Origin of the sequence: Nocardioides donggukensis, assembly GCF_014842875.1 — a bacterium.
In the GTDB taxonomy this organism is placed as follows: Bacteria; Actinomycetota; Actinomycetes; order Propionibacteriales; family Nocardioidaceae; genus Nocardioides; species Nocardioides donggukensis.
In genome coordinates, this window is sequence record NZ_JACYXZ010000004.1 from 57,275 (window position 1) to 112,243 (window position 54,969).

57 protein-coding genes, 4 tRNA genes and 1 pseudogene (2 of these 62 only partly in view) are annotated in these 54,969 nt (G+C 70.8%); 19 read left to right on the forward strand and 43 right to left on the reverse strand.

What is annotated here, in order from left to right; all coding sequences use genetic code 11:
• The 7 genes from IE331_RS13985 to rplJ all read right to left on the reverse strand — a co-directional run.
• A protein-coding gene (locus IE331_RS13985) for an MCE family protein (RefSeq protein ID WP_192144086.1) crosses the window boundary here: on the reverse strand, window positions 1–546 show its 5' portion. 489 nt of this gene lie to the left of the window's left edge; 546 of the gene's 1,035 nt are visible here — the first part of the coding sequence; its start codon is at window positions 544–546; its stop codon lies beyond the left edge, outside the window.
• The gene (locus tag IE331_RS13990) at window positions 543–1,826 is read right to left on the reverse strand and encodes an MCE family protein (RefSeq protein WP_192144087.1); all 1,284 of its coding nucleotides are present in this window, start codon (window positions 1,824–1,826) and stop codon (window positions 543–545) included. Before IE331_RS13990 ends, IE331_RS13985 begins: the two co-directional genes overlap by 4 nt.
• 4 nt (window positions 1,827–1,830) lie before the next feature.
• A complete protein-coding gene (locus IE331_RS13995; RefSeq protein WP_192144088.1) occupies window positions 1,831–2,658 on the reverse strand; it encodes an MlaE family ABC transporter permease in 828 nt (275 codons plus the stop codon).
• A 5-nt stretch (window positions 2,659–2,663) separates the two neighbouring features.
• Window positions 2,664–3,449, reverse strand: coding sequence for an MlaE family ABC transporter permease (locus IE331_RS14000; protein WP_192144089.1), 786 nt, complete (start codon window positions 3,447–3,449; stop codon window positions 2,664–2,666).
• A 7-nt stretch (window positions 3,450–3,456) separates the two neighbouring features.
• Window positions 3,457–4,407, reverse strand: coding sequence for an ABC transporter ATP-binding protein (locus tag IE331_RS14005; protein WP_192144090.1), 951 nt, complete (start codon window positions 4,405–4,407; stop codon window positions 3,457–3,459).
• Between the two features lie 244 nt (window positions 4,408–4,651).
• Window positions 4,652–5,044, reverse strand: a complete 393-nt coding sequence (rplL, locus tag IE331_RS14010) for a 50S ribosomal protein L7/L12 (RefSeq protein ID WP_192144091.1) — start codon at window positions 5,042–5,044, stop codon at window positions 4,652–4,654.
• 65 nt (window positions 5,045–5,109) lie between these two features.
• Complete coding sequence (gene rplJ / locus IE331_RS14015; protein ID WP_192144092.1) at window positions 5,110–5,724, reverse strand: 50S ribosomal protein L10; 615 nt, start codon at window positions 5,722–5,724, stop codon at window positions 5,110–5,112.
• Between the two features lie 303 nt (window positions 5,725–6,027).
• Here rplJ and IE331_RS14020 point away from each other — a divergent pair, with 303 nt between their 5' ends.
• Complete coding sequence (locus IE331_RS14020; RefSeq protein WP_192144093.1) at window positions 6,028–7,026, forward strand: DnaB-like helicase C-terminal domain-containing protein; 999 nt, start codon at window positions 6,028–6,030, stop codon at window positions 7,024–7,026.
• Between the two features lie 124 nt (window positions 7,027–7,150).
• Here the strand turns inward: IE331_RS14020 and rplA are convergent, their stop codons facing one another.
• From rplA to IE331_RS14045, 5 genes are all read right to left on the reverse strand, one after another.
• Window positions 7,151–7,870, reverse strand: coding sequence for a 50S ribosomal protein L1 (gene rplA / locus IE331_RS14025; protein ID WP_192144094.1), 720 nt, complete (start codon window positions 7,868–7,870; stop codon window positions 7,151–7,153).
• A 121-nt stretch (window positions 7,871–7,991) separates the two neighbouring features.
• Window positions 7,992–8,423 (reverse strand): 50S ribosomal protein L11, encoded by a 432-nt coding sequence (gene rplK / locus IE331_RS14030; protein ID WP_192144095.1) that lies wholly within the window; start codon window positions 8,421–8,423, stop codon window positions 7,992–7,994.
• 82 nt (window positions 8,424–8,505) lie between these two features.
• Window positions 8,506–9,363 (reverse strand): transcription termination/antitermination protein NusG, encoded by an 858-nt coding sequence (gene nusG / locus IE331_RS14035; RefSeq protein ID WP_318646827.1) that lies wholly within the window; start codon window positions 9,361–9,363, stop codon window positions 8,506–8,508.
• Window positions 9,364–9,445: 82 nt separating this feature from the next.
• A complete protein-coding gene (secE, locus tag IE331_RS14040; RefSeq protein ID WP_192144096.1) occupies window positions 9,446–9,694 on the reverse strand; it encodes a preprotein translocase subunit SecE in 249 nt (82 codons plus the stop codon).
• A gap of 42 nt (window positions 9,695–9,736) precedes the next feature.
• Window positions 9,737–9,809, reverse strand: a tRNA-Trp gene (locus IE331_RS14045).
• Between the two features lie 195 nt (window positions 9,810–10,004).
• Between IE331_RS14045 and IE331_RS14050 the strand changes: the two genes are divergently transcribed.
• Both IE331_RS14050 and IE331_RS14055 read left to right on the forward strand, forming a co-directional pair.
• A complete protein-coding gene (locus IE331_RS14050; RefSeq protein WP_192144097.1) occupies window positions 10,005–11,225 on the forward strand; it encodes a pyridoxal phosphate-dependent aminotransferase in 1,221 nt (406 codons plus the stop codon).
• A 42-nt stretch (window positions 11,226–11,267) separates the two neighbouring features.
• Entirely contained in the window at window positions 11,268–12,305 is a 1,038-nt protein-coding gene (locus IE331_RS14055) for an adenosine deaminase (RefSeq protein WP_192144098.1), read from the forward strand.
• Window positions 12,306–12,398: 93 nt separating this feature from the next.
• On the opposite strand, the gene IE331_RS14060 is transcribed toward IE331_RS14055, so the two are convergent.
• The 6 genes from IE331_RS14060 to IE331_RS14085 all read right to left on the reverse strand — a co-directional run bounded on the left by IE331_RS14060 (window position 12,399) and on the right by IE331_RS14085 (window position 14,804).
• A complete protein-coding gene (locus tag IE331_RS14060; protein ID WP_192144099.1) occupies window positions 12,399–13,475 on the reverse strand; it encodes a UDP-N-acetylmuramate dehydrogenase in 1,077 nt (358 codons plus the stop codon).
• Complete coding sequence (locus IE331_RS14065; protein ID WP_192144100.1) at window positions 13,468–13,863, reverse strand: MaoC/PaaZ C-terminal domain-containing protein; 396 nt, start codon at window positions 13,861–13,863, stop codon at window positions 13,468–13,470. Before IE331_RS14065 ends, IE331_RS14060 begins: the two co-directional genes overlap by 8 nt.
• Window positions 13,860–14,258, reverse strand: a complete 399-nt coding sequence (locus tag IE331_RS14070; protein ID WP_192144101.1) for an FAS1-like dehydratase domain-containing protein — start codon at window positions 14,256–14,258, stop codon at window positions 13,860–13,862. Before IE331_RS14070 ends, IE331_RS14065 begins: the two co-directional genes overlap by 4 nt.
• Before the next feature lie 137 nt (window positions 14,259–14,395).
• The gene (gene rpmG, locus IE331_RS14075) at window positions 14,396–14,566 is read right to left on the reverse strand and encodes a 50S ribosomal protein L33 (RefSeq protein ID WP_192144102.1); all 171 of its coding nucleotides are present in this window, start codon (window positions 14,564–14,566) and stop codon (window positions 14,396–14,398) included.
• Window positions 14,567–14,606: 40 nt separating this feature from the next.
• Window positions 14,607–14,680: transfer RNA gene (locus tag IE331_RS14080), tRNA-Met, on the reverse strand.
• Between the two features lie 51 nt (window positions 14,681–14,731).
• Window positions 14,732–14,804: transfer RNA gene (locus tag IE331_RS14085), tRNA-Thr, on the reverse strand.
• Between the two features lie 36 nt (window positions 14,805–14,840).
• Here IE331_RS14085 and IE331_RS14090 point away from each other — a divergent pair.
• The gene (locus tag IE331_RS14090; protein ID WP_192144103.1) at window positions 14,841–15,635 is read left to right on the forward strand and encodes a thioesterase family protein; all 795 of its coding nucleotides are present in this window, start codon (window positions 14,841–14,843) and stop codon (window positions 15,633–15,635) included.
• A gap of 177 nt (window positions 15,636–15,812) precedes the next feature.
• Here IE331_RS14090 and IE331_RS14095 read toward each other — a convergent pair whose 3' ends face one another.
• Window positions 15,813–17,216, reverse strand: coding sequence for an amidase (locus IE331_RS14095; protein ID WP_192144104.1), 1,404 nt, complete (start codon window positions 17,214–17,216; stop codon window positions 15,813–15,815).
• A 48-nt stretch (window positions 17,217–17,264) separates the two neighbouring features.
• Complete coding sequence (locus IE331_RS14100) at window positions 17,265–17,864, reverse strand: DNA-3-methyladenine glycosylase I (protein ID WP_192144105.1); 600 nt, start codon at window positions 17,862–17,864, stop codon at window positions 17,265–17,267.
• Between the two features lie 108 nt (window positions 17,865–17,972).
• On the opposite strand from IE331_RS14100, the gene IE331_RS14105 reads away from it, so the two are divergent.
• The 5 genes and pseudogenes from IE331_RS14105 (at window position 17,973) to IE331_RS16805 (ending at window position 20,074) form a co-directional block, all read left to right on the forward strand.
• Window positions 17,973–18,344, forward strand: coding sequence for an ArsR/SmtB family transcription factor (locus tag IE331_RS14105; RefSeq protein ID WP_192144106.1), 372 nt, complete (start codon window positions 17,973–17,975; stop codon window positions 18,342–18,344).
• Window positions 18,341–19,330: a TIGR03086 family metal-binding protein gene (locus IE331_RS14110; protein WP_192144107.1), complete on the forward strand. Its 990-nt coding sequence runs from the start codon at window positions 18,341–18,343 to the stop codon at window positions 19,328–19,330. The genes IE331_RS14105 and IE331_RS14110 overlap by 4 nt, the downstream gene beginning before the upstream one ends.
• 43 nt (window positions 19,331–19,373) lie before the next feature.
• Window positions 19,374–19,709, forward strand: a complete 336-nt coding sequence (locus tag IE331_RS14115; RefSeq protein WP_192144108.1) for a YciI family protein — start codon at window positions 19,374–19,376, stop codon at window positions 19,707–19,709.
• Window positions 19,710–19,722: 13 nt separating this feature from the next.
• A pseudogene (locus IE331_RS17105) lies at window positions 19,723–19,893 on the forward strand (TfoX/Sxy family protein); the annotation flags it as partial.
• 55 nt (window positions 19,894–19,948) lie between these two features.
• The gene (locus IE331_RS16805) at window positions 19,949–20,074 is read left to right on the forward strand and encodes a hypothetical protein (protein ID WP_263863383.1); all 126 of its coding nucleotides are present in this window, start codon (window positions 19,949–19,951) and stop codon (window positions 20,072–20,074) included.
• Between the two features lie 10 nt (window positions 20,075–20,084).
• Here IE331_RS16805 and IE331_RS14125 read toward each other — a convergent pair whose 3' ends face one another.
• The 3 genes from IE331_RS14125 to ald all read right to left on the reverse strand — a co-directional run bounded on the left by IE331_RS14125 (window position 20,085) and on the right by ald (window position 23,113).
• Complete coding sequence (locus IE331_RS14125) at window positions 20,085–20,795, reverse strand: flavodoxin family protein (protein ID WP_192144109.1); 711 nt, start codon at window positions 20,793–20,795, stop codon at window positions 20,085–20,087.
• Between the two features lie 82 nt (window positions 20,796–20,877).
• Window positions 20,878–21,936, reverse strand: a complete 1,059-nt coding sequence (locus IE331_RS14130; RefSeq protein WP_192144110.1) for a pirin family protein — start codon at window positions 21,934–21,936, stop codon at window positions 20,878–20,880.
• Window positions 21,937–21,994: 58 nt separating this feature from the next.
• Window positions 21,995–23,113 (reverse strand): alanine dehydrogenase, encoded by a 1,119-nt coding sequence (gene ald / locus IE331_RS14135; protein ID WP_192144111.1) that lies wholly within the window; start codon window positions 23,111–23,113, stop codon window positions 21,995–21,997.
• Between the two features lie 109 nt (window positions 23,114–23,222).
• On the opposite strand from ald, the gene IE331_RS14140 reads away from it, so the two are divergent.
• Entirely contained in the window at window positions 23,223–23,729 is a 507-nt protein-coding gene (locus IE331_RS14140; protein WP_192144112.1) for an Lrp/AsnC family transcriptional regulator, read from the forward strand.
• Window positions 23,730–23,733: 4 nt separating this feature from the next.
• Here the strand turns inward: IE331_RS14140 and IE331_RS14145 are convergent, their stop codons facing one another.
• From IE331_RS14145 to IE331_RS14155, 3 genes are read right to left on the reverse strand one after another with little or no spacing between them, the layout of a single operon-like run.
• Window positions 23,734–24,594 (reverse strand): DUF305 domain-containing protein, encoded by an 861-nt coding sequence (locus IE331_RS14145; protein WP_192144113.1) that lies wholly within the window; start codon window positions 24,592–24,594, stop codon window positions 23,734–23,736.
• A 39-nt stretch (window positions 24,595–24,633) separates the two neighbouring features.
• Complete coding sequence (locus IE331_RS17030; protein WP_192144114.1) at window positions 24,634–25,770, reverse strand: DUF3152 domain-containing protein; 1,137 nt, start codon at window positions 25,768–25,770, stop codon at window positions 24,634–24,636.
• A 40-nt stretch (window positions 25,771–25,810) separates the two neighbouring features.
• Window positions 25,811–27,082 carry a homogentisate 1,2-dioxygenase gene (locus tag IE331_RS14155; RefSeq protein WP_192144115.1) on the reverse strand — a complete coding sequence of 424 codons (1,272 nt, stop codon included), beginning with the start codon at window positions 27,080–27,082 and terminating at the stop codon, window positions 25,811–25,813.
• 117 nt (window positions 27,083–27,199) lie between these two features.
• On the opposite strand from IE331_RS14155, the gene IE331_RS14160 reads away from it, so the two are divergent.
• From IE331_RS14160 to IE331_RS14170, 3 genes are read left to right on the forward strand one after another with little or no spacing between them, the layout of a single operon-like run.
• A complete protein-coding gene (locus tag IE331_RS14160; RefSeq protein ID WP_192144116.1) occupies window positions 27,200–28,099 on the forward strand; it encodes a hypothetical protein in 900 nt (299 codons plus the stop codon).
• Window positions 28,100–29,329, forward strand: a complete 1,230-nt coding sequence (gene fahA / locus IE331_RS14165; protein WP_192144117.1) for a fumarylacetoacetase — start codon at window positions 28,100–28,102, stop codon at window positions 29,327–29,329. It abuts the gene before it with no gap.
• A gap of 9 nt (window positions 29,330–29,338) precedes the next feature.
• Entirely contained in the window at window positions 29,339–30,154 is an 816-nt protein-coding gene (locus IE331_RS14170; RefSeq protein ID WP_192144118.1) for a hypothetical protein, read from the forward strand.
• Here the strand turns inward: IE331_RS14170 and IE331_RS14175 are convergent.
• The 9 genes from IE331_RS14175 to IE331_RS14215 form a co-directional block, all read right to left on the reverse strand.
• Window positions 30,037–31,800 (reverse strand): AMP-binding protein, encoded by a 1,764-nt coding sequence (locus IE331_RS14175; protein WP_192144119.1) that lies wholly within the window; start codon window positions 31,798–31,800, stop codon window positions 30,037–30,039. The two genes, IE331_RS14170 and IE331_RS14175, sit on opposite strands and share 118 nt — an antisense overlap.
• Window positions 31,801–32,183: 383 nt before the next feature.
• The gene (locus IE331_RS14180; RefSeq protein WP_192144120.1) at window positions 32,184–33,077 is read right to left on the reverse strand and encodes an SDR family NAD(P)-dependent oxidoreductase; all 894 of its coding nucleotides are present in this window, start codon (window positions 33,075–33,077) and stop codon (window positions 32,184–32,186) included.
• 83 nt (window positions 33,078–33,160) lie between these two features.
• On the reverse strand, window positions 33,161–33,955 hold the full coding sequence (locus tag IE331_RS14185) for an SDR family NAD(P)-dependent oxidoreductase (RefSeq protein WP_192144121.1): 795 nt from the start codon (window positions 33,953–33,955) through the stop codon (window positions 33,161–33,163).
• A 157-nt stretch (window positions 33,956–34,112) separates the two neighbouring features.
• On the reverse strand, window positions 34,113–34,718 hold the full coding sequence (locus IE331_RS14190) for a TetR/AcrR family transcriptional regulator (RefSeq protein ID WP_192144122.1): 606 nt from the start codon (window positions 34,716–34,718) through the stop codon (window positions 34,113–34,115).
• Between the two features lie 151 nt (window positions 34,719–34,869).
• On the reverse strand, window positions 34,870–36,045 hold the full coding sequence (locus IE331_RS14195) for an acyl-CoA dehydrogenase family protein (protein WP_192144123.1): 1,176 nt from the start codon (window positions 36,043–36,045) through the stop codon (window positions 34,870–34,872).
• The gene (locus tag IE331_RS17035) at window positions 36,042–37,199 is read right to left on the reverse strand and encodes a thiolase family protein (RefSeq protein ID WP_192144124.1); all 1,158 of its coding nucleotides are present in this window, start codon (window positions 37,197–37,199) and stop codon (window positions 36,042–36,044) included. Before IE331_RS17035 ends, IE331_RS14195 begins: the two co-directional genes overlap by 4 nt.
• Window positions 37,196–37,600, reverse strand: coding sequence for a Zn-ribbon domain-containing OB-fold protein (locus IE331_RS14205; RefSeq protein ID WP_192144125.1), 405 nt, complete (start codon window positions 37,598–37,600; stop codon window positions 37,196–37,198). Before IE331_RS14205 ends, IE331_RS17035 begins: the two co-directional genes overlap by 4 nt.
• Window positions 37,597–39,141, reverse strand: a complete 1,545-nt coding sequence (locus IE331_RS14210; RefSeq protein ID WP_192144126.1) for a class I adenylate-forming enzyme family protein — start codon at window positions 39,139–39,141, stop codon at window positions 37,597–37,599. The genes IE331_RS14205 and IE331_RS14210 overlap by 4 nt, the downstream gene beginning before the upstream one ends.
• A gap of 78 nt (window positions 39,142–39,219) precedes the next feature.
• Entirely contained in the window at window positions 39,220–39,978 is a 759-nt protein-coding gene (locus IE331_RS14215; RefSeq protein WP_201931805.1) for a crotonase/enoyl-CoA hydratase family protein, read from the reverse strand.
• A 380-nt stretch (window positions 39,979–40,358) separates the two neighbouring features.
• Here IE331_RS14215 and IE331_RS14220 point away from each other — a divergent pair, with 380 nt between their 5' ends.
• Entirely contained in the window at window positions 40,359–40,547 is a 189-nt protein-coding gene (locus IE331_RS14220) for a site-specific integrase (RefSeq protein ID WP_201931806.1), read from the forward strand.
• Between the two features lie 186 nt (window positions 40,548–40,733).
• On the opposite strand, the gene IE331_RS14225 is transcribed toward IE331_RS14220, so the two are convergent.
• Window positions 40,734–40,814 (reverse strand) — tRNA-Tyr (locus IE331_RS14225).
• Window positions 40,815–40,927: 113 nt separating this feature from the next.
• On the opposite strand from IE331_RS14225, the gene IE331_RS14230 reads away from it, so the two are divergent.
• From IE331_RS14230 to IE331_RS14245, 4 genes are all read left to right on the forward strand, one after another.
• Window positions 40,928–41,419, forward strand: a complete 492-nt coding sequence (locus IE331_RS14230) for a YajQ family cyclic di-GMP-binding protein (RefSeq protein ID WP_192144128.1) — start codon at window positions 40,928–40,930, stop codon at window positions 41,417–41,419.
• Between the two features lie 138 nt (window positions 41,420–41,557).
• Entirely contained in the window at window positions 41,558–42,604 is a 1,047-nt protein-coding gene (locus IE331_RS14235) for a M14 family zinc carboxypeptidase (RefSeq protein WP_192144129.1), read from the forward strand.
• A 250-nt stretch (window positions 42,605–42,854) separates the two neighbouring features.
• Window positions 42,855–44,762 carry a 2-oxoacid:acceptor oxidoreductase subunit alpha gene (locus IE331_RS14240; protein ID WP_192144130.1) on the forward strand — a complete coding sequence of 636 codons (1,908 nt, stop codon included), beginning with the start codon at window positions 42,855–42,857 and terminating at the stop codon, window positions 44,760–44,762.
• A complete protein-coding gene (locus tag IE331_RS14245) occupies window positions 44,759–45,841 on the forward strand; it encodes a 2-oxoacid:ferredoxin oxidoreductase subunit beta (RefSeq protein ID WP_192144131.1) in 1,083 nt (360 codons plus the stop codon). The genes IE331_RS14240 and IE331_RS14245 overlap by 4 nt, the downstream gene beginning before the upstream one ends.
• 186 nt (window positions 45,842–46,027) lie before the next feature.
• Here the strand turns inward: IE331_RS14245 and IE331_RS14250 are convergent, their stop codons facing one another.
• Window positions 46,028–46,768, reverse strand: coding sequence for a hypothetical protein (locus tag IE331_RS14250; RefSeq protein WP_192144132.1), 741 nt, complete (start codon window positions 46,766–46,768; stop codon window positions 46,028–46,030).
• A 130-nt stretch (window positions 46,769–46,898) separates the two neighbouring features.
• Between IE331_RS14250 and rarD the strand changes: the two genes are divergently transcribed.
• Complete coding sequence (gene rarD, locus IE331_RS14255; protein WP_192144133.1) at window positions 46,899–47,807, forward strand: EamA family transporter RarD; 909 nt, start codon at window positions 46,899–46,901, stop codon at window positions 47,805–47,807.
• Between the two features lie 86 nt (window positions 47,808–47,893).
• Here rarD and IE331_RS14260 read toward each other — a convergent pair whose 3' ends face one another.
• The 6 genes in view from IE331_RS14260 to IE331_RS14285 are tightly spaced (at most 16 nt apart) and all read right to left on the reverse strand, a layout consistent with a single transcriptional unit that may run on beyond the window.
• The gene (locus IE331_RS14260) at window positions 47,894–48,913 is read right to left on the reverse strand and encodes a polyprenyl synthetase family protein (protein WP_318646828.1); all 1,020 of its coding nucleotides are present in this window, start codon (window positions 48,911–48,913) and stop codon (window positions 47,894–47,896) included.
• Window positions 48,910–50,496, reverse strand: a complete 1,587-nt coding sequence (gene nuoN / locus IE331_RS14265) for an NADH-quinone oxidoreductase subunit NuoN (protein WP_192144134.1) — start codon at window positions 50,494–50,496, stop codon at window positions 48,910–48,912. Before nuoN ends, IE331_RS14260 begins: the two co-directional genes overlap by 4 nt.
• Window positions 50,493–52,034 (reverse strand): NADH-quinone oxidoreductase subunit M, encoded by a 1,542-nt coding sequence (locus tag IE331_RS14270; RefSeq protein WP_192144135.1) that lies wholly within the window; start codon window positions 52,032–52,034, stop codon window positions 50,493–50,495. Before IE331_RS14270 ends, nuoN begins: the two co-directional genes overlap by 4 nt.
• Complete coding sequence (gene nuoL, locus IE331_RS14275) at window positions 52,031–53,971, reverse strand: NADH-quinone oxidoreductase subunit L (protein ID WP_192144136.1); 1,941 nt, start codon at window positions 53,969–53,971, stop codon at window positions 52,031–52,033. The genes IE331_RS14270 and nuoL overlap by 4 nt, the downstream gene beginning before the upstream one ends.
• A 16-nt stretch (window positions 53,972–53,987) precedes the next feature.
• Entirely contained in the window at window positions 53,988–54,287 is a 300-nt protein-coding gene (gene nuoK, locus IE331_RS14280; protein ID WP_192144137.1) for an NADH-quinone oxidoreductase subunit NuoK, read from the reverse strand.
• Window positions 54,284–54,969, reverse strand: partial view of an NADH-quinone oxidoreductase subunit J gene (locus tag IE331_RS14285; RefSeq protein ID WP_192144138.1) — the 3' portion only. 130 nt of this gene lie beyond the right edge of the window; only the last 686 of its 816 coding nucleotides appear in the window; the start codon falls outside the window, past its right edge; its stop codon occupies window positions 54,284–54,286. The genes nuoK and IE331_RS14285 overlap by 4 nt, the downstream gene beginning before the upstream one ends.

The window sequence follows — 54,969 nt, forward strand, 5'->3', positions numbered from 1 at the left end:
GAGCAGCCCCTCGAGGGTGCCGCCCTCGCCCTGGAACACCTGGATCAGCTCGAACGAGAGCTGGTTGATGTCCTGCGGCGAGAGCGCCTGGAACAGCGGCTTGAAGCCGTTGAAGAGCACGGTCAGGTCCAGGGCGGGGGACGTCTGGCCGACCGGGATCGTGGTGCCCTCGTCGAGCCGCTCGCTCCCCTCTCCGCGCTGGCTCAGCGAGATGTAGCGCTGCCCGACCAGGTTGCGGTAGCGGATCTGGGCGTGCGTGGCCTGGGTCACCGAGGCCTCGGTGTCGACGTCGAAGGTGACCAGGGCCCGGGTCCGGTCGACGATCTCGACGTCCTTGACGCTGCCGACCTTGACGCCGGCGATCCGGATGTCGTCGCCCTTGACCACTCCCGTGGCCTCGGCGAACTCGGCCTTGTACTCCCGGCTCGGGGAGAACGAGATGTTCCCGATCGTCACCACGAGCAGGCCGGTGGCGACGATGGTGACCAGCATGAACACCAGCAGCTTGGCGGCGTCGCCGGTGGTCTTCTTGTCGAGCAGGCTCATCGCAGGGTCACCTCGCCTCCGCGCATCATCGGGGCCAGCAGCATCACGCTCAGGTCGGACACCTCCGAGGACGGGCGCCCGGACGAGGCGGCCAGCAGGCCGCGCACCATGTCGTACTCCCCGACCGTGCCCGGCGCGGCGGTGACCGAGTCGAAGCCGGTGCCGGCCCGGTTGGTGCCCTTGCCGGTCGGCTCGTCGACGCCGTCGTCGGGGTTGCCCGGGTAGGGCGCGATGTTCTTCTGGTTGTACGGCGGGTTGGGCAGCTTGCCGCAGTAGGGGCCGCGCTTGTCGCCGAACCGGGGCTGGTCCTGCGGGCCGTAGGCGCGCGGCTGGTTGGGCAGGATCTCCAGGTTGATGTGCAGGGTGAAGCCACGGAAGGCCTCGGCCTGCAGCTTGCCCGCGTTGACGATGCCGCCGGTCAGGCAGGGGAACTCGGGGGCGTACTTCGCGAACACCCGCAGCTGGGCCGAGCCGAGCTCGCTGACCCGGATCAGGTTCCGCTCGTTCTCGTCGAGGAACACCCGCGTGGTGTTGGCGAAGCCGCGGACGTCCTGGAACAGCGCGTTCAGCTTCTGCTCCCGGGAGACCAGGGTGTTGCCGGTCTTGACCGAGTTGCGCAGCGTGGTCGCGATCTCCGGGAGCACGTCGGCGTACAGGTCCGAGGTGCGCCCGAGGAGCTTGAGGTTCTGCACCAGCGCCGGCAGCTCGGGGTTCATCCGCTTGAGGTAGGAGTCGAGCGTCTCGAGGTTCTCGCCGATCTTCTCGCCGCGGCCCTCGAGGGCGGTGGCCAGGGCGTTCAGCGTCGTGTTCACCTCGGCCGGCTGCACCGCGCGCAGCAACGGGTACAGGTCGTTGAGGGTCTGCTCCACCTCGGTCGAGAGCGCCGTCTGGGTGATCCGGTCGCCCGCCCGGATGGACTCGTCCGAGGGCTGGTCGGGCACCTGGAGCGCGACGTACTTCTCGCCGAACAGGGTCTTCGGCTCGATCCGCGCGGTGACGTTCTTGGGGATCGTCCCGGTCTTCTCCGGGTAGAGCCCCAGCGTCATCGTCGCGCCCTCGCCGGAGGCGTCGAAGTCGAGCACCTCGCCGACCTGGACGCCCCGGATCTTGACGTCCGCGCGGGCCGGCATCTGCAGCCCGATGCTCGAGGTCTCCAGCGCGACCTCGTCGTAGTCGACGAAGGTCTTGTTGAAGATGGCGCCCGTGAGCCAGATCCCGCTGGCCAGCAGCGCGACGAACACGATGCCGATGAGCTTGTGGCTTCCCAGAATGGTCTTCATGTCCTCACCCCGCCAATCTGACCGTGGTCGTCGTGCCCCAGATGGCCATGGACAGGAACAGGTCGATGACGTTGATCGCCACGATCGAGGTCCGCACCGCACGCCCGACGGCGACTCCCACGCCCGCCGGCCCGCCGCTCGCGGTGTAGCCGTGGTAGCAGTGGATGAGGATCACAGTGACCGCGAAGACCAGCACCTTGCCGAACGACCACAGCACGTCTCCCGGTGGCAGGAACTGGTTGAAGTAGTGGTCGTAGGTGCCCGAGCTCTGGCCGAAGAACTGGGTCACCGTGAGCCGCGTCGCGAAGTACGACGACAGCAGGCCGACGACGTACAGCGGGACCACCGCGATCAGCCCGCCGATGATCCGGGTGGTGACCAGGAACGGGAGCGACGGGATCGCCATGACCTCGAGGGCGTCGATCTCCTCGGAGATCCGCATCGCGCCGAGCTGGGCGGTGAAGCCGCAGCCGACGGTGGCGGCCAGCGCGATGCCGGCCACCAGCGGGGCGATCTCGCGGGTGTTGAAGTAGGCGGAGACGAAGCCGGAGAACGCCGCGGTGCCGATCTGGTTCAGCGCCGCGTAGCCCTGCAGCCCGACCTCGGTGCCGGTGAAGAACGACAGCGCGGTGATGACGCCGACGGTGCCGCCGATGACGGCCAGCGCCCCGGAGCCGAGGGTGACCTCGGCCAGGATGCGGAGCACCTCCTTCTTGTACCGACGGACCGTGCGCGGGGTCCACGCCAGTGCGGTCAGGTAGAAGGAGAGCTGCTCGCCCAGCGTGTCGAGCATCTTCATGGGGCGGTCCACGACCGCTCGCAGGTTCGACATGGGCGTCAACCTGTCTTCGGTGGCACGAGCTGGAAGTAGATCGCGCTCATGACGAAGTTGACGACGAACAGCAGCAGGAAGGTGATGACCACGGACTCGTTCACCGCGTCACCGACCCCCTTGGGCCCGCCGCCGGCGTTCATGCCCATGTAGCAGGCGACGATCGCGGCGATCAGACCGAAGATCAGGGCCTTGGCCATGCCCTGCCAGAGATCGGGTAGCTGTGCGAGCGCGGTGAAGCTCGCCAAATAGGCCCCTGGTGTGCCGTCCTGCAGCACCACGTTGAAGACGTAGCCGCCGGCGACACCCACGACCGAGACCAGGCCGTTGAGGAACACCGCGACCAGCATGCAGGCCAGCACCCGCGGCACCACCAGCCGTTGGATCGGGTCGATCCCGAGCACCATCATGGCGTCGAGCTCCTCGCGGATCTTGCGGGCGCCGAGGTCGGCCGCGATCGCCGAGCCGCCCGCCCCCGCGATCAGCAGGGACGTCGCAATCGGCCCCGCCTCCCGGACCACCGCCAGGACCGAGGCCGAGCCGGTGAACGACTGGGCACCGAACTGCTTGATCAGGCCGCCGACCTGCAGCGCGATGACCGCGCCGAAGGGGATCGCGACCAGGGCGGTGGGCACGATCGTGACCGACGCGATGAACCAGGCCTGCTGGAGGAACTCCCGCAGCTGGAAGGGTCGGCGGAAGAGCGCCCGGCCGACGTCGAGACCGAAGGCGAACAGCTTGCCCGCGGTGCCGATCGGGGCGAGCGCCCGAGAGGCGGTGATGGAGGACATCCGCGGCTCAGACGGCGATGCCGGCGTTGGTGGACTCGAAGGACCCGTCGGGCGGTGTGACGCCGTTCTCGCGGCACCACTCGCCGGGCGGCCGCTGGCCGCGTCGCGGGATGCCGTTGGAGGGCTCCTGCTGGAGCGGGATCGGTGGCAGCGGCGGCAGGTCCTGGCCCTGCTCGGCCGCCAGCTCGTCGGCGTCCTTCTCCTCGGACATGCCGATCGGGCCCACCCGTTGGGCGTTGAGGAACTGCCGCACCACCGGCTCCTCCGAGGAGAGCAGCATCTCTCGCGGACCGAACATCGCGAGGTGCTTGTGGTAGAGCAGCCCGATGTTGTCGGGCACCGTCCGCGCGGTGTTGATGTCGTGGGTGACGATGAGGAAGGTCGCGTCGGTCTGCGCGTTGAGATCGATGATCAGCTGGTTCAGGAACGAGGTGCGGACCGGGTCCAAGCCGGAGTCCGGCTCGTCGAAGAGCACGATCTGCGGGTCGAGCACCAGCGCCCTGGCCAGGCCGGCCCGCTTGCGCATGCCGCCGGAGATCTCGCCGGGCAGCTTGTCCTCGGCGCCGATGAGGCCGACCAGGTCCATCTTCTCCATGACGACGTCGCGCACCTCGGACTCGGTCTTCCTGGTGTGCTCACGCAGGGGGAAGGCGACGTTGTCGTAGAGGTTCATAGAGCCGAACATCGCGCCGTCCTGGAACAGCACGCCGAACAGCTTGCGGATCTCGTAGAGGTCCTTCTCCGGGCAGGAGGCGATGTCGGTGCCCTCGATGACCACCGAGCCCTTGTCCGGCTTGAGCAGCCCGATCAGCGTCTTGAGCAGCACCGACTTGCCGGTGCCGGAGGGGCCGAGCATCACGCAGATCTCGCCGGCGGGGACGGTCAGGGTCACGTCTCCCCAGATCAGCTGCTTGCCGAACGACTTCGTCAGCTGGTCGATCTGGATCTCCACGCCCATGGCGTCGCACTCCCTCTCTTACGTGGACTCGTACCTGACAGGAGCTTCGAGTCTCACTGCGGCAACCGTAGGGTCAACGCCCGACTGGCGAGTAAGTTACGCGGCAATTGCGGACAAGTCACCCCTCGGTAACCTGCGATCCGCCACCCGGACCGGTGGTGCCCGAAATCGACGACGGGGTGGCCGACCCTCGTGGGTCGGCCACCCCGTCGGGTGCCTCAGGGAGCGGTGCTCCCGGCAGGTGTCACTTCAGGGTGACGGTGGCGCCGGCGCCCTCGAGGGACTCCTTGGCCTTCTCCGCGGCGGCCTTGTCGACCTTCTCCAGGACCGGCTTCGGGGCGGCCTCGACCAGCTCCTTGGCCTCCTTCAGGCCGAGGCTGGTGAGGGCGCGCACCTCCTTGATGACGTTGATCTTCTTGTCACCGGCGGCCTCGAGGACGACGTCGAACTCGTCCTGCTCGGCCGACTCCTCCGCGCCACCGGCGGCGCCGCCGGCGGCGGGGGCGGCCGCGACGGCGACCGGGGCGGCGGCGGTGACGCCGAAGGTCTCCTCGAACTGCTTCACGAACTCGGAGAGCTCGATGAGCGTCATCTCCTTGAACGCCTCGAGCAGCTCGTCAGTGCTGAGCTTCGCCATGATGGCTGAACCTTTCCGTTGTCGGCCCCGTCTGCGGGGGCCTGGTTTTCAGGTGGTGCCTGGGGTCAGGCGTCGACGGCCTCGTCGGCGGGTGCCTCCGGGGCCTCCTCGGCAGAGCTCTCGGCCGGAGCGGGAGCACCGGCACCACCTGCGAGGATCGAGGGGTCCTGCTCGGCCTTCGCCTGCAGGGCGCCGGTGAGCCGGGCGGCCTGCGAGATCGGGGCGTTGAGCAGCTGGACGGTCTGGGTGAGCGAGGCCAGCATCGCGCCGGCCAGCTTGCCCATGAGCACCTCACGCGACTCGAGGTCGGCGAGCTTGCCGACCTCCTTCGCGTCGAGGAACGCACCGTCGAGGATCCCGCCCTTGATGATCAGGGCGGGGTTCGCCTTGGCAAAGTCACGCAGGCCCTTGGCCGCCTCGACCACGTCGCCGTTGATGAAGGCGATGGCGGTCGGCCCCGTGAGCAGGTCATCGAAGTCACCGATGCCCACCTCCCGGGCGGCGATCTGGGCGAGCGTGTTCTTGACCACGGCGTAGTTGGCGTTCTCGCCGAGGGAGCGCCGCAGTTCCTGCAGCTCCTTCACGGTGAGACCGCGGTAGTCGGTCAGCACAGCGCCTGCGGAGGAGTTGAACGAGTCAACGACCTCCGCGACGGCTGCTGCCTTGTCTGGCCGCGCCATGGGTCTCCTTCCGGTCCTTCACGAGTGAGACCCCCGGGCTGGCCGGGAACGAAAAAACGCCCCGGCGCAGGGCCAGGGCGTGGACACCGGGAGCGAGCTCCCGGCACGTCGTGCTCTGTCACCTGCGCAGGCCGTCCGTATCTCTACGGTTCCTTCGGTCACACTGCTGGGCAGCACGACGACCGGCGGTCTCTGGATTCGGAACGGGAGTCTACGCAGCCCCGGCCGGGCGGGACAAATCGGGGTGACCCCAATTGTCGGCAAATCCCGCGGATCGGCGTCGCGAGCGCGACAATGGGCGGCGTGGACGATCAGCTGACCACCCTGAGCCGGGTGCTGGAGCGCACCGACGACCGCCTGCGCGCCGCCGCCGACGGAGCGGCCCGCGTCTGGCCGACCGGGTTCGAGTCGCTCGACCTGGCCCTCGGGGGCGGCTTCCGGGCCGGCAGCCTGGCGCTGGTCGCCGGCCCCCAGGGGCTGGGCAAGACGACGTTCGCCCTGCAGGTCGCGCGCAACGCCGTGTGTGCCGGCCACGTCGCGGTCTACTTCAGCTACGAGCACGACCCCGAGGACCTCATGCAGCGGCTGGTGACGCTGGAGGCGGGTGAGCGCTACGGCGTCGACTCGCCCGGTCTCGACAAGGTCCGGGCGGCCTTCGAGGACCACACCAACTCGGCCTCCCTCGACGACCGGATGACCGGGCTGCGGGGCGGCGACGAGGCCCTGAAGGCGGTGCGGGACTACGCCGACCGGCTGCACATCCACCGGTCCACCGGCACCTCCACCGACCTCGAGGTCATCAGCAGCTGCGTCGAGGAGGTCTGGCGGAGCACCGGCCAGATGCCGTTGGTGATCGTGGACTACCTGCAGAAGGTCAAGGTCCCGACCCCCGGGCTCAGCGACGAGGACCGCACCGGCGTGATCGTGGAGAGCCTCAAGGACTTCGCGATCGACGGGGAGATGCCCGTGCTCGCCGTGGTGGCCTCCGACCGGGCCGGCATCCAGGCCGGCAAGCGGATGCGGGTCCAGCACCTGCGTGGCTCCTCCGCGCTGGCCTACGAGGCCGACGTGGTCCTCATCTTCAACCACAAGTACGACGTCGTGGCCCGGCACCACCTCGTCTACGACATCGGCAACGCCGAGCGGTTCCACCAGTGGGCGGTGCTGACCCTGGAGAAGAACCGGCAGGGCAAGGACGGCGTGAACCTCGAGTTCCGCAAGCGCTTCGAACAGAGCCGCTTCGAGTCCGACGGCCACATGGTCACCGAGCAGCTCGTCGACGAGCGGCTCTTCCAGGACTGACCGCGGCTCCCACGCGACACCGGCGAACGCCGACGGCCCGGGCCGGGCGCGTGAGCGCCCGGGCACCGGGCCCGTCGGGTCGTCGTGCGGCCGTCGGGCGGCCGTCACCGGAGAGGGTGGCCGGTCAGGCCTGGCCCTCCTCCTCCTCGGCGACGTTGCGCGTCCGGTTCGGGTCGACCTGGACACCGGGGCCCATCGTGGTCGAGACGGTGACCCGCTTGATGTAGCGACCCTTGGAGCTGGACGGCTTGAGCCGCAGCACCTCCTCGAGGGCGGCGGCGTAGTTCTCGGCCAGCTGCACCTCGGCGAACGACGCCTTGCCGATGATGAAGTGCAGGTTGGCGTGCCGGTCCACCCGGAACTCGATCTTGCCGCCCTTGATGTCGGAGACGGCCTTGGCGACGTCGGGGGTCACCGTGCCGGTCTTCGGGTTCGGCATCAGGCCGCGGGGGCCGAGCACGCGGCCGAGCCGGCCGACCTTGCCCATCATGTCCGGGGTGGCGACCACGGCGTCGAAGTCGGTCCAGCCGCCGGCCACCTTGTCGATGAGCTCGTCGCCGCCGACGATGTCGGCGCCGGCCTCACGGGCGGCGTCGGCCTTCTCGGCGTTCGCGAAGACCAGGACCTTGGCGGTCTTGCCGGTGCCGTGCGGCAGGTTCACGGTGCCGCGCACCATCTGGTCGGCCTTGCGGGGGTCGACGCCGAGACGCATGACCACGTCGACGGTCTCGTCGAACTTCTTCTTGCTGGCGGACTTGGCGATCTTGATCGCGGTCAGCGGGGCGTGGAGCTCGTCCTGGTCGAACGACGCGGCCGCTGCGCGGTAGGTCTTGCTGCGCTGCATGTCTGGTTCTCTCTTCTGTCCAGGTGTGGTCTCGGTGAGCCAGCGCGGCTCTGCCACTGTTGTCAGGTCCTGTCCGTGACGCGTCGGGTCGACCGCGGTGCGGCCGGCTCGACCGGCAGGGTCAGTCGGTCGTGATGCCCATCGAGCGGGCGGTGCCCTCCACGATCTTCATCGCGGCGTCGACGTTGTTGGCGTTGAGGTCGGGGAGCTTGGTCGTCGCGATCTCGCGCACCTGGTCCTTGGTCAGCTTGCCGACCTTGTCCTTGTGCGGGACCGACGAGCCCTTCTTGAGGCCGGCGGCCTTCTTGATCAGCTCCGCGGCCGGCGGCGTCTTCGTGATGAAGGTGAACGACCGGTCCTCGTAGATCGTGATCTCGACCGGGATCACGTTGCCGCGCATCGACTCGGTCTGCGCGTTGTAAGCCTTGCAGAAGTCCATGATGTTCACGCCGTGGGGACCGAGGGCGGTACCCACCGGCGGAGCCGGAGTTGCTGCGCCGGCCTGCAGCTGCACCTTGACCAGGGCAGCGACCTTCTTCTTCTTCGGGGGCATTTCCTTCTCTCTCTCGTGGTCATGACGGGGTGGTTCCCCTGCCACATGTCGTGCGTCCGGCCCTCGCGGGCTCGGGCCCGGCTCAGACCTTCTGGATCTGGCTGAAGCTCAGCTCGACCGGGGTCTCCCGGCCGAAGATCTCGACGAGGGCCTTGACCCTCTGCGACTCGGCGTTGATCTCGGTGATCGTGGCGTGCAGGGTCGCGAACGGCCCGTCCACCACCATGACCGAGTCGGACACGTCGAAGTCGGCGACCTCGACGGGCTTCTTCGCCGCACCGCCGGCGGCGCCGGTCGGCGTGCCGGCCGCGCTGGCCTCGGCCTCGGCGGCGGCCACGACGGCCGGGGCGAGCATGCCCTCGACCTCGGCCATGCTCAGCGGCACCGGCTGGTGGCTGTGGCCGACGAAGCCGGTGACCGAGGGGGTGTGCCGGACCGCGGCCCACGACTCGTCGGTGAGGTCCATCCGGACCAGCACGTAGCCGGGGAGGACGGTGCGCTTGACGAGCTTGCGCTGGCCGTTCTTGATCTCGGCGACCTCCTCGATGGGGACCACGATCTCGTGGATGTAGTCCTCCATGTTCAAGGAGATGATCCGGTTCTCGAGGTTGGCCTTCACCCGGTTCTCCATGCCGGAGTAGGTGTGGACGACGTACCAGTCGCCCGGCTTGGCCCACAGCGCACGCCGGAACTCCTCGAGGGCGTCGCTCTCCTCCTCGCCCGCTTCGTCGCCAGCCTGGTCGCCGGCCTCGGGCTCCTCGCCGGACTCGTCCGCCGCCTCCGGCTCCGCGGCCGGCTCGGCGTCCTGGGCCGCCTCGGGGGAGTCGTCCGGTGCGGCCTCGGGCGCGGAGGCGTCCGCGGACGACTCCGGCTCCGACTCGCCGATGGGCTCGACCTCAGGCGCCTCGGCGGCTACCTGCTCGTCGTACTGCTCCGACACGTGATGACTCCGTGCTTCTCGTGGATCGATGGTCTGGCCTGCGGGGTCGCCCCCCGGCCCGGGGATGCTGGTGGCCGCGGCGCTACTGGGCGTTGCGGCCGGCGAAGATCTCGAAGACGAGCTGGCCGAAGCCCAGGTCGAGCAACGACACGATCGTCATCATCACCAGCACGAACACCATGACCACGATGAAGTAGGTGATCAGCTGCTGCTGGGTGGGCCAGACGACCTTGCGCAGCTCGGCGACGACCTGGCGGTAGAAGGTGACCGGGTTCGTGCGCTCGCGGCTCTCGCCGCCCGATCGCCGGGCTGCGTCGCTGCTGTCCGACACGTTCCTCACCTTCCGCTGTCCTCGACGGTTGCTGCCTGTTCGCAGGGCACGAGGGACTTGAACCCCCAACCTTCGGTTTTGGAGACCGATGCTCTGCCAGTTGAGCTAGTGCCCTCCGGTGGATCCGCGGTCCGCCCCGAGGTCCCCCGACCGGATCCGGCCTGAGGGCATGACTGAGCATGGTGCGATCCACCAAACGGGGAGTCTACGTGCAAAGCCGAGGACTCGTCCAAACCGCCCGCCCGCCCGGGCCGCCCCGGCCGGTGAACGGGCCTGCGCGCCGCTGCCCGGCCGCCTCTACGATGGTGCCATGTGCGCCCACCACGCCGCCCGTGACCGCCGCGTCTCGAACCGGATCGGCAGCATCGCCGAGTCCGCCACGCTCAAGGTCGACGCCAAGGCCAAGGCCCTCAAGGCCGAGGGCCGCCCGGTCATCGGGTTCGGCGCCGGCGAGCCCGACTTCCCCACCCCCGACTACGTCGTCGAGGCGGCGGTGGAGGCCTGCCGGGACCCGAAGAACCACCGCTACACCCCCGCCGGCGGCCTCCCCGAGCTGAAGAAGGCGATCGTCGAGAAGACCCGGCGCGACAGCGGGCTCGAGATCGAGCCGAGCCAGGTGCTGGTCACCAACGGCGGCAAGCAGGCGATCTACGCCGCCTTCGCGACGATGCTCGATCCCGGCGACGAGGTGATCGTGCCCGCGCCGTACTGGACGACCTACCCCGAGTCGATCCAGCTCGCCGGCGGCACCGCGGTCGAGGTGCTCGCCGACGAGACCCAGGACTACAAGGTCACCCCCGAGCAGCTCGAGGCGGTGCGCACCGAGGCGACGAAGGTGCTCCTGTTCGTCTCGCCGTCCAACCCGACGGGGGCCGTCTACACCGCCGAGGAGATCCGGGCGATCGGCCGCTGGGCCGAGGAGCACGGCCTCTGGGTGCTCACCGACGAGATCTACGAGCACCTCGTCTACGACGGCGTCGAGACCGGGTCGCTGCCGGTGCTCTGCCCCTCGCTCGCCGACCACTGCGTGGTCGTCAACGGGGTGGCCAAGACCTACGCGATGACCGGCTGGCGGGTCGGCTGGATGATCGGCCCGGCCGACCTGGTCAAGGCCGCCACCAACCTCCAGTCGCACGCGACCTCGAACGTCTCCAACGTGGCCCAGCGGGCCGCGCTGGCGGCGGTCTCCGGGGACCTGGCCGCGGTGGAGGAGATGAAGCTCGCCTTCGACCGGCGCCGAAGGACGATCGTGACGATGCTCAACGAGATCGACGGCGTCGTCTGCCCCACCCCGCACGGTGCGTTCTACGCCTACCCGTCGGTGAAGGGCCTGCTCGGGCGGCCGCTGGGCGAGGACGGTGTGGTCGCCGAGGACTCCACGCAGCTGGCCGAGTACATCCTCGAGCGGGCCGAGGTCGCCGTGGTGCCCGGGGAGGCGTTCGGCTCCCCCGGCTACCTGCGGCTCTCCTACGCCCTGGGCGACGACGACCTGGCCGAGGGCATCACCCGCCTGCAGAAGCTCTTCGCCTGACGTGCCGACCCGTCGTTTCCGTCCAGGCTCGGACGGGTCGGCGTGAGCGGGCGGCGGCGCGAGCTCGCCTCACTGCCGAAGGCACACCTGCACCTGCACTTCACGGGGTCGATGCGGCACGGGACGCTGGTGGAGCTGGCCGCGCGCGACGGCGTACACCTGCCGGAGGCGCTGGTGGCGGACTGGCCGCCCCGGCTCTCCGCGGCGGACGAGAAGGGCTGGTTCCGGTTCCAGCGGCTCTACGACGTGGCCCGCTCGGTGCTGCGGACGCCCGAGGACGTCCGGCGACTGGTGCTCGAGGCGGCCGAGGACGACGTCGCGGACGGCGGGCGCTGGCTGGAGATCCAGGTCGACCCGAGCGGGTACGCCGCCCGGTTCGGCGGGATCACCGCGTTCACCGACCTGGTGCTCGACGCGGTCCGGGACGCCTCGGCCCGGACCGGGCTCGGGATCGCCGTGCTGGTCGCCGCCAACCGGACCCGGCACCCGCTGGACGCCCGCACCCTGGCCCGGCTGGCCGCGCAGTACGCCGGCCGCGGCGTGGTCGGCTTCGGGCTCTCCAACGACGAGCGGCGCGGCACCACGTCCGACTTCGCGCCGGCGTTCGCGATCGCCGACCGGGCCGGGCTGCTGCTGGCGCCGCACGGGGGCGAGCTGGCCGGGCCGGCCCACGTGCACGCCTGCGTCGAGGAGCTGCGCGCCGGCCGGCTGGGGCACGGCGTCCGGGCCACGGAGGACCCGGCCCTGCTGGACCGGCTGGTGGCCCGCGGGGTGGCCTTCGAGGTGTGCCCGGTGTCCAACGTGGCGCTCGGGGTCTACTCCGACCTGACCTCGGTGCCGCTGCCGCAGCTGCTCGAGGCGGGGGCCACGGTGGCGCTGGGCGCGGACGACCCGCTGCTGTTCGGCTCCCGGTTGGAGGGGCAGTACGCCACCATGCGCGCCGCGCACGACCTCTCCGACGAGCAGCTGGCCGAGCTGGCGCGGATGTCGTTCCAGGCCTCGCGGGCCCCCTCCGACCTGGTCGCCCGGGCCCTCGCCGACATCGACACCTGGCTCGACCCGTCGCCAGTGTCGGCCTGAGCCCCGCCGACCCGTCGTCAGTGTCGGCCTCAGGACCGCCGACCCGTCGTCAGTGTCGGCCTCGGGACCGCCGACCCGTCGCCAGTGTCGGCCTCACAGGGTGCAGGCGACCAGCACGGGCTCGTTGACGAGGCGGACCGCGAACCGCTCCTCGACACCGGCGCGCACCTCGCGGGCCAGGTCCAGCAGCTCGGCGGTGGAGGCGCCCCCGCGGTTGGTGAGCGCCAGCGTGTGCTTGGTGGACAGGCCCACGCGGGCACCGTCGCGGTCCAGGCCGTAGCCCTTGCCGAAGCCGGCCCGCTCGATGAGCCAGGCCGCGCTGGTCTTCACCGAGCCGTCCGGCTGGGCGAACCGGGGGGCCTCGGCCGGGAGCCGCTCGGCGACGTCGGCCGGCAGGACCGGGTTGGTGAAGAAGGAGCCCGCGCTCCAGGTGTCGTGGTCGTCGGCGTCGAGGACCATGCCCTTGCCGGCGCGCAGGGCCAGCACCGCCCGGCGTACGTCGGCCAGGGGCGCCCGCTCCCCGATCCCGACGTCGAGGGCTCGGGCCAGCTCGGCGTACCCGACCGGCGAGCCGAGGCCGCCGACCGGCAGCTGAAAGGTCACCGTGAGCACGACGAACCTGTCCGGCTCGGCCTTGAACCGGCTGTGCCGGTAGCCGAAGCCGCAGTCGGCCGCGGCGATCGTGCGGACCCGGCGCTCGACCCGGTCGAACGCCCGGACCGACGCCACCGTCTGCGAGACCTCCTGGCCGTAGGCGCCGACGTTCTGGATCGGGGTGGCGCCCACGCTGCCGGGGATGCCGGAGAGGGCCTCGATGCCGGACCACCCCTCGCGCACCGCCCGCGCGACCAGCGTGTCCCAGGACTCGCCGGCGGCGACCGTGACCAGCACCCCGCCGCACGAGGGGTCGGCCCCGGGCTCGACATCGGGTCGCACGCCGCGGGTGGCGACCTCGACGACGGTGCCGGGGAAGCCCGCGTCGGCGACCACCAGGTTGCTGCCGCCGGCGACGAGCAGCACGGGCTGGTCCGCGGCGTCGGCCGACCGCACCGCGTCGACCAGGTCCTGCTCGGTCTCCGCGCGCACCCATCGGGCGCCCGGCCCACCCAGGCGGAGCGTGGTGTGCTGGGACAGGTGCGGGACCTCGGCCGGGTGGTGCCGCTCAGACACGCACGACCGCCCGCGCGGCACCGAGCACCTTCGCGCCACCGGAGGTGACCTCGAGCCCGATCGTCGCCAGCCCGTCCTCGACCGACTTCACCGTGCCGGTGACCTCGATCCCGACTCCCTCATCGTCGTCGGGCACCACGACGGGCTTGGTGAACTTCGCGCCCAGCTCGACCACCCGCCCCGGGCCGCCGGCCCAGGCGTCGACCGCGCGTGCGGCGAGGGCCATCGTGTACATGCCGTGGGCGATCACCCCGGGCAGGCCGACCGAGGTGGCCACCCGGTCCGACCAGTGGATCGGGTTGAAGTCGCCACTGGCGCCGGCGTAGCGGACCAGGTCGCCCCGCGTGACGACGTACGACTGGGGCTCGAGGTCGGTGCCCGCGATCATGCGTCCGCCCCCCGGTGCACGAGGGTCGCCTTGGTCGTGCACACGACGGCTCCCGAGTCGTCGGTGAGCACGCTGCTGGTGCCGATGATGTCGGCACCGCCGATGCTGCGGACCGAGTCGACGGTGAGCGTCGCGACGAGCTGGTCACCCGCCATCAGCGGCCGCTCGTAGGAGAAGCGCTGCTCCCCGTGCACGATCCGGAACAGGTCGATCTGCTCGGCCTCCAGGAAGGCGTTCATCGCCTCGAACGCCAACACGATCGGGAACGTCGCCGGCGCGGTCCCGTCGTACGGCGCCCCGGTGGCTGCCGCGAACTCCCGGAGCTTGACGTCGGTGACCCGGTAGGGCTCGGTCGGCGGGAACGCCCGTCCGACCAGGTCGGTGTCGATGGCCATGCCCCCAACCTAGCCGGGTCGGGCGCCCGGGTGCTCGCCCCGGCAGCCACCCGGGCACTCGACCGGCCCGGGAACAGCACGAGGGCGGACCCGCCGATGTCTCGGCAGGTCCGCCCTCGCGGAAGGAGGATGCGGCGTCAGCGGGTCTCGCGGTGCGCCGTGTGCTTGCGGCAGCGCGGGCAGAACTTCGCCATCTCCAGGCGGTCCGGGTCGTTGCGCCGGTTCTTCTTGGTGATGTAGTTGCGTTCCTTGCAGTCGACACACGCAAGCGTGATCTTCGGACGAACGTCAGAGCTCTTGCTGGCCACGATGAGTTCCTTCTTCGATGTTGGTGCGTCGCGTCTTGAGTAGCGGGAGCGGGACTCGAACCCGCGACACCACGATTATGAGTCGTGTGCTCTAACCACCTGAGCTACCCCGCCACCGGGGCGGGTGCCTCACCGGCCACCATCATGCCGTGAGAACCGACCCAGAGCCCCTTTACGGAATCGAACCGTAGACCTTCTCCTTACCATGGAGACGCTCTGCCGACTGAGCTAAAGGGGCAACGACGAAGAACAATACACAGGCCGAAGGGAGATCATGAAATCGGATCCGGAGGGCTCCTTCTACCTCCCCGCGGACGACCCCGACAGCTGGCTCCCGACACCCGCCACGGCGGGTCCGTGGTCCGACTCGGCACAGCACGGCGGACCTCCGTCGGCCCTGCTCACGCGGGCACTCGCACGAGCACTCGGCGCCGAACAGGTGCTGGCCCGGATCAGCATCGACCTGCTCGGCCCGGTGCCGCTGGGTCCCCTGCGCGTCGCCACCGCGGCGCTCCGACCGGGCCGGCGGGTGAGCCTGGTTGAGGCGACCCTCCACGACGAGACCGCGGGCCGTCCGTGCGCGGTGGCCCGGGCCTGGGCGCTCCCCCGCTCCGACTCCGGCCCCGGTACGACGACGCCCCCGGGGCACGCGCCCACCCAGGGGCGGACCACGTCGTTCCCGGAGGGGTGGTCGCCGGGGTACATCGACCACGTCGACTGGCACTGGGTGGCGGGCTCCGTCGGCCGGCCCGGTCCGGCGACGGTGTGGATGCGGCCACGGGTCCCGCTGCTCCCCGACGAGCCGCTGACCGGGTTCCCGATGCTGATGGCCTGTGTCGACTCGGCCTCCGGGGTGTCGGCGGTGCTGGACCTGCGGGAGTGGACCTTCATGAACACCGAGCTGACCGTGCACCTGCTCCGCGAGCCCGTCGGGGAGTGGGTGTGCCTCGACGCCGAGACCACGCTCGGGCCGTCCGCGGTCGGCGTGGCCACCTCGGTCGTCCACGACGAGCTGGGGATCGTGGCCCGGTCCGCCCAGACGCTGATGGTCGTCCCGCGGGAGGGTTGAGCGGGCGGGCGAGGCGTCGGCGTACGGGGGTGGCGGACGCGCCGAACGGCCGCAATTGCGGCCGATTGACATGTTCTTGGCCCGAAAACATGTCAGACGCCCGCAATTGCGGCCGTTGGGCGGATCCGGGCTCGCGGGGGTCCGTTCCCGCCGCCGGGCTGGTGGGCGGGTCCGTGCTCAGGCGTCCTGGATCCGCGGGAAGGGCCGGGCGGCCTCCAGCTCGAGGGCGAGCTCGAGCAGCTGCGCCTCCTGGCCGGCCGCGGCACCGAACATCATCCCCTGCGGCAGGCCGGCGGCGGTGCGGGCGAGGGGGAGCGAGATCGCCGGCTCACCGGTGGCGTTCTGCAGCGGGGTGAACACCACCCACTCCATGAGCCGGTCCATGATCTCCTCGTAGTCCCGGGTGGGCGAGAGGTGGCCGACCCGCGGCGTCTCGGTGGCGAGCGTGGGCGTCAGCACCACGTCGTAGCGGCGGTGGAACCGGGCCGAGAACACCTTGGAGGCGGCGAGCCGGGCGGTGGCGAGCGGCAGCCGGTGCAGGTTGCGGGTGCAGTGCCGGGCCAGCCCGAGCGTCAGGTTGTCGAGCCGGGCCGGGTCCCAGCTGCGACCGTGCGCGAGCCGGCCGCTGCGCAGCACGACCATCGCCAGCATCGACCAGTAGAGGAGGAAGTCGTCGGCGAAGTGCGCCGGCACGGGCGCGGGAACCTCCTCGACCTCGTGGCCGAGCTCCATCAGCAGGTCGGCGGTGTCCCGGGTCAGCCCCTCCACCTCCGGGCTCGCCGCCCGGCCACCGGCCTCGGTCACCACGGCCACCCGCAGCCGCTTCGGGCCGGGTCGGGTGATGTCGCCGACCGGCGCCAGCTTGAGGTCGCGGTAGACCTTCTCGGCCTCGCGCAGGAACGCCGCCGTGTCGCGCACCGACCGGGTGAGCACGCCGTCCGAGACGATCCGCACCGGCATCTCGCGCATCACCTTGTCCTGCGCCAGTCGGCTCCGGGTCGGCTTGAGGCCGACCAGGCCGTTGACGGCGGCGGGGATCCGGATCGAGCCACCACCGTCGTTGGCGTGGGCGATCGGCACCGCACCCGAGGCGACCAGCGCGGCGGCGCCCGCTGACGAGGCGCCCGCCGAGCGGTCCGGGTCCCAGGGCGAGCGGACCGGGCCCAGCCGGGCGTGCTCGGCGGCGGCGCTGAAGCCGAACTCGGAGAGCTGGCTCTTGCCGAGGGACAGCAGGCCGGTCGCGAGGTACATCCGCGCGAAGTCGCCGTCGGCCTCCCGCGGCGGGCTGTCGAAGGCGTCGGACCCGTGCCGGGTGGGCATCCCGGCGACGTCGACGTTGTCCTTGAGGACGGTCGGCACGCCCGAGAAGTAGCCGCCGCGCGGGTCCCGCGACGCGGAGCGGGCCCGGTCGAAGTCGGTGTGGGCCATCGTGTTCAGCACCGGGTCCACCCGCTCCACCCGGGCGATCGCGGCCTCGACCACCTCGGGCACCGACACCCGGCGGGACCGCAGTGCCTCGACCACGCCGACCGCGTCGTGGGCACCGAGGGCGTCGTCGCCGAAGGCGTGGACGGGATCCATGCCGGTCACGCTACTGGCGCGCGAGTACGCCGTGGGGCAGCGCGCGGGTCAACCCCACAGGCCACTCGCTCCGCGGCGGTGGCACCCGACCAGGTGCGTGTCGACGATGCCGATCGCCTCCATGAGCGCGTGCATGGTGGTCGGGCCGACGAACGTGAAGCCCCGCTCCTTCAAGGCCTTGGACAGCGCCACCGACTCCGGCGACGTGGTCGGCGCCTGGGTGAGGTCGGCCGGCTCGGGGGTGCGCTCGGGCCGGAACGACTCGACCAGCGCCTCGAGCCCCCCGTCCTCGCGGAGCGCGACGGCCGCCCGGGCGTTGGTGCGGGTCGCCTCGACCTTCAGCCGGTTGCGGACGATCCCGGCGTCGGTCAGCAGGTCCGCGACCCTCCGGTCGTCGTACGCCGCGATCGCGTCGACGTCGAACCCGTCGAACGCGGCCCGGAAGGCCGGGCGCTTGCGCAGGATGATCAGCCAGGAGAGCCCGGACTGGAAGGCCTCGAGGGTCAGCCGCTCGAACACCGCGGACTCGCCGCGGACCGGCATCCCCCATTCGGTGTCGTGGTAGTCGCGCATCAGCCCGGGCGGGCCCGCCCAGGGGCAGCGCGGCACCCCGTCGTCTCCGGGCACGGCGCTGGTGGGCTCGGACATGACGACCATTCTCGCCGGTGACCACGTCCACCGCGCGGCGGCGCCCCCTCGACATCTCCCAACGTCCCTCCGTTGACCAAAGCGTTAGTCGTTGCTAACGTATTAGACGTGACCGACGCCCTCTCCGCAGCCGCCGAGCCGACCAGGCGACGCATCCTGCAGCTGCTGGCGCCCCGGCCGCGGACGGTCAGCGAGATCGCGGCGGAGTTCCCGGTCACCAGGTCGGCCATCTCCCAGCACCTGCTGCTGCTCGAGCAGGTCGGGCTGGTGGCGGCGGAGAAGGTCGGCAGACAGCGCATCTACCGGGTGCTGCCCGGGGGGCTGCACGACCTGCAGGCCGAGATCAACCGCTTCTGGACCCACGAGCTCGACCTGCTCGTCTCGGACGCGCACCAGAGGCACGAGCACACCGACCGAAGCAGTGACCACACCAGCGACCGGCCGCACCGGCCGGTCCGAGGAGAGCGAGAGACACCATGAGCCAGACCTACACCAAGAGCGCCGTCCTGCCCGTCGGCCCCGACGAGGCGTTCGCACTGATCACCGAGCCGGAGCGCCTGCGCCGCTGGCAGACCGTCTCGGCCGCCGTCGACCTGCGCGCCGGGGGCGGCTACCGGTGGACGGTGACCCCGGGTCACATCGCCGCCGGCACGTTCCGCGAGGTCGAGCCCGGCCGGCGGGTCGTCTTCGGCTGGGGCTGGGAGGGCAGCACCGAGCTGCCGCCCGACGCCTCGACGGTGACCGTGACCGTGGAGCCCGTCGACGGCGGCACCCGGGTCACCCTCGAGCACGCCGACCTGACCGACCAGCAGGCGGCCAGCCACGCCGAGGGCTGGAACCACTACCTCGGTCGCCTCGAGACCCTGGCCGGCTCCGGCGACGCCGGAGTGGACGAGTGGTCGACGGCGCCGGAGCACCTCGACCAACTCGTCGCGGCCGAGGCCGCCCTCGCCGTGCTCCAGCCCGTGCTGCGCGGTCTGACCGACGAGGACCGGACCAAGCCGACCCCGTGCAGCGAGTTCGACTGCCACGGTGTGGCCGAGCACCTGTTCGGCTCCCTCGTCGGCCTGGGCTCGATGGCCGGCGTGGAGGTCCGCAACCCCGAGACCGGATCCCTGGAGAACCGGGTCTCGGTCATGGCCGACCAGGCGATCACCGGCTGGCGGGCCCGGGGCCTGGACGGCAGCGTGCCCGGGCCGGGCGGGCACGAGATGCCGGCCGGGTTCGCGGCCAGCATCCTGTCCATCGAGCTGCTCCTCCACGGCTGGGACTTCGCCCAGGCCAGCGGCCAGAAGATCGAGGCCTCCGAGGAGCTCGTGGGCTATGTCCGGGGCCTGGCCGAGCAGATCATCCCCGGGTCCCGCTCGCGCGGCGCCTTCGGCGACGAGGTCGAGCCGTGGTCGGGCGCCTCGTCGCTGGACAGCCTGGCGGCGTACTCCGGACGCACCCCCGTCTCGGTCGGCTGACCCCAGCCGGCAGCACCACCCATCACCCATCAAGGAGAGAGTCATGAGCAAGTTCGTCTTCGTCTACCACGCCCCGGCGGCCCCTGCCGACGCCCCTCAGCCGACGCCCGAGCAGATGGAGGCGATCATGGGCGAGTGGACCGCCTGGGCCGGCAAGGTCGGCGACCAGATGGTCGACTTCGGCGCCCCGCTCGGCAACGGCGTCCGGGTCACCACCGACGGCACCGAGCCGAGCCGGCGCGAGGTGACCGGCTACACCATCCTGGAGGCCGACAGCACCGAGGCCGCGCTCGACCTGGCCCGCAACCACCCGCACCTGAACATGCCGGGTGGCTGCGAGATCGAGGTGCACGAGGTCCAGCCGATCCCCGGGATGTGAGCCGGTCGTGAGGATGCCGACGGCGAGCGACGCGGACAAGGACCGGTTCCGCGCGCTCGCCCCGGCCGCACCGGGCGTCGAGGTGAGGCCGATGTTCGGCCAACTCGGCGCCTTCGTGAACGGCAACATGTTCGCCGGCCTGTTCGGCTCCTCCATCGGGGTCAAGCTGGACGGCGACGCGGCGGCCGAGCTGGCCGGCGTACCCGGGGGTCGGTCCGTTCGGGCCGCCCGAGCGGCCGATGGGCGGCTACCAGGCGCTCCCGGCCGGCATGGGCGACGAGGTCGCCGCGGACTGGGTGGCACGGGCCTGCGCCCACATCGCCACCCTGCCCCCCAAGGAGAAGAAGGCCCGCAGCAGGCGGTAGCGGCGTCCGGTCAGGAGCGGTACTCCGGGTTCTCGTAGTCGAACCGGGCGCCCTCGCTCCAGGCCGGGCGCTGGTTGCCGTAGGTCGGGATCCCGCCGGCGTCCTTGAGCATCTTCGCCAGGTGCATGAGGTTCCAGGTCATGAACGTCGTGTTCCGGTTGGTGAAGTCGTTCTCCGGCCCGCCACTGCCCTCGTCGAGGTACGACGGACCGGGGCCGGCCTCCCCGATCCAGCCGGCGTCGGCCTGGGGCGGGATCGTGTAGCCGATGTGGCCGAGCGAGTAGAGCACGTTCTGCGCGCAGTGCTTGATGCCGTCCTCGTTGCCGGTGATCAGGCAGCCGGCGACCCGGCCGTAGAACAGCGACTGCCCGTCGTCGTTGAGCATCCCGGACAGCGCGTAGAGCCGCTCGATCACCAGCTTGGTGATGCTGGCGTTGTCGCCGAGCCAGATCGGGCCGCCGATCACGAGGATGTCCGCGTCGAGCAGCCGCGGGTAGATCTCGGGCCAGGCGTCGTGCTTCCACCCGTGCTCGCGCATGTCCGGGTAGACGCCGGTGGCGATGTCGTGGTCGACCGCGCGCAGCACCTCGACCTCGACGCCGTGCTTGCGCATGACCGCGGCGCTGGCCTCGATCAGGCCACCGGTGTGGCTGAGCTCGGGGCTCCGCTTGAGCGTGCAGTTGACGAACATGGCCCGCAGGCCGGTGAAGTCGTGGTCCATCCCCTGACTCTAGGGCCGCCCCCGAGCCCGGTCGAGTGGCCAGGTGGTCACCCGATCGGCCGCCGGTCACCCGACCCGGGGCTCAGGGCCGGTGCTTGAGCCGAGCGTTCGGCAGCGGCGGGGCCGGGATCGGCGGCAGGTGGTCTCCGATGACCACGCCGAACCGGCCGTCGCGCACCTCCTGGCCGTCGGCGACCACCGGCCCGTCCGGCCCGTCGTGCCCGTCCGGCCCGTCGTGCCCGGCCGGCCCGTCCTGCCCGTCCGGGGCAGGGGCCGCGATCTGGCGCTGCCACTCCGCCCGGAAGGCGACGATCTCCTCGTGGCTGCGGCCGACGAAGTTCCACCACATGACGATCGCCTCGCCCAGCGGCTCGCCCCCCAGCAGCAGCACCCGCGCGTCGTCGTACGCCGTGAGCTCGAGCCGCTGCCGGCCGGGCGCCACGTAGCCCAGCTCGGTGGCCTTGACCTCCTGGCCGGCGACGCCGACGAGCCCGGAGTCGACCAGCACCGCGTGCTCGAAGGACTCCGCCACGTCGAGGGCGAGCGTGGTCCCCGCCCGCAGGAGCAGCTCGGCACCCAGCAGCGGGGTGTGGGTCGGCACCGGCGAGGCGGTCCCGAGGAGGCGTCCGAGGAAGACCCGCGCCTCCCAGCCGTCGCCGGTCACCGGCTCCGGGACGTGGTGGGCGAAGCCGGCCGCGCCGTCCCGGCTCTCGGCCGGCAGCGCCACCCACAGCTGCACCCCGTGCAGGGTCGCGGTCCGCGGCGAGGAGACCTCGGAGTGGCTGATGCCGTGCCCGGCGGTCATGAGGTTCAGCTCGCCGGGCCGGACCATCGCCTGGTTCCCCGCGCTGTCCCGGTGCTCGATCTCCCCGGTGAACAGCCAGCTGACGGTCTGCAGACCGGTGTGCGGGTGCGGCGCCACGCTCATCCCACCGGTGTCGGCGACGTCGTCGGGCCCGTAGTGGTCGACGAAGCACCAGGCGCCGACCAGCGACCGGTGCCGCTGCGGGAGGGTCCGGCGGACCCGCATCGCTCGCGGCCCCCCGAGCGGGACGTCGCGGGCGGTCAGCACCTCCACGCCCGCCGGGGCCGCCTCGGAGGCGCAGACGACCTCGTCCGGGTCGCGCTCGGGGTTGCTCATGGCTCCAGTCTCACCCCGGGGTCAACCGGGCGCCCTCCGGCACGGCACACACCTCGGCTCAGCCGGCCAACGCGTCCTCGAGGCGGACGGCGGCCAGGTCGTGCGCCTCCGCGACCGGCGCGTAGGTCAGGTCCCCGGCGTGCGTGTTCAGCCCCAGCGCCAGCGACTGGTCGTCGCGGCAGGCCTGCTGCCAGCCCTTGTCGGCCACCGCCACGGTGTAGGGCATGGTCGCGTTCGTCAGCGCGTACGTCGAGGTGTTGGGCACCGCGCCCGGCATGTTGGCCACGCAGTAGAAGACCGAGTCGTGCACCGGGTAGGTGGGGTCCGCGTGCGTCGTCGGCCGGGTGTCCTCGAAGCAGCCGCCCTGGTCGACCGCGATGTCGACCAGCACCGAGCCCGGCTTCATCCGGGAGACCAGGTCGTTGGTCACGAGCTTGGGCGCCTTCGCGCCGGGGATCAGCACCGCGCCGATGACCAGGTCGGCCTCGGTGACCTGCTGCTCGATCGCGAGCTTGGACGAGGCCAGGCCGTGCACCCGGTTGTTGTAGCGCCAGAACGACATCCGCAGCTTGTCCAGGTCGGTGTCGAGCAGGGTCACGTCGGCGCCCATCCCGAGGGCGATGTTGGCGGCGTTCTGCCCCGCGACACCGGCGCCGATCACGACCACCTTGGCGTTGGCGACGCCGCCGACGCCGCCCATGAGCACGCCCCGGCCGCCCTCGGCCTTGAGCAGGGAGTAGGCACCGACCTGCGGCGCCAGGCAGCCGGCGACCTCGGACATCGGGTAGAGCAGCGGCAGCCCGCCGGAGGGCAGCTGCACGGTCTCGTAGGCGATCGCGGTCACCTTCCGCTTCATCAGCTCCTCGGTGAGCGGCTTGTCGGCGGCGAGGTGCAGGTAGGTGAACAGGGTCTGCCCCTCCCGCATGCGGTGGTACTCCTCGGCCACCGGCTCCTTGACCTTGAGCACCATCTCGCCGGTGCCCCACACCGCGTCCGCGTCCGGCAGGATCTCGGCCCCCGCGGCGACGTACTCCTCGTCGCTGATCGAGGAGCCGACGCCGGCGCCGGCCTCGATGTACACCTGGTGGCCGTGCGCACTGAGCTCGTGCACGCCGATCGGCGTGATCGCCACCCGGTACTCGTGGTTCTTGACTTCCTTCGGCACGCCGACCTTCATGTCCGGGCCTCTTCTCGGTGTGATGCGGGACACTGCTGACCGGTCAAGGATGAAGGTCCGAAGCGGTCCGACGCCAGTTCGGTGCAGAAGATTCTGCGAGGATGGCCCCATGACCGGCACACGTTCGACGACGGGGCAGGGGGCGGGGCGTCCGTCGAACATCGTTCGACCCGCGCTGGACGCCGTCGACACCGCGATCATCGAGGAGCTCGCCCTCGACGCGCGGCTGCCGAACAACGCCCTGGCCGACCGGGTGGGGGTCGCGGCCTCGACCTGCCTGGGCCGGGTCCGGGCGCTGCGCGAGGCCGGGGTGATCCGCGGCTTCCACGCCGACGTCGACCCCGAGCTGACCGGCCGCCCGATCCAGGCGATGGTCCAGGTGCGCATGCAGTCCCACGCGCGCGGGCAGCTGGTGGAGTTCATGCAGTCGGTGGCCTACCTGCCCGGTGTCCGCAACACCTACCTGCTGGCCGGGTCCCACGACTTCTTCATCCACGTCGCGATGCCCGACACCGAGTCCCTGCGCGAGTTCGTGATCGCCCACCTCTCCGGCAACCGGGACGTCGCGCTCACCGAGACCAACCTGATCTTCAGCCACAGCCAGGCTTGGGCCTGACCGGTCAAGGAGCGGCGCGACGCGCCGGGACCAGGCCCGTGACCAGCCCCGCCACCAGGCCCACGGCGGCGACCGCGAGCGACACCCAGGTCGCCAGCCACAGGTCCTGGCGCAGTCCGGCGACCACCACGTCGTACACCGCGCCGACCAGCTCCGCGTCGCGGGCACCGGTCCTGGCCACCAGCCCGCCCCGGGCGACGCCGACGCCGGCGACCAGCGCACCGCAGGCGAGGGCCGAGCCCACGCCGAGCCAGAGCAGGGCACGGGTACGCCGCCGGGCGAGCAGCAGCGTCAGCGCCAGCCCGGTCAGCCAGGCGACCGGCAGCCACGAGCCGGCCGCGTCCAGGATCCGGTAGCCGGTGCGGGCCCGCTCCAGCTCCTCGGCATCGACCAGCCTGAGCCGGACCTGCGCCGCCGGCAGGTCGCCCGGGTCCACGAGGTCGCCGACCCCCAGCACCTCGACCACGATCGTGAGCAGGTCGCCGACCTCGATCCCGACCCGTCCGTCACGGACCCCCTGCCCCTCGGCGCCCTCGTCCCGCAGGATCGCGACCACCCGCTCGTGGGTGGCGAGGTTCGCACGCTCCCAGACCCGGTCGAACTCCGGGCCGTCCAGCACGGCGAGCACGGTGCGTCGCACGGTCGGCTCCGGGAGCACCGGCGCCTGCTCCGCCACGAGGGCGACCAGCCGGTCCGCGACCGCGTCCTGGACCACCGGGTCGTCGGCCAGCGGCCCGACGGCCTCGACGTAGGCGTCGGGATCGTCCGCGATCTCCGCGGTCCACGTGCCGAGGAGGGTCATCGGCAGCAGCAGGCAGGTGAGCAGGGCGAGCGGCGGCCACAGCAGGGAGCGGAGCGGTCTCATCAGGGGTCGTGGCCTCCGGCCATCAGGTCGGTCGGACGGTCACGGGAAGCGTGGGGTGAACCACTCCCTGACCGTCGGGAAGGGGTTGAAGCGACAGCCAGCCAGCGAGATCGACTGCTGCTGCATCACCGGGGCGGCCGCACCGCGACCCGGGCAGGACCGGTGACCGTGCCCGAGCCAGTGGCCCACCTCGTGGTTGACCACCATGTGCCGGTAGCCGCGCAGCGAGCCACCATAGGCGCGCCAGGCCGGGGAGGCGAACCTCCACCGGTCCTGGTTGATCACGACGTGGCGCCCGACCCGGCAGCTCCAGCGGCTGCTGCACCCGGACGAGAAGTCGGGGACCCGGGCGGCCTCCGCGAGCACCAGGGTCATCGCGCCACCCGAGCGCACCCGCCGGAATCCGATGCCGGTGGTCCGCCAGCCCCGTGGATCGTTGAGCGAGGCATGGGCCAGCCGCTTGAACAGCGGCAGGTCCGCGGAGATCCGGCCGCGCGTCTGCACGGAGTAGAGCACCGTCCGGCGCAGCGGCACCCGGTGCAGCGTCCGTCCGGGCCGGGCCGAGCGCCACCCGTCGGCGACGTACCCGGGCCGGGCGGCCCGGACCTGCACCCGGATCCGGCGACCCACGTCGCGCGCCGTCAGCCGGTAGGTCCGCCCGGTCGCGCCGGGGATCGGCTCCTGGCCGCGCAGCCAGCGGAAGGTCCGGGTGACCCGCTGCTCCCAGGCGCCCCCGGTCGCCTCCAGCGTGCGCAGGTAGCGCCGGGTGCCCGAGACCGTGGGGCGCTGCTCCCGCGCGAGCCGGGCCCGGCGGACCCGGACCGGCTCCGAGGTGGCCGAGCCGTCGGCGTATCCGTCCCGGGTGGCGGTGACCCGGACCCGCAGCCGCCTGCCGATGTCGTCGAGGCCGGGCCGGTAGCGCGCCGCGGTGGCGCCGGCGACGACCCGTCGGCCGCGCAGCCACTGGTAGCCGAGGGTGACGTCCTCGACGTCCCACGTCGCCGGTGCGACCCGCAGGACCGACCGGTACGCCGGGTCGCCGGTGAGGACCGGACCGGTGACCACGCCGATCACGGGCGGGTCCACCGGGTCCGCTCCCTCGACCCCGGCCGCCGGCAGCGCGACGAGCAGGAGCGGCACCGTGATGAGGGCGACGAGCAGACGGCGGGCGATCACGCCTCCCACGGTAGGGCCGAACGGCCGGGTCCGGGCCGGTTCAGGAGTTCGAGTAGACCGCCGGGCCCCCGTCGGCGTCCGGCCCCGTCGAGCGCCCCGCCCAGGTCCAGGCGTAGGCGGGGTCCTCGGCCGCCAGGCCGGCCTCGCCGAGCTCGAGCGGGGCGAAGGTGTCGACCATGACCGCGGACTCCTCGAAGTACTCCGCGCCGAGCGACGCCTCGATCGCGGACGGCTGCGGGCCGTGCGCGTGCCCGCCGGGGTGGAGGGAGACCGAGCCGATGTCGATGCCGGAGCCCTTGCGGGCCTCGTAGTCGCCGCCGACGTAGAACATCACCTCGTCGGAGTCGACGTTGGAGTGGTAGTAGGGCACGGGGATCGACAGCGGGTGGTAGTCGACCTTGCGCGGCAGGAAGTTGCAGACCACGAAGTTGTGGCCCTCGAAGACCTGGTGCACCGGCGGCGGCTGGTGCACCTTGCCGGTGATCGGCATGTAGTCGTCGATGTTGAAGGTGTAGGGGTAGAGGCAGCCGTCCCAGCCGACCACGTCGAACGGGTGGCCGGCGTAGGTCATCCGGGTGCCGCCGACCCCGCCCGGCAGCCCCGGGACCCGGTGCTTGACCAGCACCTCGACGTCTGACCCCTCCGACCCCTCCGACCCCTCCGGCCCCTCCGGACCGTCGGGCCGGTCGGCCAGCAGCGGCCCGGTGGGGCCGTGCAGGTCCCGCTCGCAGTACGGCGCGTGCTCGAGCAGCTGCCCGTAGCGGGAGAGGTACCGCTTCGGCGGCGCGACGTGGCTGTTCGCCTCGATCGCGTAGAGCCGGGAGGGCTCGCTCGGCAGCCACCGGTGGGTGGTGGCCCGCGGGAGGATCACGTAGTCCCCGGCCCGGTAGGTCAGCGTGCCGAGCACGGTCTCGACGGTGCCGCCGCCGGACTCGACGTACACGCACTCGTCGCCGATCGCGTTCCGGTAGAGCGGCGAGGGGTCGGTGCCGGTGACCACGTAGCCGATCCGGACGTCGGCGTTGCCGAGGACCAGGCGGCGGCCCTCGACCGGGCAGCCGGACGTCTCCAGCGAGTGCAGCCGCAGGTGCCGGGGCTTGAGCGGGTGGTTGGGCGTGCGGGCCTGGTCGGGCAGCTCCCAGACCTCCGAGGCGACGATCGCCGACGGGACACCACGGTGGTAGAGCAGGGAGGAGTCCGAGGAGAACCCCTCCTCCCCCATGAGCTCCTCGTAGTAGAGGCGTCCCTCGGGGTCGCGGTGCTGGGTGTGCCGCTTGGGCGGCACCTCGCCGATCTGCCGGTAGTGAGCCATCGCCCCTCGCCTCTGTTCGTCTATCGGACGCGTGTGTCCGCTCACGCGTGCTTGCGCTAGCCTCGCACCGTGTCCCCCGCTTCGGCAACCGTTCCACCGGGCTCTCCGGTTCCCCCCGTGCCCTCGGCCTTCCGCGGCCTCGTCGACGACGCCGCGATCTTCCCGCCCGGCAACGCCGACCTCGAGGACGCGGTCGCCGCCTGGCAGGAGCGCCTCGGCACTCCACTGGAGACCCTGGTCGGCAGCTTCGTGATCGGCGACCACCGACTGGCCGACCTGGCCGCGCTGACCGGCGAGGTCGAGCGGCCGATCCCGGTCAGCGTGGTCGTCGGCACCGGGGCCGGCGGCCTGGCACCGGCCGCCTCGACCGTCTCCCGACTCCCCGGGGTCCGGCTGGCCGGCCTGGAGGTGGCCCTGCGCGACCCCGACGACCTGGCCGGCAACGCCCGCCGGATCGTGGCCGGGCTGGACCAGGCCCGCGACCACGGGGCCGTCGACGACGACCTGCCCGTCTACGTCGAGCTCCCGCAGGCCGACCCCACCGCCGGGTGGCTCTCGGCCGCGGACGAGGTGGCCGGCGCCGAGCTCCGGCTGAAGTTCCGCACCGGCGGCGTGGAGGCCGACCTCTTCCCCGCCAGCCGGACCCTGGCCGCCTGGGTGGACGCCGCGCTCGACCGGGAGACGCCCTTCAAGTGCACGGCCGGGCTGCACCACGCCGTCCGGCACGCGGACCCGGGCACCGGGATCGCCCACCACGGCTTCCTCAACCTGCTGCTGGCCACCCGGCGCTGCTTCGACGGGGCGGCCGCCGACGAGGTGGTCGGGCTGCTGGAGGAGCGGGAGCCGGCGGCGCTGCTCGCGGCCTGGGCCGGGCAGGAGGAGCCGGCGATGGCCGGGATCCGGCGCTGGTTCACCGGGTTCGGCTCCTGCAGCGTCCGCGAGCCGTGGACCGACCTCGTCGGGCTCGGGCTGGTGGACGACCCGGACCGCCCGGGCCACTCGACGAAGGAGAGCTGAATGTCCCAGACCTGGGTCGAGGGCGCCGCGGGGTCGCCGTACGACATCGACCACCTGCCGTACGGCGTCTTCGACCGGCCCGGCGAGCCGGCCCGCGTCGGCGTCCGGATCGGCGACCTGGTGCTGGACGGGGCGCCGGTCGCGACGCTCGGCGGCGACCCCGGGGACGGTCCCGACCTCGCGTCGGCGTGGCGGCGGCCGAGCCTGGATGCGTTCCTCGCGCTGGGCCGGCCGGCGTGGGAGACCGCACGGGACTGGCTGGTCGAGATCCTCACCGGGCCCGAGCACCGGGCCGCGGTCGAGCCGCACCTGCTGCCGGTGTCGTCGGTGACGATGCGGATGCCGTTCACCGTGGCCGACTACGTCGACTTCTACGCCTCACTCGAGCACGCCTCCAACGTGGGCCGGATCTTCCGGCCCGACCAGGAGCCGCTGCTGCCCAACTGGCGGCACCTGCCGGTCGGCTACCACGGCCGGGCCGGGACGGTGCTGCCGTCGGGCACACCGGTCGTCCGGCCGCACGGCCAGCGCAAGGGTCCGGCCGACGCCGAGCCGGTCTTCGGGCCGAGCCAGCGCCTGGACATCGAGGCCGAGCTCGGCTTCGTCGTCGGCGCCGGGACCGAGCTCGGCGAGCGGGTGTCGACCGCCGACCTGGCCGACCACGTGTTCGGCGTGGTCGGGCTCAACGACTGGTCCGCGAGGGACGTGCAGGCCTGGGAGTACGTCCCGCTCGGGCCGTTCCTCGGCAAGTCGTTCGCGACCTCGATCTCCACCTGGGTGACCCCGCTGGCGGCGCTGGCGGCGGCCTGGACCGAGCTGCCCGGCCAGGACCCGGCTCCGCTGCCCTACCTCGCCGTCGACGGTCCGGCCGGGCTGGACATCGCGGTCGAGGTCGAGCTGAACGGCCACGTGGTCTCGCGGCCGCCGTACTCGACGATGTACTGGGCGCCGGCCCAGATGCTGGCCCACCTGACCGTCAACGGCGCGTCGCTGCGCACCGGCGACCTGTTCGGCTCCGGCACCGTCTCCGGGCCGGAGCCCGGCCAGCGGGGCTCGCTGCTCGAGCTGAGCTGGGGCTGGCGGGAGCCGTTCGCGGTCGGGGACGCCGAGCGCACGGCCCTGGAGGACGGGGACGAGGTGGTGCTGCGCTACACCGCGCCCGGCAGCGGCGGCGGCCGGATCGCGCTGGGAGAGGTCGTCGGACGGGTGGAGCCGGCCCGCGCGTGGTAGAACGCCCCGGTGCGCACTCCTCTCCTCGCCTCCGCCCTGACCACCCTCGCCCTGACCCTCACGGGCTGCGGCGGCGACCCGTTCGCCGACGACGATCGTGAGCCGGCCGAGGTGCTGGCCGACGCGGTCGACGCCACCCTCGGGGTCGACTCGTTCGTCGTGGACACCAAGGCGGCGCTGACCATCGGCGAGACCGACATCAGCCTCACCGCCGCCGGGGCCGTGGACTACGAGGCGCTGGTCGCCGACGCCGGCATCACCGTGCAGCAGGGCGAGGCCGGCGGCGAGATCGAGATCCGGGCCGACGGCGAGTCGGTGTGGTTCCGCACCGAGGGCGAGCAGGTGCCGGCGATCCCGCAGGGCAAGAGCTGGGTCCAGGGGGAGGCCTCCATCCTGGACGGCGCCGCCACGTTCGACCCGGCCGGGCTGGCCGGCGTCGTGATCGCGCTGCGCGCCGCCGAGGACGTCGTGGAGGGAGGGACGAAGGAGATCGACGGCGTCCAGGCCCGCGAGTTCAGCACCACCGTGACCTACGCCGACGCCGTCGAGGCGGCCGGGGAGGACGCAGGGAAGCTCGAGAGCTCGCTCAGCCTCACCGGCACCGCCGACCAGGCCGACCTGGTGATCGTGGCCTGGGTGGGCGAGGACGACGTGATCCGCGACTTCGACCTCGACATCGAGGCCGGCGACGTGCCCGTCGACGGCACCTACACCGTGGACGTCTCCGGCGTCGACGAGGACGTCGAGGCGCCGGAAGCCCCCGCCGAGGAGGACGTCCTCACCGGGGCCGAGGCCGACGCCTTCCTCTCCTCGGTCGTCCAGTAGCCCGCTGTCGCCGGGTCGTCAGGCGTCGTCGAGGCCGAGCCGCTCGACGGTCGAGGCGCGCATCTCGACTTGCGCACCTTGCCGGTGACGGTCATCGGGAACTCCTCGACCAGCACGACGTAGCGCGGGATCTTGTAGTGCGCGAGCCTCCCCGCGCAGAAGGCGCGCACGGCGTCCGCGTCCAGCGGCTCTGCGCCCTCCCGCAGCTGCAGCCAGGCGCACAGCTCCTCGCCGTACTTCTCGTCGGGGACGCCGATGACCTGGGCGTCGAGGACGTCCGGGTGGGTGTAGAGGAACTCCTCGATCTCGCGGGGGTAGATGTTCTCCCCGCCGCGGATCACCATGTCCTTGATCCGGCCGGTGATCGAGACGAACCCCTCCTCGTCCATGACCGCGATGTCGCCGGTGTGCATCCACCCGTCGACCAGCACCTCGGCGGTCTTCTCCGGCTCCTCCCAGTAGCCGAGCATCACGGAGTAGCCCCTGGTGCAGAACTCGCCCGCCTCGCCGCGCGGCAGGGTCTCGCCGGTGGCGGGGTCCACGACCTTGACCTCCAGGTGCGGGCCGACCCGGCCGACGGTCCCCACCTTCGCCTCGAACGGGTCCCCCGGGGCGGTCTGGGTCGAGACCGGGGAGGTCTCGGTCATCCCGTAGCAGATCGCCATGTCGGTGATCCCGGCGTCGAGCACCTTGCGCATCATCTCCGCCGGGCAGGGCGATCCGGCCATGATCCCCGTGCGCAGGTGGGAGATGTCGTACGACGCGAACTCGGGCAGCGACCACATCGCGATGAACATCGTCGGCACGCCGTACAGGCTCGTGCACTGCTCCTGCTGCACCGCCTCCAGCGTCAGCGCGGGGTCGAAGCCGGGGGCCGGGATCACCGTGCAGGCGCCGTGCGTGGTGGCCGCCAGGTTGCCCATCACCATGCCGAAGCAGTGGTAGAAGGGCACCGGGATGCAGATCCGGTCCTCCTCGGTGTAGCCGCAGCCCTCGCCGACGAACCAGCCGTTGTTGAGGATGTTGCGGTGGCTCAGCGTGGCGCCCTTCGGGAAGCCCGTCGTGCCGGAGGTGTACTGGATGTTGATCGGGTCCTCCGGCCGCAGGCCGCCCTGCACCTGCGCCAGCCGGTCCGCGCCCACCTCCGAGGAGCGGGTCATCAGCTCGGACCAGCTGCGCTGCCCGAACACCACGACGCTGGTCAGGTCCGGGCACTCGTCGCGGACCTCGGCGAGCATCGCCGGGTAGTCGCTGGTCTTGAACGACTCGGCCACCAGCATCATCGAGATGCCGGCCTGGTTCACGACGTAGGCGACCTCGTGGGTGCGGTAGGCGGGGTTGACGTTGACGAGGATCGCCCCGACCTTCGCCGTGGCGTACTGCACCAGGGTCCACTCGGCCCGGTTCGGGGACCAGATGCCCACCCGGTCGCCCTGGGAGACCCCGTGCGCGAGCAGCGCGCGGGCCAGCCGGTCCACGTCGGAGACCAGCTCGGCATAGGTCCACCGGGTCCCGGCCTGGACGTCCACGACCGCCTCCCGGTCGGGGAACCGGGCCGCCGTGGCGTCGAGGTTGTCCCCGATGGTCTGCTCGATGAGCGGGGTGCCGGTCTCCCCGACGGTGTGACTCGGCGCTGGTGTCGACATGGGTCGACCCTGCCACCCGGGCCCGGTCCGGGGAAGTGCGGCCCGGCCCGACGTGCGACGAGCGGCCACCCGGGGGTGGCCGCTCGTCGGCGGTGGCAGGTGAAGGATTCGAACCTTCGAAGCTCTCGCGACGGATCTACGGTCCGCACGGGGTGACCATCCTGACCTGAGCTGATTGAGCGCGTCTTCAAGCTTCAGCACGAGTTCGACACGGACGCTCGCGGCGGTCGACTGCTGACCTGGTACGGCCCGGCCATGCTCGAAGCCCACCGGCAGCTCACCACGGCACCGGCGTGCCCGGGACGAGGAGGGCTGCCCTGGCCACCACAGCCGACAGCTCGTCGGCCGGATGACCGAAACAGCACTCCCCGCCGACGAACAGGTCAGGACATGCCGCCCCGAGCGCCGCCGCTGACGGGAATGACCTGACCGGTCACGTAGTTCGAGAGCGGTGAAACGAGCCAGAAGATCGCGTCGGCGGCCTCCTGGATGGTGCCGGTACGGCCGAGCGCTGTCCCTGGGGTCTTGCGCGGCGCGTACAGGTCGCGATCCTCGTCGGGGTCGAAGCCCATCGCCTGAAGGGTCTTGTCGGGCACGCCGAGCGGGACCTCGCGACCTCCGACGGTAATGGACTGCTGTGCCGACTGCGGGGCGCCGAAGCGGGTCTGGATGATCCCGAAGGAGACCGCATTGACGTTGACGTTCGCCGAGCCCCACTCCGCTGCCAGCGTCTTGGTCAGTCCGATCAGGCCGCCCTTGGCAGCCGCGTAGTTCGCAGCTCCGGGGTTGCCGAAGCTGGCAGCCAGCGAGCTGACCATCACGACCTTGCGGTGGCGTACCAGGCCCTCCCGGGCCTCACGTCGACCGGCGTCTCGGAGGTACGGCGCGGCGGCCCGACAGATCCGGAAGGGAGCCAAGAGGTGGATGTCCAGCATTGCCTGGAACTGCTCGTCGCTCATCGCATGCACGGGCGCGTCCCAGAAGTAGCCGGCGCCGTTGACGATGATGTCGATGCCGTTGCCGGCCGCCGCCACATCCGCGATGAGGCGGTCCGGAACCTCCGGATCGGTGAGGTCGGCAGCGAAGGCCGTGGCCCCGCCTCCGATGTCCGAGGCGACCTCGTGGGCCAGGTCCCCATCGAGGTCCACCACCACGACCCGGGCACCGTTGGCAGCCAGAAGCTCGCAGGTAGCGCGCCCGATGCCGTTGCCACCGCCGGTGACGACGGCCGTCTGACCCTCAAGGAGCGAGCTGGAGATGGTGGGTGTCGTAAGCATGTCTTTTACCTTCCGTTGGGAATCGAGTGCAGCGTCGGCGTCCCGTGGTCGTCCGGGTGAACGCCCAGACCGCGCCGACGAGATCACATGGTGAGCGAGTAGCCACCGTTCACCGGGATCGTCTGGCCGGTGATCCAGCTCGAGGCGTCCGAGGCCAGGAAGAGGATGAGGTTCGCCGCGTCGTCAGGCTCACCGAAACGACGAACGATGTAGGAGGAGAGCACCCGCTTGGCGAACTCCTCGTCGGCGATGGCCGCCTCGATCGCCGGAGTGCGCGTTGCGCCGAGTGCCACGCAGTTCGCCGTCACTCCGAAGCGCCCACCCAGGCGAGCCATCGCTCGGGTGAAGCCTGCTGCCCCGGCCTTGGCACCCGAGTAGACCTCCATCCCGTTGACCTCACCGACGCGCCCGGCGTCGGAGATGATCGTGATGACACGCCCTTGCTTCGCCTCGACCATGTGACCCATGGCGTGCCGGGTTGAGTTGAGGACTCCGTCCAGGTTGACGTGGATGAAGGGTTCCCAGTCCGACGGGGTCTGATCCCAGAAAGCACGTTGCTTGGTGGGCGCCGGCCCGGCCCCCCGGTTGCCCGCGTTGTTGACCAGGATCGTGACCGAGCCCCACTTCTCCTTGACCTCGTCGAACACCTCACCCATCCGCTGGAAGTCACCTACGTCGCTCTGCGCGGCGAGGCTCGACACCCCGAGCTTGCGGACCTCTGCGGCCACACTCTCGGCCCGGGTCTCGTCGTAGTCGTTCACGACGACGTCCGCCCCGAACGACGCGAGCGTCAGCGCGATCTGACGACCCACGCCCTGACCCGCCCCAGTCACCAGCGCGACGCGACCGGTCAGGTCCAGCAGGTCGTTCGAGGTCATTCGATCGTCCTTTCAAACGCTCTGCCGGTCGTCGGCGTGACCAACGAAGCCCGCAAGTTCTCGCGAGGAGGAGCTCAGAGCCAACCCTAATGCAGATGCTTGTCAACTGACAAGTTCTGAGAGGGCTCGTCGATTCCCCGGCGTGCGCCGGCGCGGGTCACCGAATGGACAAGATCCGACGAACGGCCGTCCAGGTCGCCTCGGTGATCTCTTTGCGCTGCACGTCGGGGTCGACGAGCACTTGGAGGAGCACGCCTCTCAGCGTTCCCTCGATCACGAACGCCGCTTCATCAGGGTTGACGTCCTGGGCCGCGTCTCCGGAATCACGTGCCTCGATGATGGTCTCGACGAGAAGCGTGCGGATCCATCGGTTGGAGATGGCGACGTCATCCCGCAGGCTGGGGGTCCCGGTCATAGCCTCGACCTGCACCGCGTACAGCGCCCGGGCGTACTTCGAGTAGATGCTTCCCTCGCGCAGGTAGAGGCGCACGATGGTCTCGAGCTTCTCCACCCCTTCGAGGTCGCCGAAGCTCGCGAGCGCCGCGCGGCTGGAGTCCTGGACGGACTGCACGACATCCTTGATGCACTGCTCCTTCGTGCCGAAGTAGTGCGTCACCATCCCACGGCTGAGCCCTGCGAGTTCACCGATGGCGACGAAGCTGGCGGCGGAGTATCCGCCGGAAGCCAGCAGCTCGACGGTCGCATCGACGAGCTTCTTCCGGGACTCGCTGGACCTCTCGGCCTGAGTACGCCTGCTCTGCATGGTCGAACCCTATCCAGCCTCATGCGGCAACCTGGGCGAGCCTCTGCGCCCTACCCACCGGGTGCATAGCTCGATCGCCGCGCGATCTGCCTCTCGTGGATTTCGAGTCGGACGAGGAGGGGCCGGGCCCCCACCTCGTCCAGCTGCACTCCTACCTGGAATTCGCCTCGCGGACCGTACGGCGCGCGATGTCGCGGCCGATGAGGTCCTTCATGATCTGGTTCGTCCCGCCGTAGATCGGCTGGATCCGAGCATCTGCGTAGGCTCGCGCGATGGGGTACTCCCTCATGTAGCCGTAGCCGCCATGCAGTTGGAGGCACTTGTCGACCACTCGCTGATGAAGATCGCTGATCCACCACTTCGCCTTGGCGGCGTCGATGGCCGTCAGATTTCCATCGTTCAGCAGGAGCACCGCCCGGTCGAGCATCGCGGTCGCGGCGTCGATCTCGGTCTCTACCTCTGCCAGGGTGAAACGAGTCGCCTGGAAGTCACCGATCGGTTGCCCGAAGGCGTCGCGATCGAAGCAGTACCGACGCGCCCACGCGTACGCGGCGGCCGAAGCAGCGACGGAGGTGGCTGCGATCGAGAGACGCTCCAGAGGCAGACGTTCCATCACGTGGGCAAGTCCGCGTCCCGCGGAGCCGAGCAGATCGGCATCGGTGAGCCGGAGGTCCTCGAAGGAGAGCTCGGCCGTGTCGTTGCCTCGTAGACCGAGCTTGTCGAGCTTGCGTCCCCGGCTGAATCCCGGACGGTCTGTCGGCACGAGGAAGACGGCGAAGTCGCCGGCGTCGGTCCGCGGATCGACCTTGGCCAGGACGAGGACGACGTCGGCCAGGAAGCCGTTGGTGATGAACGTCTTGGTGCCGTTCAGGACCCAGCCGTCGCCGTCGCGGCGGGCGGTCGTGCGGATACCGCGCAGGTCACTTCCTGCGCCCGGCTCTGTCAGCGCCAGCGACCCGATGGCGGTACCGGCGCACAGCTCGGGCAACCACTCTCGGCGCTGTTCGTCGGATCCCAGATCGACGACGTAGGGCATGACGAGGTCGTCCTGCACGCTGAGCCCGGCGTTGAAGGAGTTCGCCCCCACGCGGCACAGCTCCTCCATGATCACCATCCGGTATCGGAAGTCGGCCACTCCCCCGCCGCCGAGCTCCTCAGGCACGGAGGTCCCGATGATCCCGAGCGAACCCGCCACCTCCCAGGCGGCACGGTCGACGAGGCCGTCGTCGTCCCACCGCTCCCATTGGTCGGCGACGACCTTCTCGACGAAGGCCGCGACGGTCGCTCGGAAGTCTTCGTGCTCCTCCTCGTAGAGGGTGCGTCTCATCGCGGCCCCTCGACGCTTTGCAGGACGTGAACGGCACAGACCGCGCCGAGGCCGACCATGTGGGCCAGCCCCGTTCGCGCACCGGCGTGCTGGCGCGCGCCGGCCTCACCTCGGATCTGAGTGGTGATCTCTCCGATCTGGCCCACGCCTGTGGGTCCGATCGGGTGACCTGAACTCAGCAGGCCGCCTGACGTGCTCACGGCCACTCGTCCACCGAGGGAGAACTCGCCGGCCTCGAGATCGGCCGCAGCCTTGCCCTCCGCGGCCAGACCCATCGCCTCGACGTACTGCAGCTCCTCGATCGAGAAGGCGTCGTGCAGCTCCACGAGGTCCACGTCGTCGGGGCCCATCCCGGCCTGCTGGTACGCGTCCGCCGTCGCTGCGCGGGTGAGCTCGGCGTCGAAGCTCTTCGCGCCGTACAGCTCCTCGCTGCGCAGGACAGACGCGAGCACTCGGACACAGCGTGAGCGGTCCAGGCCGAGCTCGTCGATGGCGTCGTCCGAAACCACGACGACGGCAGCGGCGCCCTCACCGATCGGGCAGCACTGAAGCCTGGTCAGAGGGCCGGCGATGGGTGGTCCGGCAAGGACCTCCTCCAGGGTTCGTGCCTTCGGCCGCTGGGCGTTGGGGTTCAGTGCTGCGTTGGCGGAGTTCTTCACGGCCACGGCAGCCAGTTGCTCCGGGGTGGCACCGTGACGCTCCAGGTACTCCGAGGCCAGCAGCGCGAAGTGCGCCGGAGGCGGCACGTAGGCGGCGTCGAGGCTCGGCACTCCCGTGTCATTGCTGGCGCCCTGCGCTGTCGGCATCTTGTCGACACCCAGGACCATCGAGATGTCGCTGGTCCCGGCTGCGACGTCGTGGCAAGCCAGTCGGAACGCCGTGGAGCCCGACGCCGAGGCGTTCTCGACCTGCAGCATGGGGATGCCGGTGACGCCGAGATGCTTGTACAGCGGTCGGGAGGCGGCCATCCCGAGCATGGCCGTGCCTGTGTAGGCGCTGTCGACGTCGGCCCACCGCAGGCCGGCGTCGTCGAGTGCCTGGCGCACGGCCGTCAGGCCCAGCTGGACGTAGGGCGTGGCGCTCGGCTTCTGGAACGGGTGCCAGCCGACGCCGGCGACGTAGACGGGGCGCTGTTGCGCAAGCGTGATCTTCACGTGACGACCTCTTCGGGAGTGAATCGGAGCTCGGCGACCTCGACGTCGTCGCGGGTGACCGGCACGGTGACGGCGCGGACACGGGAGCCGATGGTGACGTCCGGCGCGTCCACCAGCACCGACCGGATCATTGGGCCCTCGTCGAGGACCACGGACGCCAAGCGGTAGGGGAACCCCAGGGCCGGGTCGACCGGTATGTGGACATCCACGACGGCCGAGACGGTCCCGGTGCCGGCGAGCGGGACCGGGGAGATCTTCTCCCCGACGTCGCCATTGTGCTCGGATCCGTAGATCTGGAACGGGAAGGAGACGGATCCGCTGGAATCCTTCAGGCCGATCAGCGTGGGCTCTCCCGACTCGTCGACCTGGTAGAGATCGGGCTGGGCCGACGGCGCGCTCATGCCTTCGCGTCCTCGACGTAGGAACGACGGAGGACGCGCTTCAAGGTCTTGCCCATCGAGTTGGTCGGGATCTCCTCGATGAACTCGAAGGACCGCGGCCACTTGTACTTGGCGAGCTTGCCTTCGAAGAACGCGTAGAGCTCGTCCGCAGTCAGCACCGCCCCCGGAACGGTCTGGACGAACGCCAGGGGTTGCTCACCGTGGTCCTCGTCGGGGACACCGATCACGGCCACGTTCGCGACGAGCGGGTGTGTCGCGATGACCGCTTCGCTCTCAGCGGGGTAGACGTTCACGCCACCCGCGATGATCATGTCGGTGATCCGGTCGTAGATGAACAGCACCCCCTCGTCGTCGACGTGCCCGACGTCGCCCGTCGAGTAGAAGCCGTCCTCGCTGATCTTGTCGGCGCCGAGCGGACCGCGACCGATGTAGCCGCTGATGATGTTGGGCGTCCGCACGGTGATCTCGCCGGTCGCGCCCGTCGGAACCTCGTTGCCGCTCTCGTCGACGATCCGTAGGTCGACGTGACGGAACGGGAACCCGGTCGCGTTCGGCTTGCGCGACAGAAGGTCGGGAGTTGCGCCCGCGATCATGCCCGTCTCCGTCGCACCGTAGATCTCGTAGATGACCGGACCGAAGAGGTCGGTGGCAGCGGACTTGAGCTCCTGGCTGAACGGCGCTGCGCCACCCATCAGGAAGCGGAGGCTGGAGATGTCGTACCTGTCGCGGACCTCGGGAGAGAGCTTGAGGATCCGCTGGAGCATCGTGGGAACGGCGACCCAGTGCGTGATCCCGTGACGCTCGATGAGTCGAAGCACGTCCTCGGCATCGAAGCGTCGCTGGAAGACGACAGTGCCGCCGGTCTGGAGCGCGAACTGCGTGTACGACGGGCCCGCACCGTGGTGCATCGGCAGGTTGATCAGTGTCGTGTTGCCGGGTCCGCCCGCGGCCATGTCGAACAGCACCGACAGCATGTAGTCGAGACGCACGGCGTCGTCCACCTGGGTCTGGAGGCCGCCCAAGGGGGCGCCCTTGGGGGCTCCCGTCGTGCCGGAGGAGTAGATGATCAGTGGCGCCAGGGCCGGCGAGGGACGGTCCTCGGGCTCGCCCTCCGCGATGAGGTCCGCCATGAGCTCAACACCCGGAGCCGGGGTGTCCATCGAGACAATCACCCTCAACCCGAGTTCTTCCCAAGCCGCGACCAGGTCGGACGGGTCCTCGTCATCGACGATCGCGGCTGTGACCTCGCAGTCGCGGGCGATGTAGAGCGACTCGGGGGGCGAGAGTCGGTAGTTCACCGCGACGATGACCGACTTGAGCTTGGCGACGGCGAGGGAGACGACCATCCACTCCAGTCGTGTGTGCGAGCGGACGGCGACACGGTCGCCTTCCTTCACACCTCGGCGCGCAAGCGACGAGGCCAAGCGATCAGCTTGCTCGTTCCAGGACCTCCACGTGAGGGTGCGCTCACCTTCGGTGGCGCAGACTGCGTCGAGGTCGTCGGGAGGCGCGAAGGCGGGGGAAGGGGTCAGTTGCTTCATCAGGTTCTCCTGTTGCGTCGGTGGCCAGCGCGGGCTGCGAGGGCCCTTCTGTCGGACAGGGTCGTGACGTTCATCAGCTCAGCGGCCCTTCCACTGCGGTTCGCGCTTCTCAATGAAGGCGCGGATGCCTTCCTGGGTGTCATCTGACTCGATCGCAGGGCGCGCGAACTCCATCTGCTTCGCCCAGGCTTCCTCGTCGGTCCACTCGTAGCTGCGACGAACGATCGCCTTGCTCGCGGAGACTGCGAGGGGACCTGACTTCACGATGTCCGCAGCGAGCTCGAGCGCCGCTTCAACGGCTTGTCCGGCCGGCACGACCCGGTTGACGAATCCCATCCGGTGAAACTCTTCCGCCGGGAGCGACTTTCCGGTGAGCGCCAGCTCCATGGCGATGTTGTAAGGGATGCGCTTGGGAAGACGGAACAGTCCCCCGCCCATCGCAACCAGAGCACGCGCAGCTTCGGGGATGCCCATCCGGGTGGCGTCTGTGGCGACCACCAGGTCGCAGGCGAGACAGAGCTCGAGGCCGCCTGCAAGGGCGTCGCCCTCGACTGCCGCGATCAGGGGCTTCTCGGGCGGGACAGCCATCACCCCGAACCCGCCACGACGTTCGCTGGCGCCCATGTCTCCCACCGCGGCAGCCTTCAGATCCTGACCGGCGCTGAAAGTCGGCCCAGCGCCGGTGAGGACGGCCACCCGCAGCTCGTCATCAGCCTCGTACTCGTCGATCGCCGCCTCGAGTGCCCGCGCCGTGGCACCGTCGAACGCGTTGCGACGCTCGGGTCGGTCGATGGTGATCAACAGAGCTTGCCCGTTCAGTCGGCGCTCGGTCTTCACGACCCCACTGACAGTTTCCGACATGGGATGCCCCCTCAGGACAGGACTTCGAAGTGATGGCGGTGACCACATCGTATGCACTTGTTAGATGACAAGCAAGCATAAGCCTCGACCCAACCGGAGCACCCAAAGAACCCACCAGAGAATGACGAACCCCGGCGCTGGCGCCGCCTGGACCGACGCGGCGACCACCGGCGAGGTCCGCGGTCCCATCTCGAGCCGTTCCCGGGCCGGAGCTCAAGGTCACCTCTTCGCCGCCCGCACCCGGCGCGCCGGAAAGCCGATCTCACCGCCCTACAACTCCCTGGTCAGCGCGAAGACCATCTACCGGGTGTGGGCGCAGCCCGGCGCACGGCGCTGACCCCACAGCAACCGACTCCGTGCTCGCCCGACGCCCCTACGACCTGCGTCACGCCTGCCTCTCGACCTGGCTCAACGCCGGAGTGCCTCCGGCCCGCGTCGCTGAATGGGCCGGTCACGGCGTCGACGTACTGCTCCGGATCTACGCCGACTGCGTCGAGGGAGACGACCAGATCGCGCTCAGCCGCATCGGCGAGGCACTCTCGTGAGCCTGGTGACGCGCCCGACGACTGACCACCTCACTGGAGGTCGCCGAGCCGCCGACCGGCCAAGACTTCCGCAGGTGTTCCGCAAAGACAGCCGCAATCGGCCGCCATCGACCACTGACGGCCGGACAGGTTGCAAAGGGCCCCTGGCCAACGTCTCCGCTGGTCAGGGGCCCTTGTGACCCACTGTGGCAGGTGAAGGATTCGAACCTTCGAAGCTTTCGCGACGGATTTACAGTCCGCTCCCATTGGCCGCTCGGGCAACCTGCCGGGTGTGCCACCCCGGACTTGGCGGGGCAACAGCAAGGCGAAACAATAGCGCAGCCGCACGGACTCGTAAAAATGCCCGCCCGTGTCCACGGGTGGCAAGGAGGAGCACAGACATGGCCGACTCGTCGTTCGACATCGTGAGCAAGATCGACCGCCAGGAGGTCGACAACGCCCTCGGGCAGGCCGCCCGGGAGATCGCCACCCGCTACGACTTCAAGGGCACCGGTGCCAGCATCGAGTGGCAGGGCGAGGAGGCCATCGAGATCACCGCCTCGGCCGACGACCGGGCCACCGCCGTCCTCGACGTGTTCAAGGGCAAGCTGGTCAAGCGCAACCAGTCGCTGAAGATCCTCGACGCCGGCGAGCCGCGCCAGTCCGGACAGGTCAGCAAGATCGGGATCGCCCTCAAGGAGGGGATCAGCTCCGAGGACGCCAAGAAGATCACCAAGCTGATCCGCGACGAGGGCCCCAAGGGCGTCAAGGCGCAGATCCAGGGCGACGAGCTGCGGGTGTCATCGAAGAAGCGCGACGACCTCCAGGCCGTCCAGGCGCTGGTCAAGGAGCAGGACTACGACTTCGCGGTGCAGTTCACGAACTACCGCTGAGCCACGCTCGGCGCCCCGGCGAGGACCACCCGCGGCCTCGGCGCTCTCCGGCTCTTGTGGTGGGGGGCGGCTGTTGGTAGACCGGTGACAGGAGGCACCACCCGTCATCGGGGATGCCGAGTCTCGGAGGAGTTCCTGATGCGACGTCGATCCACAAAGCTCGTCGGTGCCCTGGGGGTCGCGGCCCTCTCCCTGTCCACGTTCTTCGCGCCGGCCAGCGCCGATCCGCCGCACAATCCCGGCGGTCCGTGCCTGCAGGAGAACCAGAACGTCTCCTTGGCCAGCGTGGCCAACTACGCGGACGTCGTGCGTGAGCTCGGACGCATCGAGCGCAGCAGTCAGGGCGCCGTCGAGGTGCACAGCGCCGGTCAGTCCGGCGAGGGACGCCAGCTGCTCTACGCCACGGTCGGCCACGGCCCCGAGACGTTCTGGCTGCAGGCCCGCATCCACGGCAACGAGCTGCACAGCACGGAGGCGGCGCTGCAGATCCTCGACCGCCTCGCGTCGGGGAGCCCGGCCGCGAAGGCCGTCCGCGAAGGCCTGACCGTCGTCGTCGTTCCCATGTACAACCCCGACGGCGCCGAGGCGAACATCCGGCAGAGCACGACACCCAACCGGATCGACCTCAACCGGGACTGGGAGAACTTCGCCCAGCCGGAGTCGGTCGCGTTCTGGAAGGTCTGGCGCTCCACCGCCCCCACCTACGCCCTGGACATGCACCACATGAGCCAGGCTCCGGTCGTGCTCGGGACCGACGACCTCAACCAGTTCCAGATCGGCGGCCGCTCCATCGCGCCGTCCCGGATGACCGATCGGCAGTGGCTCACCAACCGCCAGATGACCATGGCCAGCGTGGAGGCGCTGGAGGGCTACGGAGTCGCGAACGTCGCGCACTACCCCCTGATCGACATCACCAACGCGGTGCTCTCCCGGATGCTGATGGGCGAGACCGCCCCGCCCGGGGAGACCCCCCTGCCGCAGTCGGCGACGCCCACCCAGGGCGCCATCTTCTACGAGGTCCGCTCGGTGGGGCAGAAGAGCAACGGGCAGCTGGAGAACCTGTTCCGGATCCCGGCCATGGCCGTCCTCACCGCCGCCGCGGACGGCTCGCTCGCGGAGCAGGACGTCAGCGGGTACGACGCCCTGCCGTTCGCCCGCTCGGGACCCTGCGGCCAGACCGGCTGAGCGGGACCGTGGCGCTCGGGCAGCGTCCCGGGCGCCACGACCCGACGTCACGACCCGGCGCCACGACCCGACTGGGGTGACCGGGATCACCCGGCTCGACGGCCCATAGCGGAAGACGGGCATTGGGTGCGCGCGACACGCGACTAGGGTGGGTGGTGTTGTGCTGGCCACCGAGCCCGGCCGGACGTCGTACCCGACCCGGCCCTGTCCTCGGCGGCCACGAGTGGACTCCAGGAAGTAGGTTGCTGCGGTGGCGAAGCAGGTCCGGCAGCTCGATCGCGTCATCATCCGGTTCGCGGGCGACTCCGGTGACGGCATGCAGCTCACCGGCGACCGGTTCACCCAGGAGTCGGCGGGGTTCGGCAACGACCTGGCGACGCTGCCCAACTTCCCCGCCGAGATCCGCGCCCCCCAGGGCACCCTGCCCGGCGTCTCGTCGTTCCAGGTGCACTTCGCCGACCACGACATCCTCACACCCGGCGACGCCCCCGACGTGCTCGTCGCGATGAACCCGGCGGCGCTGCGGGCCAACCTCGGCGACCTGCCCAAGGGCGCGACGATCATCGTCGACACCCACGACTTCACCAAGCGGAACCTGACCAAGGCCGGCTACACCGAGAACCCGCTCGAGAACGACGACCTCGCGGAGTTCGCGGTGCACCCGGTCGACCTGACCGGGATGACCGTGGAGGGGGTCAAGGAGTTCGGCCTGTCCCGCAAGGACGCCGCCCGCGCCAAGAACATGTTCGCGCTCGGCCTCCTGTCGTGGATGTACGGCCGCCCCACCGACTCCACGATCCGCTTCCTCGAGCGTCGGTTCGCGAAGGTGCCGGAGATCCGGGACGCCAACATCACGGCGTTCAAGACCGGCTGGAACTTCGGTGAGACCACCGAGGCGTTCATCGTGCAGTACGAGATCAAGCCGGCCCCGATGGCTCCGGGCACCTACCGCAACATCACCGGCAACCTCGCGCTGGCGTACGGGCTGATCGCCAGTGGGGTGCAGTCCGGGCTGCCGGTGTTCCTCGGGTCCTACCCGATCACCCCGGCCTCCGACATCCTGCACGAGCTCAGCAAGCACAAGGGCTTCGGCGTCACCACGTTCCAGGCCGAGGACGAGATCGCCGGGATCGGCGCCGCCATCGGCGCCGCCTTCGCCGGCCGGCTCGGCGTCACCACCACCTCCGGCCCCGGCATCGCGCTCAAGGGCGAGTCGATCGGGCTCGCGGTGATGACCGAGCTGCCGCTGCTGGTCGTGAACGTGCAACGCGGCGGCCCGTCGACCGGCCTGCCCACCAAGACCGAGCAGTCCGACCTGCTGCAGGCGATGTTCGGCCGCAACGGCGAGGCGCCGGTGCCGATCGTCGCCCCGCAGTCCCCCGGCGACTGCTTCGACGCCGCCCTCGAGGCGGCCCGGATCGCGATCACCTACCGCACCCCGGTGATGCTGCTCTCCGACGGCTACCTCGCCAACGGCTCCGAGCCGTGGCAGATCCCCGACGTCGACCAGCTGCCGGCCATCGACCCGGCGTTCGCGACCGCGACCAACGGCACCGACGACAAGGGCGAGGACGTCTTCCTCCCCTACCTGCGCGACGGCGAGACGCTCGCCCGGCCGTGGGCGATCCCCGGCACCCCCGGACTCGAGCACCGCATCGGCGGCCTGGAGAAGGGCGAGGGGCACGGCAACATCTCCTACGACCCCGCGAACCACGACCTCATGGTCCGCACCCGGCAGGCCAAGGTGGACCGGATCGCCGACTCGCTGCCGCCGCTGGAGGTCGACGACCCGAGCGGCTCGGCCCGGGTGCTGGTGCTCGGGTGGGGCTCGACCTACGGCCCCATCGGAGCCGGCGTACGCCGCGTGCGCCGGGCCGGCTACCACGTGGCGCAGGTCCACCTGCGCCACCTCAACCCCTTCCCCCAGGACCTCGGGGACATCCTCAGGCGCTACGACAGGGTGCTGGTGCCCGAGATGAACCTCGGCCAGCTGTCGATGCTGCTGCGCGCGAAGTACCTCGTCGACGTCGTCGGCTACAACCACGTGCGCGGGCTGCCGCTCAAGGCGGCCGAGCTGGCGGAGGCCATCGGCGAGCTGGTCGCGGCCGCCGAGGGCGTCGAGGTGGACCTGGTCCCGACCTCCGGAGGTGCCCGATGAGCACGACCGAGCTGCCCTTCCCCGGCCAGACCGGCGGGACCCTGGGCGTTCCCACGACCGACCAGCCGCAGACCGGCAAGGAGTTCACCTCCGACCAGGAGGTCCGCTGGTGCCCCGGCTGCGGCGACTACGCGGTGCTGAAGGCGGTGCAGGGCTTCCTGCCCGAGCTCGGCCTGCGCCGGGAGAACATCGTCTTCGTCTCCGGCATCGGCTGCTCGTCGCGGTTCCCCTACTACCTCGACACCTACGGCATGCACTCGATCCACGGGCGCGCCCCGGCGATCGCGACCGGGCTGGCGACCGCCCGGGAGGACCTGTCGGTGTTCGTGGTCACCGGGGACGGCGACGCGCTCTCGATCGGCGGCAACCACCTGATCCACGCGCTGCGGCGCAACGTCAACATGACGATCCTGCTGTTCAACAACCGGATCTACGGCCTCACCAAGGGGCAGTACTCCCCCACCTCCGAGACCGGCAAGGTCACCAAGTCCACGCCGATGGGGTCGGTGGACCACCCCTTCAACCCGGTGTCGCTGGCGCTGGGCGCCGAGGGCTCGTTCGTGGCCCGCACCATCGACTCCGACCGCAAGCACCTCACGTCCGTGCTGGCGGCGGCAGCGGCGCACCGCGGCACGTCGTTCGTGGAGATCTACCAGAACTGCCCGATCTTCAACGACGGCGCGTTCGACGCGATCAAGGACCGCGACACCAAGGAGGACGCGATCATCCCGCTCGTCCACGGTGAGCCGATCCGCTTCGGCGTGGGCGGCGACAAGGGCCTGGTCCGCACCCCCGGCGGCGGGGTCGAGGCGGCCCTGGTCGCCGACGTCGGCGAGGACGCCCTGCTCGTGCACGACGCCCACCACGAGGACCCGTCCACCGCGTTCGCGATCTCCCGGCTGACCGACTCCGGCTACCTGAACCAGTCGCCGATCGGCATCTTCCGGCAGGTGGAGCGGGCGACGTACGACGACCAGGCGCGCGGGCAGATCCACGCCGCCACCGAGGCGGCGCCCGGCACCCCGACCGACCGGCTGGCCGGCCTCATCGGCGGCGGCGACACCTGGACCGTCGTCTGACCGACCCGTCGCTTGTGTCGTCCCCTGGGACGCCGACCCGTCGCTTGTGTCGTCCCCTGGGGCACCGACCCGTCGCCAGTGTCGGCCCGCGGGACGCCGACCCGTCGCCAGTGTCGGCTGACGCACCCCGACCCATCGTCTCTGCCCGCCCCTGCTGGACAGTGACGACGGGTCGAGGCGCGCGACTCAGCGGAGGACGGAGCTCTGACCGTCCGCGGACCGGGCCCGGATGGTCTCGATGACCACGCCCTGCCCGATCGTCTTGATGTAGCGGGTCGAGGACTTCACGAGCGGGCGGTACCAGACCTTGCCCACCGTGCGCTTGGCGTAGATGCGTGCGGAGAACTTGCTCTTCCGGTTGGTCTTGACCGTCTTCCAGGCCTTCCACGAGCACGAGTTGCAGGTCTTGCGCTGGATCACCACGGGCTTGCCCTTGTAGGACGGCTTGAGCGTGCCCTTGAGGAAGAACACGTTGGGCCGGGGGTTGGTGCCGCGGGTGTTGATGATCCGGGCGACCTTGATCGAGGTCTTCGCCCCGGACGGCTCGTAGGAGGTGGCACCCTCCGTGCCCCCGCTGTAGATGATCCGGTACGTCGCGTTGCGGGTGCCGACCAGGTCCGGGAAGAAGAAGTCGCCCTCGTCGGGAGCCTCGGCGACCTGGCGCCACCGCGAGGTCCCGGCGTTGCGGCGCTCGAGCACGACGGTGCCGTCCGCGGTGTCCGGCACCGGGTTGCCGCTCGGGTCGTCGACGCTGCCGGAGATCGTGAAGGAGTCCTTGTAGTACATGACGGACCTGCTGATCTCACCGCTGACACTGGTCGGCACGGGCACCGCGCCTGCGTGGGCGGCCGGCCCCGCGAGTCCGATCGGCACCAGGCCCAGGAGGGCGGTCCCGAGACTCGCGACCAGAAGACGTGTGACCTGCATGCTGATACCCCCGTGATCGTGACGTGTGCTCGACCCCGGGACCCTACTGCAGCCGGGTGCGGTCCCGGGCCGGATCCGCCGGGGTGGCCCGACCGGTCCACACCAGCGGCACAGGCCCTATGGTTGGTGCATGCACGAGTCCCGGCGCGGGTTCCTGCTCGGCGTCGCGGCGTACGGCATGTGGGGGCTGTTCCCCCTCTACTGGCCGCTCCTCGAGCCGGCCGGAGCCTTCGAGATCCTCGCCCACCGCATCCTGTGGTCCTTGGTGACCATGGTCGCCCTGGTGGTCGCGCTCGGTCGCGGCCGGCACCTGATCGCGCTGGTCCGCTCGCCCCGGATGCGGCGGCTGCTGACCGTCGCCGCGGTGGTGATCGCGGTGAACTGGGTGACCTTCATCTGGGGCGTCAACAACGGGCATGTCGTCGAGGTCTCGCTCGGGTACTTCATCAACCCGCTCGTCACCGTGCTGATGGGCGTGCTCATCCTCAAGGAGACCCTGCGCCCGGTCCAGTGGGCAGCGCTCGGGGTGGCCGCCACCGCGGTGGTGATCCTGACGCTCGACTACGGCCGGCTGCCGTGGGTCGCCCTGCTGCTGGCCTGCTCGTTCGGCACGTACGGGCTGACCAAGAAGAAGGCCAACGCGGGCGCCGTGGAGAGCCTCGCCCTCGAGACGGCGCTGCTGGCACCGCTGGCAGGGGCGTACGTCGGGTGGCTGGTCGCCGTAGGGCGGGCCGACTTCGGCAGCCACGGGCTCGGACACGCCGCGCTGATCACGACCACCGGCGTCATCACCGCGCTGCCGCTGATCTGCTTTGGGGCCGCGGCGACGCGGCTGTCCATGGTGACGATCGGACTGCTGCAGTACCTCGCGCCCACGATCCAGTTCGCGCTGGGGATCCTGCTCTTCCACGAGGAGATGCCGACCGGACGCTGGATCGGCTTCGGGCTGGTGTGGCTGGCGCTGGTGATGTTCACCGCCGAGTCCGTCAAGCACCGCCGCCGCCAGCTGCGGCTGACCGCCGAGGCCGCGGCGGTCTGACCCCCTCCGCGCGACATCGTGCCCGCGACGGCCGACACTGGCGACGGGTCGAGGGGTCTCCGGCCGACACAAGCGACGGGTCGGGGTCAGGCGGTGCGGGTGGCCACCACGTCGGCGAAGGCCTCGAGCGCCTCGCGCACCGGGCCCTCGGGGAGCACCTTGAGCAGGTCCTTCGCCTCGTGCGTCCGGGCCACGACGTAGGACCGGGCCCGGTCCATCGCCGGGTGCGCCCGGAGCAGCGCGAGCGCCTCGGCGTGCCGGGCGTCGTCGGTCAGGTCGCCGTCGAGCAGCTCGTGCAGCCTGGCGTCCGCGGGGTCGTCGGTGCCCCGCGCCAGCAGCACGGGCAGCGTCGGCACCCCCTCGCGGAGGTCGGTGCCGGGGGTCTTCCCGGACTCGACGCTCTCGGAGGCGATGTCGAGGATGTCGTCGGAGAGCTGGAACGCCGAGCCGACGATCTCGCCGTACGCCGCGAGCGCCTCCTCGACCTCGCGGGGCGCCCCCGAGAACCGGGCGCCGTACAGCGCGGAGGTGGCGATCAGCGAGCCGGTCTTGCCGGCGACCACCCGCAGGTGGTGCTCGATCGGGTCGGCGTCCTCGGGCGGCGGGACGGTCTCGAGGATCTGTCCCTCGACCAGCCGGGTGAACGTCCTTGCCTGGATCCGGACCGCGTCGGCACCCAGGTCGGCGGTCAGCTCCGAGCTCTTGGAGAACAGGAAGTCACCGGTGAGGATCGCCACGTGGTTGTCCCACCGGGCGTTGGCGGAGTCGGCGCCGCGGCGCAGGTCGGCCTCGTCCATGACGTCGTCGTGGTACAGCGAGGCCAGGTGGGTCAGCTCCACGATGCAGGCCGCGGTGACCACCTCGTCGGAGCCCGGGTGCGGGCCGGCCTCGGCCGCGAGCAGGACCAGCAGCGGCCGGAACCGCTTGCCGCCGGCGGCCATCAGGTGCCGGGCGGCGGTGGTCACGAAGTCGGCCTCGCTGCGGACGTGCCCGTCCAGCGCCACCTCGACCTCGGCCAAGCGGGAGCGCAGCCGGGCGGCCAGTCGCTCGTCGAGGACCGGCAGCGCCAGCGCCGGGCCGGGACCCCCGGTCGGTGAGCTGGTCACCGGACGAACGCTCCCATCGCGCCGGCCAGGTCGAGCACCGGGCCGGGCACGATGCCCAGGACCACGGTCGCGGCCACGCCGAGCGCGATCGCGGAGGTGGTCAGGGCGCTGGGCAGGGTCACGGACGGGCCGGGCCCGACCGGGTCGGAGAAGTACATGAGCACGATCACCCGCAGGTAGAAGAACGCCGCGATCGCACTGCTCAGTACGGCGACCAGCACCACCGGCCAGGCCCCCGCCGACATCGCCGAGGCGAAGACCGCCCACTTGCCGGTGAAGCCGGCGGTGAGCGGGATCCCCGCCATGCTCAGCAGGAACAGGGCGAAGACGCCGGCCACGACCGGCGACACCTTGCCCAGCCCCGCCCACCGGGAGAGGTGGGTCGACTCGCCACTGCCGTCCCGGACCAGCGAGACCACGGCGAACGCGCCCAGCGTCGTGAAGGCGTAGGTCACCAGGTAGAAGAGCACCGCCTGGGTCGAGGTGATCGCCCCCTCGCCGAGCACGCCCGAGGAGCGGGCCCCCAGGACGCCGGTGAGCAGGAAGCCGGTGTGCGCGATCGCCGAGTAGGCCAGCATCCGCTTGACGTCGGACTGCGCGATCGCCAGCACCGAGCCGACCAGCATGGTCAGGATCGCGACCACCCACAGCAACGGCACCCAGCTCCACCGCTCGGAGCCGAACGCGACGTAGAACAGCCGCATCAGCGCGCCGAACGCCGCCACCTTGGTGGCCGCCGACATGAACGCGGTCACCGCGGTGGGCGCGCCCTGGTAGACGTCCGGGGTCCACGCCTGGAACGGCGCCGCGCCGACCTTGAACAGCATGCCGACCGCGAGCAGCCCCATGCCGGCCAGCAGCAGGCCGCGGTTGCCGGTGCTGTTGGCGATCGCCTCGTTGATCCCGGCGAAGTTCATCGAGCCGGAGTAGCCGTAGACGAGCGCGATCCCGTAGATGAAGAAGCCTGACGAGAACGCCCCCAGGAGGAAGTACTTCAGCGCCGCCTCCTGGCTCAGCAGCCGGCGACGACGGGCCAGGCCGGAGAGCAGGTAGAGCGGCAGCGAGAGCACCTCGAGGCCGACGAACATCGTCAGCAGGTCGTTGGCCGAGGTGAACATCATCATCCCCGCGACCGCGAACATCATCAGCGGGAAGACCTCGGTGTGGTCCAGGCCCTGCGTGGACGCCTCACGCTCGGCCTCGGTGCCCGGCAGGGCGGCGGCCTGGCCGGCGAACGCCGAGACGCCGGCCTCCAGCTTCCGCTCCGCGAACAGCAGCACCCCGGCGGCGGAGATCAGCAGCAGGAGCCCCCAGAGGAAGACCGTCGGCCCGTCCACGGCGAGGGCGCCCTCCATGACGATGCCGCCGCGCCAGCCGTCGTTGTCCGAGAGGCCGGTGCCGATGACGACCACGCCCACGAAGGCCGCGGTGAGGCCGGCGAGGGACAGCCAGGTCTGGGTCCGGGCCCGCAGCGCGCGGGGGGCGAACGCCTCCACGAGCACGCCGGCGCAGGCGACGCCGAAGATCACCAGCAGCGGCCACAGCTGGCCGTACTCGATGACCGGCTTGGAGAACTCGCTCACTTGGCCTCCTCCTCGGTGTCGCCGGCCGCATCGGCCGGGACGTCGGGCTCGTCGTCGGTCACCCCGACCGAGGTCATCGTCGACTCGATCGTCGGGTTGATGACGTCGAGCATCGGCTGGGGGTAGAAGCCGAGCAGCACCATGACCAGCACCAGCGGCGCCAGCGCGCCGATCTCGCGTCGGTTCAGGTCGGGCATCGTCGCGATCTCCGGCGAGGTCGGTCCGGTCATCGTCCGCTGGTACATCAGCAGCACGTAGATCGCGGCGAGCACGATGCCGGTGACCGCCACCGCGCCGACCAGCCAGTGGTAGTCGAAGCCGCCCACCAGCACCAGGAACTCGGAGACGAACGGCGAGAGCCCGGGCAGCCCGAGCGTGGCCAGGCCGGCGATCAGGAACATCCCGGCCAGCACCGGCGCCGCCTTCTCCACGCCGCCCTGCTCGCTGATCAGCGACGAGCCGCGCCGCCGGATCAGGTAGCCCGCGACCAGGAACAGCGCGGCCGTGGCCAGACCGTGGTTGAACATGTAGAGCGTCGAGCCGGACATGCCCTGGCTGTTGAGCACGAAGATGCCCAGCACGATGAACCCGAAGTGCGACAGCGAGGTCAGGCCGATCAGCCGCAGCATGTCGTCCTGGCCGATGGCCATCAGCGCGCCGTAGACGATGCTGATCAGCGCCAGCGTCACCACGACCGGCGTCGCCCACTGCGAGGCCTCGGGGAACAGCTCCAGGCAGAACCGCAGCATGCCGTAGGTGCCGATCTTGTCGAGCACGCAGATCAGCAGCACGCTGGTGCCCGGCGTGGCCGCGGCCGTCGTGTCCGGCAGCCACGTGTGCACCGGGAACAGCGGCGCCTTGATCGCGAACGCGATGAAGAACCCGAGGAACAGCCAGCGCCCGGTCCACGTGGAGTAGTCCAGCTGCGACAGGTCGGAGATGAGGTACGACGGCGCGCCGGCGTCGGCGGAGACGGCGTACAGGCCGACCACCGAGGCGAGCATGATCAGGCCGCCGGCGAGCATGTAGAGCAGGAACTTCATGGCCGCCCGGGCCCGGCCGACCCCGCCGAAGCGGCCGACCAGGAAGTACGCCGGGATCAGCGTGGCCTCGAAGACCACGTAGAACAGGAACACGTCCTGGGCCATGAACACCGCGAGCGCGAGGCCCTCGAGCAGCAGCACCAGCGAGAAGAACAGCGAGGTGTTGCCGGTGTCGGCGTCGTGCCACGAGGCGAGCAGCACCAGCGGCACCAGCAGCGCCGTGAGCAGCACCAGGACCAGGCCGATGCCGTCCACGCCGAGGGCGTAGCTGGCGCCGAACGCGCCGATCCACTCGTAGGTCTCGGTGAACTGCATGCCGCCGCCGGCCTGGTAGCCGATCCCGACGATCGCGGCGAGCACCGCGGTGGCCGTCGAGGTCCCGAGCGCGATCTGCTTGGGCAGCACCGCGGCCGGCCGCGAGGGCAGGGCGGCCGTGACCGCACCGCCGAGGATCGGCAGCAGGACCAGGGCGCTCAGCCAGGGGAAGTCGGTCATACGAGGTTCACCACCAGCAGGGCGAGGACCACGAGTGCGGCGCCGCCGAGGAGGGACAGGGCATAGGAGCGGACGAAGCCGTTCTGGACGCGGCGCAGCCGGTCGGAGAGGCCTCCGGTGGCCGCGGCCTGGCCCATGACCGCACCGTCGACGACGGAGCGGTCGAAGACCACCAGGCCGGAGACCAGGCGCGAGCCCGGCCGGACCACGAGGGTGTCGTTGATCGCGTCACCGTAGAGGTCGGCCCGGGCAGCCCGGGTGACCGGGGAGACCTGGGCGGGCGCGGTGCGCGGCACCTCGCTGCGACCGATGGTGAACCACGCCAGCGCGACACCGGCGGCGACCACGAGGGTGATGATCCCGGTGAGCACGATCGCCGGCACCGCAAGCTCGTGGTGCTCCTCGGCGCCGACCACCGGCGAGAGCCACTCCACGATCCAGTCGCCGAGCAGCAGGAAGCCGCCGAGGACCGACAGCGCGGCCAGCACGACGAGCGGGACGGTCATGACCCGCGGCGACTCGTGCGGGTGGACCTCGGGGGCCCAGCGCTTGTCGGTGAAGAACGTCATCAGCATCAGCCGGGTCATGTAGAACGCGGTGATGCCGGCCCCGGCGAGCGCGGCCAGGCCGACGACGAGGTTGTCGGCGAACGCGGTTTCGATGATCTTGTCCTTGGACCAGAAGCCCGAGAAGCCCGGGAACCCGATGATCGCGAGGTAGCCCATCGCGAACGTCAGGAACGTGACCGGGACGGCCTTCTGGAGCATGCCGTAGTGGCGCATGTCGACGTCGTCGTCCATGGCGTGCATGACCGACCCGGCGCCGAGGAACATGTTGGCCTTGAAGAAGCCATGCGTCAGCAGATGGAAGATCGCGAAGGCGTAGCCCGCGACCCCGAGCCCGGCGGCAAGCATCATGTAGCCGATCTGGCTCATCGTCGAGCCGGCGAGCACCTTCTTGATGTCGTCCTTCGCGCAGCCGATCACCGCACCCCACAGGAGCGTGACCACGGCGACGATCACGACGGCGGTCTGGGCCACGGGCGCGTTCTCGAAGATGAAGTTGGAGCGGACCACCAGGTAGACGCCGGCCGTGACCATCGTCGCGGCGTGGATGAGCGCGGAGACCGGGGTGGGGCCCTCCATCGCGTCGAGCAGCCAGGCCTGCAGCGGCACCTGCGCCGACTTGCCGCACGCGGCCAGCAGCAGCAGGAAGCCGATGGCGTTCAGCGTGAACGAGTCGGCCTCGCCGGCCGCGGCGCTCACGCCGGCGAAGGCCGTGGTGCCGAAGGTGACGAACATGAGCATCACCGCCAGCGACATGCCCATGTCGCCGACCCGGTTGATCACGAACGCCTTCTTGGCCGCCGCCGCGGCGGACGGCTTGTACTGCCAGAAGCCGATCAGCAGGTACGACGCCAGGCCGACGCCCTCCCACCCGAGGAAGACGCCGAGGTAGTCCGCGGCGAGCACCAGCATCAGCATGGCGGCGACGAACAGGTTGAGGTAGCCGAAGAACCGGCGCCGGCGCGGGTCGTGGGCCATGTAGCCGATCGAGTACACGTGGATCAGCGACCCGACGCCCGTGATCAGCAGCAGGAACAGCGCCGAGAGCTGGTCGTAGAGCAGGTCCATGCCGACGTCGAAGCCGCCGACCTGGATCCAGGTGAACAGCTCCTGGCCGATCTGCCGCTCCTCCTCGCCCCGGCCGAGCAGGGCCACGAACAGCACCAGGCTGAGCAGGAACGAGCCGGCGGCGGTGGCGGTCCCGAGCAGGTGCCCCCACGGGTCCGTACGGCGGCCGCCGGCGAGCAGGACCACGGCACCGGCCAGCGGCAGCGCGATCACCAGCCAGAGCAGGCCGAACACGCCGTCGGCGGCGAACGGCTCCACCACCGGGACGAGGGCCTCGGCCGCGAGGGCCGTGACATCGGGCATCACTTGTTCCATCACCTCAGTACTTCAGCAGGCTCGCGTCGTCGACCGAGGCCGAACGTCGGGTGCGGAAAATGGTCATGATGATCGCCAGCCCCACCACGACCTCGGCGGCCGCGACGACCATCACGAAGAACGCGGCGACCTGGCCCTCGAGGTTGCCGTTGGCCTTCGCGAAGGTGACCAGGGCCAGGTTGGAGGCGTTGAGCATGAGCTCCACGCACATGAAGACCACGATCGCGTTGCGACGGACGAGGACGCCGATGCAGCCGATCGTGAACAGGATCGCGGAGAGGACGATGTAGGGCTCGGTGTTCACTGGTCCTCCTCCGGGGTCGCCGCGGCACCGGACTTGCCGGAGACCTCGGGCGCCTCCTCGGGCGTGACGCCCAGGGACTCCTGCACGGTCTCGATGTCGTCGGCCAGCGCCGGCGCCGAGCGGACCGTGCCGCGCGCGGCCAGCACCCGGGAGACCGAGGTCGGCTCCGCGGTGCCGTCCGGCAGCAGGGCCGGGGTGTCGACGGCGTTCGCGCGGGCGAAGACCCCGGGGGCGGGCAGCGGGCCGGGGTGCTTGCCGGTGGCCGCGTAGTCGCGCATCCGGCCGGCGGCCAGCTCGGCCTGCCCCGCCTTCGGCGTGATCCGCTCCCGGTGCGCGAGCACCATGGCACCGATGGCGGCCGTGATCAGCAGCGCCGAGGTGGTCTCGAACGCGAACACGTACTTGCTGAACAGCAGGTCCGCCAGGGCCGGCACGTTGCCGTCCGGCTGGGCCTGGTCGAGGCCGACCATCGTCCCGAACGAGACCTGCGCCAGCCCGACGATCACGGTGCCGCCGAAGAGCAGGCCTGCGATCGTGGCCAGCACCCGCTGGGCCCGGATCGTCTCGACGACCGAGTCCGAGGCGTCCACGCCGACCAGCATCAGCACGAACAGGAACAGCATGAGGATCGCGCCGGTGTAGACGATGATCTGCACCGCGAACAGGAACGGCGCGTCCAGGG

Excerpts from the sequence above, each read along its gene's own strand:
- IE331_RS13990 (WP_192144087.1), bottom strand. The coding sequence starts at position 1,826 with ATGAAGACCATTCTGGGAAGCCACAAGCTCATCGGCATCGTGTTCGTC.
- IE331_RS13995 (WP_192144088.1), bottom strand. The coding sequence starts at position 2,658 with ATGTCGAACCTGCGAGCGGTCGTGGACCGCCCCATGAAGATGCTCGAC.
- IE331_RS14000 (WP_192144089.1), bottom strand. The coding sequence starts at position 3,449 with ATGTCCTCCATCACCGCCTCTCGGGCGCTCGCCCCGATCGGCACCGCG.
- IE331_RS14005 (WP_192144090.1), bottom strand. The coding sequence starts at position 4,407 with ATGGGCGTGGAGATCCAGATCGACCAGCTGACGAAGTCGTTCGGCAAG.
- rplL (WP_192144091.1), bottom strand. The coding sequence starts at position 5,044 with ATGGCGAAGCTCAGCACTGACGAGCTGCTCGAGGCGTTCAAGGAGATG.
- rplJ (WP_192144092.1), bottom strand. The coding sequence starts at position 5,724 with ATGGCGCGGCCAGACAAGGCAGCAGCCGTCGCGGAGGTCGTTGACTCG.
- rplA (WP_192144094.1), bottom strand. The coding sequence starts at position 7,870 with ATGCAGCGCAGCAAGACCTACCGCGCAGCGGCCGCGTCGTTCGACCAG.
- rplK (WP_192144095.1), bottom strand. The coding sequence starts at position 8,423 with ATGCCCCCGAAGAAGAAGAAGGTCGCTGCCCTGGTCAAGGTGCAGCTG.
- IE331_RS14050 (WP_192144097.1), top strand. The coding sequence starts at position 10,005 with ATGTGCGCCCACCACGCCGCCCGTGACCGCCGCGTCTCGAACCGGATC.
- IE331_RS14065 (WP_192144100.1), bottom strand. The coding sequence starts at position 13,863 with ATGATCGCGGGCACCGACCTCGAGCCCCAGTCGTACGTCGTCACGCGG.
- IE331_RS14070 (WP_192144101.1), bottom strand. The coding sequence starts at position 14,258 with ATGGCCATCGACACCGACCTGGTCGGACGGGCGTTCCCGCCGACCGAG.
- IE331_RS14090 (WP_192144103.1), top strand. The coding sequence starts at position 14,841 with ATGAAATCGGATCCGGAGGGCTCCTTCTACCTCCCCGCGGACGACCCC.
- IE331_RS14095 (WP_192144104.1), bottom strand. The coding sequence starts at position 17,216 with ATGGATCCCGTCCACGCCTTCGGCGACGACGCCCTCGGTGCCCACGAC.
- IE331_RS14100 (WP_192144105.1), bottom strand. The coding sequence starts at position 17,864 with ATGTCCGAGCCCACCAGCGCCGTGCCCGGAGACGACGGGGTGCCGCGC.
- IE331_RS14110 (WP_192144107.1), top strand. The coding sequence starts at position 18,341 with ATGAGCCAGACCTACACCAAGAGCGCCGTCCTGCCCGTCGGCCCCGAC.
- IE331_RS14115 (WP_192144108.1), top strand. The coding sequence starts at position 19,374 with ATGAGCAAGTTCGTCTTCGTCTACCACGCCCCGGCGGCCCCTGCCGAC.
- IE331_RS16805 (WP_263863383.1), top strand. The coding sequence starts at position 19,949 with ATGGGCGGCTACCAGGCGCTCCCGGCCGGCATGGGCGACGAGGTCGCC.
- IE331_RS14125 (WP_192144109.1), bottom strand. The coding sequence starts at position 20,795 with ATGGACCACGACTTCACCGGCCTGCGGGCCATGTTCGTCAACTGCACG.
- IE331_RS14130 (WP_192144110.1), bottom strand. The coding sequence starts at position 21,936 with ATGAGCAACCCCGAGCGCGACCCGGACGAGGTCGTCTGCGCCTCCGAG.
- ald (WP_192144111.1), bottom strand. The coding sequence starts at position 23,113 with ATGAAGGTCGGCGTGCCGAAGGAAGTCAAGAACCACGAGTACCGGGTG.
- IE331_RS14140 (WP_192144112.1), top strand. The coding sequence starts at position 23,223 with ATGACCGGCACACGTTCGACGACGGGGCAGGGGGCGGGGCGTCCGTCG.
- IE331_RS14145 (WP_192144113.1), bottom strand. The coding sequence starts at position 24,594 with ATGAGACCGCTCCGCTCCCTGCTGTGGCCGCCGCTCGCCCTGCTCACC.
- IE331_RS14155 (WP_192144115.1), bottom strand. The coding sequence starts at position 27,082 with ATGGCTCACTACCGGCAGATCGGCGAGGTGCCGCCCAAGCGGCACACC.
- fahA (WP_192144117.1), top strand. The coding sequence starts at position 28,100 with ATGTCCCAGACCTGGGTCGAGGGCGCCGCGGGGTCGCCGTACGACATC.
- IE331_RS14175 (WP_192144119.1), bottom strand. The coding sequence starts at position 31,800 with ATGTCGACACCAGCGCCGAGTCACACCGTCGGGGAGACCGGCACCCCG.
- IE331_RS14180 (WP_192144120.1), bottom strand. The coding sequence starts at position 33,077 with ATGCTTACGACACCCACCATCTCCAGCTCGCTCCTTGAGGGTCAGACG.
- IE331_RS14185 (WP_192144121.1), bottom strand. The coding sequence starts at position 33,955 with ATGACCTCGAACGACCTGCTGGACCTGACCGGTCGCGTCGCGCTGGTG.
- IE331_RS14190 (WP_192144122.1), bottom strand. The coding sequence starts at position 34,718 with ATGCAGAGCAGGCGTACTCAGGCCGAGAGGTCCAGCGAGTCCCGGAAG.
- IE331_RS14195 (WP_192144123.1), bottom strand. The coding sequence starts at position 36,045 with ATGAGACGCACCCTCTACGAGGAGGAGCACGAAGACTTCCGAGCGACC.
- IE331_RS14205 (WP_192144125.1), bottom strand. The coding sequence starts at position 37,600 with ATGAGCGCGCCGTCGGCCCAGCCCGATCTCTACCAGGTCGACGAGTCG.
- IE331_RS14210 (WP_192144126.1), bottom strand. The coding sequence starts at position 39,141 with ATGAAGCAACTGACCCCTTCCCCCGCCTTCGCGCCTCCCGACGACCTC.
- IE331_RS14230 (WP_192144128.1), top strand. The coding sequence starts at position 40,928 with ATGGCCGACTCGTCGTTCGACATCGTGAGCAAGATCGACCGCCAGGAG.
- IE331_RS14235 (WP_192144129.1), top strand. The coding sequence starts at position 41,558 with ATGCGACGTCGATCCACAAAGCTCGTCGGTGCCCTGGGGGTCGCGGCC.
- IE331_RS14245 (WP_192144131.1), top strand. The coding sequence starts at position 44,759 with ATGAGCACGACCGAGCTGCCCTTCCCCGGCCAGACCGGCGGGACCCTG.
- IE331_RS14250 (WP_192144132.1), bottom strand. The coding sequence starts at position 46,768 with ATGCAGGTCACACGTCTTCTGGTCGCGAGTCTCGGGACCGCCCTCCTG.
- rarD (WP_192144133.1), top strand. The coding sequence starts at position 46,899 with ATGCACGAGTCCCGGCGCGGGTTCCTGCTCGGCGTCGCGGCGTACGGC.
- IE331_RS14270 (WP_192144135.1), bottom strand. The coding sequence starts at position 52,034 with ATGACCGACTTCCCCTGGCTGAGCGCCCTGGTCCTGCTGCCGATCCTC.
- nuoL (WP_192144136.1), bottom strand. The coding sequence starts at position 53,971 with ATGCCCGATGTCACGGCCCTCGCGGCCGAGGCCCTCGTCCCGGTGGTG.